The 57671-nt window shown below is 61.0% G+C and carries 51 protein-coding genes and 1 pseudogene (1 of these 52 running past the window's edge); 21 read left to right on the top strand and 31 right to left on the bottom strand.

Annotation, left to right across the window (positions count from 1 at the left end):
• Window positions 1-337: 337 nt before the first annotated feature.
• The 3 genes from CYD26_RS04550 to CYD26_RS04560 are packed head-to-tail and all read right to left on the bottom strand — an operon-like array spanning window position 338 to window position 2495.
• On the bottom strand, window positions 338-973 hold the full coding sequence (locus CYD26_RS04550) for a nuclear transport factor 2 family protein (protein WP_371917188.1): 636 nt from the start codon (window positions 971-973) through the stop codon (window positions 338-340).
• The gene (locus CYD26_RS04555; RefSeq protein ID WP_102051887.1) at window positions 973-1746 is read right to left on the bottom strand and encodes an SDR family NAD(P)-dependent oxidoreductase; all 774 of its coding nucleotides are present in this window, start codon (window positions 1744-1746) and stop codon (window positions 973-975) included. The genes CYD26_RS04550 and CYD26_RS04555 overlap by 1 nt, the downstream gene beginning before the upstream one ends.
• A 14-nt stretch (window positions 1747-1760) precedes the next feature.
• The gene (locus CYD26_RS04560; RefSeq protein ID WP_065761208.1) at window positions 1761-2495 is read right to left on the bottom strand and encodes an SDR family NAD(P)-dependent oxidoreductase; all 735 of its coding nucleotides are present in this window, start codon (window positions 2493-2495) and stop codon (window positions 1761-1763) included.
• Between the two features lie 269 nt (window positions 2496-2764).
• Between CYD26_RS04560 and CYD26_RS04565 the strand changes: the two genes are divergently transcribed.
• Window positions 2765-3598, top strand: a complete 834-nt coding sequence (locus CYD26_RS04565; protein ID WP_102051888.1) for an alpha/beta fold hydrolase — start codon at window positions 2765-2767, stop codon at window positions 3596-3598.
• 109 nt (window positions 3599-3707) lie between these two features.
• Here the strand turns inward: CYD26_RS04565 and CYD26_RS04570 are convergent, their stop codons facing one another.
• The 5 genes from CYD26_RS04570 to CYD26_RS04590 all read right to left on the bottom strand — a co-directional run bounded on the left by CYD26_RS04570 (window position 3708) and on the right by CYD26_RS04590 (window position 10697).
• The gene (locus tag CYD26_RS04570) at window positions 3708-4940 is read right to left on the bottom strand and encodes an NADH:flavin oxidoreductase (protein ID WP_102051889.1); all 1233 of its coding nucleotides are present in this window, start codon (window positions 4938-4940) and stop codon (window positions 3708-3710) included.
• Window positions 4941-5019: 79 nt separating this feature from the next.
• The gene (locus tag CYD26_RS04575) at window positions 5020-6681 is read right to left on the bottom strand and encodes a DUF1302 domain-containing protein (protein ID WP_102051890.1); all 1662 of its coding nucleotides are present in this window, start codon (window positions 6679-6681) and stop codon (window positions 5020-5022) included.
• Between the two features lie 99 nt (window positions 6682-6780).
• On the bottom strand, window positions 6781-8388 hold the full coding sequence (locus tag CYD26_RS04580; protein ID WP_102052008.1) for a FadD3 family acyl-CoA ligase: 1608 nt from the start codon (window positions 8386-8388) through the stop codon (window positions 6781-6783).
• 20 nt (window positions 8389-8408) lie between these two features.
• Window positions 8409-9431 carry a ferredoxin--NADP reductase gene (locus CYD26_RS04585; RefSeq protein WP_102051891.1) on the bottom strand — a complete coding sequence of 341 codons (1023 nt, stop codon included), beginning with the start codon at window positions 9429-9431 and terminating at the stop codon, window positions 8409-8411.
• Window positions 9432-9509: 78 nt separating this feature from the next.
• Complete coding sequence (locus tag CYD26_RS04590; RefSeq protein ID WP_102051892.1) at window positions 9510-10697, bottom strand: acyl-CoA dehydrogenase family protein; 1188 nt, start codon at window positions 10695-10697, stop codon at window positions 9510-9512.
• A gap of 226 nt (window positions 10698-10923) precedes the next feature.
• On the opposite strand from CYD26_RS04590, the gene CYD26_RS04595 reads away from it, so the two are divergent.
• From CYD26_RS04595 to dmpG, 4 genes are all read left to right on the top strand, one after another.
• The gene (locus tag CYD26_RS04595; protein WP_065761214.1) at window positions 10924-11697 is read left to right on the top strand and encodes a glucose 1-dehydrogenase; all 774 of its coding nucleotides are present in this window, start codon (window positions 10924-10926) and stop codon (window positions 11695-11697) included.
• Window positions 11698-11774: 77 nt separating this feature from the next.
• Window positions 11775-12566: a fumarylacetoacetate hydrolase family protein gene (locus CYD26_RS04600; RefSeq protein WP_102051893.1), complete on the top strand. Its 792-nt coding sequence runs from the start codon at window positions 11775-11777 to the stop codon at window positions 12564-12566.
• A 37-nt stretch (window positions 12567-12603) separates the two neighbouring features.
• Window positions 12604-13533 carry an acetaldehyde dehydrogenase (acetylating) gene (locus CYD26_RS04605; RefSeq protein WP_065761216.1) on the top strand — a complete coding sequence of 310 codons (930 nt, stop codon included), beginning with the start codon at window positions 12604-12606 and terminating at the stop codon, window positions 13531-13533.
• A gap of 10 nt (window positions 13534-13543) precedes the next feature.
• Window positions 13544-14572, top strand: coding sequence for a 4-hydroxy-2-oxovalerate aldolase (gene dmpG, locus CYD26_RS04610; protein WP_102051894.1), 1029 nt, complete (start codon window positions 13544-13546; stop codon window positions 14570-14572).
• An 89-nt stretch (window positions 14573-14661) separates the two neighbouring features.
• Here the strand turns inward: dmpG and CYD26_RS04615 are convergent, their stop codons facing one another.
• From CYD26_RS04615 to CYD26_RS04665, 11 genes are all read right to left on the bottom strand, one after another.
• Window positions 14662-15495, bottom strand: coding sequence for an SDR family NAD(P)-dependent oxidoreductase (locus tag CYD26_RS04615; RefSeq protein WP_065761218.1), 834 nt, complete (start codon window positions 15493-15495; stop codon window positions 14662-14664).
• A gap of 11 nt (window positions 15496-15506) precedes the next feature.
• Window positions 15507-16274, bottom strand: coding sequence for an SDR family oxidoreductase (locus CYD26_RS04620; protein WP_099775148.1), 768 nt, complete (start codon window positions 16272-16274; stop codon window positions 15507-15509).
• Between the two features lie 133 nt (window positions 16275-16407).
• Complete coding sequence (locus CYD26_RS04625) at window positions 16408-17640, bottom strand: helix-turn-helix transcriptional regulator (protein WP_099775149.1); 1233 nt, start codon at window positions 17638-17640, stop codon at window positions 16408-16410.
• Window positions 17641-17982: 342 nt separating this feature from the next.
• The gene (locus CYD26_RS04630; protein WP_099775150.1) at window positions 17983-20358 is read right to left on the bottom strand and encodes an RND family transporter; all 2376 of its coding nucleotides are present in this window, start codon (window positions 20356-20358) and stop codon (window positions 17983-17985) included.
• Window positions 20359-20368: 10 nt separating this feature from the next.
• The gene (locus tag CYD26_RS04635) at window positions 20369-21340 is read right to left on the bottom strand and encodes a YCF48-related protein (protein ID WP_065758669.1); all 972 of its coding nucleotides are present in this window, start codon (window positions 21338-21340) and stop codon (window positions 20369-20371) included.
• A gap of 256 nt (window positions 21341-21596) precedes the next feature.
• Window positions 21597-22544: an OB-fold domain-containing protein gene (locus CYD26_RS04640; RefSeq protein ID WP_102051895.1), complete on the bottom strand. Its 948-nt coding sequence runs from the start codon at window positions 22542-22544 to the stop codon at window positions 21597-21599.
• Window positions 22545-22549: 5 nt separating this feature from the next.
• Window positions 22550-23761 (bottom strand): thiolase family protein, encoded by a 1212-nt coding sequence (locus CYD26_RS04645; protein WP_102051896.1) that lies wholly within the window; start codon window positions 23759-23761, stop codon window positions 22550-22552.
• A 108-nt stretch (window positions 23762-23869) separates the two neighbouring features.
• Window positions 23870-25537 (bottom strand): DUF1302 domain-containing protein, encoded by a 1668-nt coding sequence (locus CYD26_RS04650; RefSeq protein ID WP_102051897.1) that lies wholly within the window; start codon window positions 25535-25537, stop codon window positions 23870-23872.
• A gap of 67 nt (window positions 25538-25604) precedes the next feature.
• Window positions 25605-26690 (bottom strand): MBL fold metallo-hydrolase, encoded by a 1086-nt coding sequence (locus tag CYD26_RS04655; RefSeq protein WP_102051898.1) that lies wholly within the window; start codon window positions 26688-26690, stop codon window positions 25605-25607.
• Window positions 26683-28536 (bottom strand): long-chain-acyl-CoA synthetase, encoded by a 1854-nt coding sequence (locus tag CYD26_RS04660; RefSeq protein WP_102051899.1) that lies wholly within the window; start codon window positions 28534-28536, stop codon window positions 26683-26685. The genes CYD26_RS04655 and CYD26_RS04660 overlap by 8 nt, the downstream gene beginning before the upstream one ends.
• Window positions 28533-29618 carry an alkene reductase gene (locus CYD26_RS04665; RefSeq protein ID WP_102051900.1) on the bottom strand — a complete coding sequence of 362 codons (1086 nt, stop codon included), beginning with the start codon at window positions 29616-29618 and terminating at the stop codon, window positions 28533-28535. The genes CYD26_RS04660 and CYD26_RS04665 overlap by 4 nt, the downstream gene beginning before the upstream one ends.
• Window positions 29619-29880: 262 nt before the next feature.
• On the opposite strand from CYD26_RS04665, the gene CYD26_RS04670 reads away from it, so the two are divergent.
• On the top strand, window positions 29881-31218 hold the full coding sequence (locus CYD26_RS04670; protein WP_065758663.1) for an MFS transporter: 1338 nt from the start codon (window positions 29881-29883) through the stop codon (window positions 31216-31218).
• 72 nt (window positions 31219-31290) lie between these two features.
• Here CYD26_RS04670 and CYD26_RS04675 read toward each other — a convergent pair whose 3' ends face one another.
• The 3 genes from CYD26_RS04675 to CYD26_RS04685 all read right to left on the bottom strand — a co-directional run bounded on the left by CYD26_RS04675 (window position 31291) and on the right by CYD26_RS04685 (window position 36693).
• On the bottom strand, window positions 31291-33384 hold the full coding sequence (locus tag CYD26_RS04675) for a TonB-dependent siderophore receptor (RefSeq protein ID WP_102051901.1): 2094 nt from the start codon (window positions 33382-33384) through the stop codon (window positions 31291-31293).
• A 146-nt stretch (window positions 33385-33530) separates the two neighbouring features.
• The gene (locus tag CYD26_RS04680; protein ID WP_102051902.1) at window positions 33531-34085 is read right to left on the bottom strand and encodes a DUF4174 domain-containing protein; all 555 of its coding nucleotides are present in this window, start codon (window positions 34083-34085) and stop codon (window positions 33531-33533) included.
• A gap of 247 nt (window positions 34086-34332) precedes the next feature.
• Window positions 34333-36693: a DNA polymerase II gene (locus CYD26_RS04685; RefSeq protein WP_102051903.1), complete on the bottom strand. Its 2361-nt coding sequence runs from the start codon at window positions 36691-36693 to the stop codon at window positions 34333-34335.
• A 349-nt stretch (window positions 36694-37042) separates the two neighbouring features.
• On the opposite strand from CYD26_RS04685, the gene CYD26_RS04690 reads away from it, so the two are divergent.
• The 3 genes from CYD26_RS04690 to CYD26_RS04700 all read left to right on the top strand — a co-directional run bounded on the left by CYD26_RS04690 (window position 37043) and on the right by CYD26_RS04700 (window position 38811).
• The gene (locus CYD26_RS04690; RefSeq protein ID WP_371917189.1) at window positions 37043-37690 is read left to right on the top strand and encodes a sel1 repeat family protein; all 648 of its coding nucleotides are present in this window, start codon (window positions 37043-37045) and stop codon (window positions 37688-37690) included.
• 102 nt (window positions 37691-37792) lie between these two features.
• Window positions 37793-38491, top strand: coding sequence for an AzlC family ABC transporter permease (locus tag CYD26_RS04695; protein ID WP_102051905.1), 699 nt, complete (start codon window positions 37793-37795; stop codon window positions 38489-38491).
• Window positions 38488-38811 carry an AzlD domain-containing protein gene (locus CYD26_RS04700; protein ID WP_099775162.1) on the top strand — a complete coding sequence of 108 codons (324 nt, stop codon included), beginning with the start codon at window positions 38488-38490 and terminating at the stop codon, window positions 38809-38811. Before CYD26_RS04695 ends, CYD26_RS04700 begins: the two co-directional genes overlap by 4 nt.
• A gap of 51 nt (window positions 38812-38862) precedes the next feature.
• Here the strand turns inward: CYD26_RS04700 and CYD26_RS24950 are convergent, their stop codons facing one another.
• The gene (locus CYD26_RS24950; RefSeq protein ID WP_145991779.1) at window positions 38863-39060 is read right to left on the bottom strand and encodes a co-regulatory protein PtrA N-terminal domain-containing protein; all 198 of its coding nucleotides are present in this window, start codon (window positions 39058-39060) and stop codon (window positions 38863-38865) included.
• A gap of 227 nt (window positions 39061-39287) precedes the next feature.
• Between CYD26_RS24950 and lpxO the strand changes: the two genes are divergently transcribed.
• The 3 genes from lpxO to CYD26_RS04715 all read left to right on the top strand — a co-directional run bounded on the left by lpxO (window position 39288) and on the right by CYD26_RS04715 (window position 41312).
• Complete coding sequence (gene lpxO / locus CYD26_RS04705) at window positions 39288-40187, top strand: lipid A hydroxylase LpxO (protein ID WP_065758656.1); 900 nt, start codon at window positions 39288-39290, stop codon at window positions 40185-40187.
• 147 nt (window positions 40188-40334) lie between these two features.
• Window positions 40335-40673: a carboxymuconolactone decarboxylase family protein gene (locus CYD26_RS04710; RefSeq protein WP_065758655.1), complete on the top strand. Its 339-nt coding sequence runs from the start codon at window positions 40335-40337 to the stop codon at window positions 40671-40673.
• A 72-nt stretch (window positions 40674-40745) separates the two neighbouring features.
• Complete coding sequence (locus CYD26_RS04715; RefSeq protein WP_102051906.1) at window positions 40746-41312, top strand: GNAT family N-acetyltransferase; 567 nt, start codon at window positions 40746-40748, stop codon at window positions 41310-41312.
• A 32-nt stretch (window positions 41313-41344) separates the two neighbouring features.
• On the opposite strand, the gene CYD26_RS04720 is transcribed toward CYD26_RS04715, so the two are convergent.
• Entirely contained in the window at window positions 41345-42034 is a 690-nt protein-coding gene (locus CYD26_RS04720) for a VIT family protein (protein WP_102051907.1), read from the bottom strand.
• Window positions 42035-42275: 241 nt separating this feature from the next.
• Between CYD26_RS04720 and CYD26_RS04725 the strand changes: the two genes are divergently transcribed.
• Entirely contained in the window at window positions 42276-42764 is a 489-nt protein-coding gene (locus CYD26_RS04725; RefSeq protein ID WP_158240123.1) for a glycine zipper 2TM domain-containing protein, read from the top strand.
• 6 nt (window positions 42765-42770) lie between these two features.
• Here CYD26_RS04725 and CYD26_RS24955 read toward each other — a convergent pair whose 3' ends face one another.
• From CYD26_RS24955 to CYD26_RS25805, 4 genes and pseudogenes are all read right to left on the bottom strand, one after another.
• Window positions 42771-42965 (bottom strand): hypothetical protein, encoded by a 195-nt coding sequence (locus CYD26_RS24955; protein WP_145991780.1) that lies wholly within the window; start codon window positions 42963-42965, stop codon window positions 42771-42773.
• Between the two features lie 36 nt (window positions 42966-43001).
• The gene (locus CYD26_RS04730) at window positions 43002-44648 is read right to left on the bottom strand and encodes a SulP family inorganic anion transporter (protein WP_099775165.1); all 1647 of its coding nucleotides are present in this window, start codon (window positions 44646-44648) and stop codon (window positions 43002-43004) included.
• A gap of 69 nt (window positions 44649-44717) precedes the next feature.
• Window positions 44718-45110 (bottom strand): CZB domain-containing protein, encoded by a 393-nt coding sequence (locus CYD26_RS25800; RefSeq protein ID WP_371917191.1) that lies wholly within the window; start codon window positions 45108-45110, stop codon window positions 44718-44720.
• A 3-nt stretch (window positions 45111-45113) separates the two neighbouring features.
• A pseudogene (locus tag CYD26_RS25805) lies at window positions 45114-45389 on the bottom strand (methyl-accepting chemotaxis protein); the annotation flags it as partial.
• A gap of 711 nt (window positions 45390-46100) precedes the next feature.
• Between CYD26_RS25805 and CYD26_RS04740 the strand changes: the two are divergent.
• The 5 genes from CYD26_RS04740 (at window position 46101) to CYD26_RS04760 (ending at window position 51064) form a co-directional block, all read left to right on the top strand.
• Window positions 46101-46412: a hypothetical protein gene (locus tag CYD26_RS04740; protein ID WP_065758650.1), complete on the top strand. Its 312-nt coding sequence runs from the start codon at window positions 46101-46103 to the stop codon at window positions 46410-46412.
• A gap of 170 nt (window positions 46413-46582) precedes the next feature.
• Complete coding sequence (locus CYD26_RS04745) at window positions 46583-48787, top strand: bifunctional diguanylate cyclase/phosphodiesterase (protein ID WP_102051909.1); 2205 nt, start codon at window positions 46583-46585, stop codon at window positions 48785-48787.
• Between the two features lie 100 nt (window positions 48788-48887).
• Entirely contained in the window at window positions 48888-49301 is a 414-nt protein-coding gene (locus CYD26_RS04750; protein WP_065758648.1) for a DoxX family protein, read from the top strand.
• A gap of 12 nt (window positions 49302-49313) precedes the next feature.
• On the top strand, window positions 49314-49718 hold the full coding sequence (locus CYD26_RS04755) for a DUF488 domain-containing protein (protein WP_099775169.1): 405 nt from the start codon (window positions 49314-49316) through the stop codon (window positions 49716-49718).
• 206 nt (window positions 49719-49924) lie between these two features.
• Window positions 49925-51064 carry a diguanylate cyclase gene (locus tag CYD26_RS04760; RefSeq protein ID WP_102051910.1) on the top strand — a complete coding sequence of 380 codons (1140 nt, stop codon included), beginning with the start codon at window positions 49925-49927 and terminating at the stop codon, window positions 51062-51064.
• Between the two features lie 32 nt (window positions 51065-51096).
• Here CYD26_RS04760 and CYD26_RS04765 read toward each other — a convergent pair whose 3' ends face one another.
• From CYD26_RS04765 to CYD26_RS04775, 3 genes are read right to left on the bottom strand one after another with little or no spacing between them, the layout of a single operon-like run.
• On the bottom strand, window positions 51097-52392 hold the full coding sequence (locus tag CYD26_RS04765; RefSeq protein WP_371917190.1) for an NAD(P)/FAD-dependent oxidoreductase: 1296 nt from the start codon (window positions 52390-52392) through the stop codon (window positions 51097-51099).
• 14 nt (window positions 52393-52406) lie between these two features.
• Entirely contained in the window at window positions 52407-53495 is a 1089-nt protein-coding gene (locus tag CYD26_RS04770; protein WP_102052009.1) for a polyamine ABC transporter substrate-binding protein, read from the bottom strand.
• A gap of 48 nt (window positions 53496-53543) precedes the next feature.
• Window positions 53544-54902 carry a glutamine synthetase family protein gene (locus CYD26_RS04775; protein WP_065758644.1) on the bottom strand — a complete coding sequence of 453 codons (1359 nt, stop codon included), beginning with the start codon at window positions 54900-54902 and terminating at the stop codon, window positions 53544-53546.
• Window positions 54903-55075: 173 nt separating this feature from the next.
• On the opposite strand from CYD26_RS04775, the gene CYD26_RS04780 reads away from it, so the two are divergent.
• The 3 genes from CYD26_RS04780 to CYD26_RS04795 all read left to right on the top strand — a co-directional run.
• Window positions 55076-55996, top strand: coding sequence for a helix-turn-helix domain-containing protein (locus CYD26_RS04780; RefSeq protein WP_102051912.1), 921 nt, complete (start codon window positions 55076-55078; stop codon window positions 55994-55996).
• A gap of 100 nt (window positions 55997-56096) precedes the next feature.
• Window positions 56097-57347 (top strand): MgtC/SapB family protein, encoded by a 1251-nt coding sequence (locus tag CYD26_RS04785; protein WP_102051913.1) that lies wholly within the window; start codon window positions 56097-56099, stop codon window positions 57345-57347.
• 250 nt (window positions 57348-57597) lie between these two features.
• A protein-coding gene (locus CYD26_RS04795) for a hypothetical protein (RefSeq protein ID WP_102051914.1) crosses the window boundary here: on the top strand, window positions 57598-57671 show its 5' portion. The gene runs 283 nt beyond the window's last position; only the first 74 of its 357 coding nucleotides appear in the window; the start codon lies at window positions 57598-57600; the stop codon falls past the right edge of the window.

The raw sequence follows: 57671 nt of genomic DNA on the forward strand, positions 1-57671 counted from the left end.
AGCAGCTTGCCTGCGATGGCGTCGGCGGGGTGTCAGTACGTGCGTGGCGACTGCATCGCGGGCAAGCCCGGCTCCTACAGGGATCTGCGCAGGGCACTGCCTTTCTGTTGGAGCAGGCTTGCCTGCGATGGCGTCGGCGGGGTGTCAGTACGTGCGCGGCGACTGCATCGCGGGCAAGCCCGGCTCCTACAGAGATCTGCGCAGGGCACTGCCTTTCTGTTGGAGCAGGCTTGCCTGCGATGGCGTCAGCGGGGTGTCAGTACGTGCGCGGCGCCTGCATCGTTGGCAAGCCAACGCTCACTGGAGTGAGAGCAGGCTTGCCTGCGAAAAACCTAACCTACCGAACACGAATCTTGGGATCACCCGCACCCCGTCGCAGGTTCGCCAGAAACCCTTCCAGCGGTGCCGGTTCGGCAATGTGTGGCAATGCGTCTTTATCCGGGCGCTGTGCCCAGAACGCATCCCATGACGGGAACAACTCGTGAAAACTCCCCGCGTAAGGCTCACGCCCCGGCCAGCGCATTTTCAAGCCACCAATCGGTGGTTTGTTCAGGTCGGTGGCATACCAGTAACACGGTAAACGCCGACGGAAGCACCAGCGGCCGTCTACACGCTCATAGTCATCCCAATACAGCATCTGCATGATGACCCACTCAGGGCCGGTCTCATGCTCGTTCTTGGAGTAGACCACGCCAGTGGCATGGTCCGGATCGCTGAACTCGATGATGTGCTGCCCCAGGTGATGAGACGTGCCGTGAAACTGTTTGCGCATGGTCTCGTCCAACCAGGCCTTGAGGTGCGCGCGCCCGCTCTTGTCACGACCAACCCGAACATCCGGGGCGAAGCAGTTGGCCATGGCGTCCATGTCGCGCATGTCCAACGCCAACGCGTATTTGCCGGCCAGTTGGCGAATGGCATCCAGCGATTCCAGACGGTCGATCCGTTCAAGCAGTGAGGTCGAATCCATATTCATCAATCCAGCACCGTGTACAGGTCGGAACTACGCCCGCCGTCCACTGCCAGGCTCGCGCCGGTGATGTAGGACGCCTCATCGCTGGCCAGGAAGAGAATGGCGTTGGCCAGTTCCACCGGCAGGCCGACGCGTTTCATGGGGATGACTTTTTCGGTGTTGCTGCGGGTTTTGCCGTCGCTGAGCATGCCGGCGGTCGCTGGGGTATCGACCACGCCCGGGATGATCACGTTGCAGCGGATGTTGTTTGGTGCGCCTTCACTGGCAGCGGCACGGCTGAAGTTGATCACCGCCGCTTTGGCCGCTGAGTAGCCCGCCATCCAGGCCGTACCGAACAGACCGCAGATGGAGGCAATATTGACGATAGCACCACCGCCCTGTGCCTTCATCAATTGCATGGCGGTACGGGTACCCCAGAAGGTGCCGTCCACGGTGGTGGCGAAGTTGGCGTGCCAGTCTGCCGTAGACATCGTGTCGATGCCGCCCCAGGTGTAGGCCATCGCGTTGTTGACCAGGATATCCAGGCGACCATGACGTTGCGCTGCAGCTTCAAGTGCGCCGACATAGGCCTGCTCATCACTCACATCCGCAACGGCGATTTCAGCGCGACCACCCAGCCCGAGGATCTTCTCGTGGACGCCTTGCAACGGTTCGGCACGTCGGCCACACAACACCACCGTGGCGCCCTCCTCGGCGAACCGCAACGCAGTGGCTTCACCGATACCGGAACCTGCGCCGGTGACAAAGGCAATTTTTCCTTCCAGACGCTTGCTCATAGGTCACTCCTCTCTCAGATAAAGGCCATGCCGCCGTTGACCGCAATGTTCTGCCCTGTCATGAAGCTGGCGTCTTCGCTGGCCAGGAATACCGCGACACGGGCGATTTCGTCGGTTTCACACATGCGTCCCAACGGTACGTTCTTGAGCAGCGCCTGCATGTGTTCGTCGGGAATGCCGGCCATCATCGGTGTGTTGGTCGGGCCGGGTACCAGGGTGTTGACGCGAATGCCACTGGCAGCAAGGTCGCGGGCGATCGAGCGGGTCAGGCCCATGACGCCGGCTTTCGACGCGCAGTAGTGGCTAGGCCCTTCACCGGTCAGTGCGGCCGTACTGGAGAGGTTGATGATGGCGCCCTTGCGAGCCCCCTTGACCATCAACCTGGCACCTTCGCGGCAGCACAGGAAGGTCCCGCCCAGGTTGACATTGATCACCCGCGCCCAGCTTTCGTCCGGCGTGTCGAGGAAGCTGTCGAGGGCACCGACACCGGCATTGTTGACGAGGATGTCGAGGCCACCAAAGTGTTGTTCGGTCTGCCCCATGGCATCGGCAACCGATCCACTGTCGGCAACGTTGCAGGCCAAGGCCAGCACACTGTCACCGAGGTCTGCGAGGCTTTCAGCCAAGGCTGGCAGGTTGAGATCAACCGCCACCACCTTCGCCCCTTCGGCGACGAACCGACGCACGATGGCCTGGCCCATACCTTGTCCTGCGCCTGTCACGAAGGCCACTTTATTCAGCAACTTCATTGCGTTCTCCTGGATTGACGAGCATCGCAACCCGCTGCAGGTGCAGCGAGCCAGTCACCTGCATGATTAGCTGCCACCCCGATACGAACATCGTCCGATAGGACTAACGGCACGCCGATCGGCGTGGTCTGAACGGACGATGCCATCAGGACCACGGCAGCCCAGGATCTGTTCTGCGCAAACCGGGCCGGGCATCAGCATCCCCTTCAGGCAGCAATGTGGCCCGGCCGGTAAGCGCCTCATGAACCCGCAGACTCTGGAGAACCCCCATGAATCAAGCCGTAGACCTGCCATTGCCTACAGGCCATTACGCGACCCTGCCCAACGGCCTGCGCCTGCACTACCTGGACGAAGGCAGCGGCCCGGTGGTGCTGTGGCTGCATGGCAGCGGACCGGGCGCCAGTGGTTTCAGCAATTTCAAAGGTAACTACCCGGCATTCGTCGAGGCCGGTTACCGCAACATCCTGCTGGACTTGCCGGGTTTCGGGCGTTCGGACAAACCCGACGATGTGCAGTACAACCTGGACTTCTTCGTCGACTGTGTGGGCACTTTCCTGACGGAAATCGACGTAGAACGCTGCACGATGCTGGGCAATTCCCTGGGGGGTGCGATTGCCCTGGGGCTGGCACTGCGTTATCCATCACTGGCAGAGCGCCTGATTCTGCTGGCACCCGGTGGCGTCGAAGAACGCGAGACCTACTTCCAGATGCAAGGCATCGTGCGCATGGTCAGCCTGTTCAACGCAGGCCCCATAGGCCTGGAAGAAATGCGCAGCATGATGCGCCTGCAACTGTTCGATGACTCGATCCTGCCAGAGAGCCTGCTGCTGGAGCGCGTAGCGGTCGCGGTGACGCAACCGAAGAACCTGTTCAGCACCATGATGGTGCCCAACATGGAAGCCCGCCTGGGCGAGATCACGTGCCCGATCCTGGGCTTCTGGGGCAGCAACGACAACTTCAACCCGGTCAGCGGTGCCCAGCGCATTATCGACGGTGCCGAAAACGCCCGCTTCATTGTGCTCAACCGCTGCGGGCATTGGGTGCAGGTCGAACATCCCGAACTGTTCAACCGCAGCTGCATCGACTTCCTGCAGCACGGCTGAGCCCGGGAACAGGGGCTACACCCGCTGTAGCCTCACCGAGATGCACCCAGGATGCGCTGACCTACAAGGGCTCACGCATCCTGGCGGTGCCAGGGTAGAACAAGCCGCCCTACTGGGCCGCTGCCGGTTGCCGGTTCAGCTCGGCGTCGCCGGGCTTGCCCAGTACGCACGAGGTGCCGCCTGGCGTGTACATCATGGCCACGCAGCGGTTGCAGGCGGTGCAGATCGAGTTTTTACTCGCACCGCTGGCCAGTTTGTTGACGTAGTCTTGCTCTGCCAACAACACCCGCCCCATGGCGATCAGGTCAAAGCCCTCGGCCATGATCCGCTCGATGCTGTTGAGGCTCTTCGCGCCGCCCAGATAGGCCAGTGGCATCTTCACCGCGGCACGCACCTTGCGAGCATGCTCAAGCAGGTAAAGCTCTCGAAACTCCACCTTGGGATCGGTCAGTCGCTGAATGGCCATCGCCAGGGCGATCACCGGGTTTTTCTGCTGGACGCGATTCTCCTTCGGAAACGAGGAGCCAAACATGGTGGTAATCGACTCGGCGTTCATGCCGGCACTGAGCACCAGCAGGTGCGCGCCCTCCTGTTCCAGCATGCGGGCAATCTGGGCACCATCCTCGGCGCTGTTACCGCTGCGTACGCCTTCGGTAATGCTGTACTTGCAAATCACGGCCATGTCCCGACCAACCGCATCGAGTACCGCTCGCAGCACACGACGCGGAAAACGCAGACGGTTTTCCAGGCTGCCGCCGTATTGGTCACGACGCTTGTTGTACAGCGGTGAAATGAACTGGCTGAGCAGGTAGCCGTGCCCCATGTGAATTTCCACGGCGTCGAATCCGGCCTGCCGGGCCAGCCGCGCACCGCGAGCGAAATCCTGCACAACCTGCTGCATATCGCCCTCATTCATCGCTTGTTTGAGGAACATGCCGCTCATCATGCCGATCTTGTTGAAACCGCCACTGGCGGACAGCGGACGCGGGGTGGAGCGTTCACGAATAAAGGTAAAACAGCCTCCATGGGTGATCTGCGCACTGGCCAGCCCACCTTCGCGGTGTACCGCATCGGTCAACGCCTTGAAGTGCGGCAGGCTCTCAGGCGCCAGGATCAGTTGATTGGGCAGCGTGCGACCATCGCGGCTCACGGCACAATAGGCCACGGTGGTCAGCGCCGTGCCGCCATTGGCCAGGGCGGCATGCAGTTTGACCAATTGCTTGGAGGGCACGCCCTGGGCACTCATGCCCTCATTGGTCGCCGCCTTGATGAATCGGTTTTTCAACGTCAGCGGGCCAATGGTAATGGGGCTGAACGGTGACGGTGTCGGATGAAGGTTCATGGCAGACCCTTTTTTGGCAGCAAATTATCAGAGAATACCGGCCACGCCTGCCTAGGCGCTGGGCATGGCCGGTCGTGCATCAGAAGGTGTACTTGGCGTTGAACGACAGGTAGTCGCGGTCAGCCAACAGGCGCCCTTGGGCGACATCCGGCGAACTCAGGTAAGCGACATAGGTCAGGCCCACCTGGAAGTTGCCCAGGTACTTGAAGTCGCCGCCAACGGTGAGGCGCTTTTCATCACGGCCCAGGCCCTGGTAGGCACTGCCGTCGACGTTCTGCGTCCAGACCACCTTGGTGGTCAGGTCCAGGCCATCGCTGATTGCCGGATAATCCATGTAGGCACCCACGCCAAGCAGGGTCGAACCGCGGGTCTGGGTATTGGATTCAAACTGGTTGAATGTCCCGTCGATACCGGGACCGCCACCGCTGACCACCAACGTGTCGACCCCTTCGATACGCTGATGCACCACTTCGCCGAGGAAGGTGGTCTGCTGGGCCAGGAAGCTTGGGCCCAGGATGTAGGTAGCGTTGAGGTTGGCCTGCCAGAGCTGCCCGGTCGTCGGTGCACCATTGTTCAGATAAACCGAGGCACCATCGCGGTAACTCAAGTCACCGGCATACTGTACCGAGTCGCCGATCTTGGAGCTGAAGCTGATTCCCGTCAGCTCGACATCCTCGAAATAGCCCAACCGGTAGGCCGGCGCAACTGCCGTGTTCGAGCGCTCGCCGATGCTCTTGAGCGAGGAGTACTGGGTACTGCCGCTGAAGTCGAAAAAGATCGACCCGACCCGCTCGTGGTAGCGGTAATGGAACAGCCCCACTTCGGTGTTTTCGGTGAGCCGGTAGCGCGCGCCAAGCCCCCACTGGCCACTGTCGCGGGCATCGACTTCACCGGCATAGTTGACGCCGGTAAAGGTCTTGTCCGGCAGGCTGTTGATCACCCCCGCGTTGAGCCGGAAGAACTCGGCGCCCGGGCCGAAGTAATCGCTGCCGAAGTAGTCACCCACCGGGTTGAGCTGGGTCTTCTCCCACTCGTACTGATAGTAACCGACCAGTGCCAGGTCTTCGTTGAGCGACCAGGACGCGGACACCTGCCCCACCGGCAGGTAGGAGTCCTTGGCTTCGGTGCCTGGCACGTTGAACTTGGTAGCGTCCACCGGCGCCTGCCCCTGGCTGATGTTCGGCCAGAACAGGCTTTCACCCCAGGCCACCAGGTGGCGACCGGCCTTGACCGACAGGTACTGGCTGTCGGCGACATCGAAGTTGCCGTAGACATAGGCATCGAGCAGGCGCGCCTTGCTCCCGCTCAGCCGACGGGTGTCTTCACTGAAGCCGTTGGCCCGACCGATCTTGTTCACGGTGTCCGGCGAATCGTTGTCGTTGCGCTCGTGGTAGACGTCATCGTAGAAATGACTGCCGCGCAGCACTGCGCCGAGATTGTCGTGCTTGAGCAGCAGCTCACCAAACAGGCTGACCCGGTTGTTGATCATCGAGCCGCGGTCGAAGTTGCGCGTACCGTCGTCATTGTTCAGGTCGTTGAGGTATTGCTGGGCAGGCTTGGCGGTACGTACCGACGCGGTGTAGTTGACGGTCAGCGACGAGTCCAGCGTGGTGTTTTCGCCCAACTCGATGGTGGGCCCGGCGCTGGCCGTACCGCTGGCCAGCGCAACGGCCACGGCCAGCAGGCAGTGCCGGCGAGTACCGTTAGCCGCGTTGAGCGCCGCAGGGTTCAACGTAGACATGCTCCTCTCCTTTCTTGTTGTTTTCCGGTTTGCGGGCCCAGTCTGAAAAACTGCCTGGGCCTGCGCATCGTCCGTTTGGTGATGTCGGCCTATTGCCCTTCAGCCTGGATTGATCGCAGCGCGCAGTTCGTTCTTGGCAACCTTGTTCGAGGGGTTGAGTGGCAGCGCATCGAAGAAGCGCACCAGACGGGGTACCTTGTAGTTGGCCATCCGTTCACGGCTCCAACTGATCAACGCGCTTTCGTCCAGCGTCTGGCCTTCACGCAACACCACACAGGCACACCCCACTTCACCCATGCGTGCGTCCGCAACGCCGATGACGGCAACCTGGGCAATGGCCGGGTGGGCGATCAATGCGGCTTCGATTTCCGCCGGGTAGCAGTTGAAGCCACCCACGATGTACATGTCTTTCAGGCGGTCGCTGATGATCAGGTTGCCCGCTTCATCCAGGCGCCCGACGTCGCCGGTGTGCAGCCAGCCGTCAGCATCGATGGCTTCGGCGGTGGCCTCGGGGTTCTCGAAATAGCCCTGCATGACATGAAAGCCGCGCAAGCAGATTTCGCCGGTTTCGCCATTGGCCAAGGCGTGGTTGTGCGGGTCGCGGATGCTGACTTCGGTACCGGCAATCGGCCGCCCGCTGGTGCCGGCGATCACCTGCGCCGAATCCTGCGGGTCGCACAGGGTCGCCAGGCCGCCGCATTCGGTCAGCCCGTAGGCGGTGGTCACCACGCTGAAACCCAACTCGTTGCGCATGCGCTCGATCAGGCTCGGCGGGATACTGGCCGAGCCGGTTACGGCAATCCGCAAGCTGGACAGGTCGGTTTCGGCCAAACGTGGGTGGGCCAGCAGTGAGAGGTAAAGGGTCGGGGCGCCGGGCAAGACGCTGATGCGCTCATTGGCAATACGCTGGAACACCGCATCAGCATCGAACACCGCATGCGGCAGGATGGTTGCCCCGGCAATCAGGCAGGTCAACCAACCCGCCTTGTAGCCAAAGGCATGAAAGAACGGGTTGACGATCAGGTAGCGGTCACCCGGCACCAGGCCAATCACTTTGACGTACTCGCTGAATGCCCGCAGGTTCTGCCCATGACCGCTCATTACGCCCTTGGGTTTGCCCGTGGTACCCGAGGTGAAGAGCAGATCGCACATCGCCTGCGGCTCAATGGCCAGCGCACGACGTCGCGCCGCCTCGCTGTCGTAGGTGGCAGCCCCCAGCAGAAACTGCTGGAAGCTCAGGTCGCCCGGGCGCGGCGGCGTGTCACTGGCCAACACCACCAGATGCTCAAGGCTGGCGGGGCGATGGGGCTCAAGCATCGCCGGGTAATCGACGTCGAGAAAGCGCTGCTGAACGAACAGCACCCGGCAGCCACTGCGCGCCAGTACATCGGCCGCCTCGGTGCCTTTCATGCGGGTGTTGATCGGCACCAGCACCGCACCGGCACAGTGGATACCCAGCGCCGCCAGGATCCAGTCTCGGCTGTTCGGTGCCCATATGCCGACCCGGTCACCGGCCTGAATGCCCAGCGCCATCAGGCCACGGGTGATGGTCAGCGCCTGATTGGGCAGTTCGGCGTAGTCCGTGCACTGGCCATTCTCTTCAATGGCGGTATACCCAGCGAACCGCTCGGCGCTGGAGAACAGTAATTGGGCAATGGTGGTCGGCGCGTCGAGCACCGGCGGGGAACACTTCAGGCTCTGATTCATCGTAGGCTCGGTCATCTGCATCATTCGGGAAAGCGGATACGCAGGCGCGCGCTGGTCGGCACGGCCTGGCAGGCGAGGATCCAGCCCTCGGCCAACTCGTTGTCATCCAGGGCATCGTTGTGCAGCAGTTCGACGTCGCCGCTTTCCAGGGTGCACATGCACGAGGCGCAGCCACCGACACGGCACGCACTCGGCGGGTTCAGGCCGGCGCGCTGCATTGCTGCCAGCAGTGTTTCGCCACTGTCGCAGGCCAGGTTGTGCTCCTCACCGTCCAGGCGAACGGCAAGTTGCGCGGCTACGGCAGCCTCACTGCTGGAGACCACTGGCAACTCACCCTCGCCCGGCAACGACACGAAGCGTTCCACATGCACCCTGGCATCGGGCATGCCCAGGCTTTTCAGGGCGCTGACCGCAGCGTCCATAAACGGGCCTGGGCCGCAGATGAACGCCTGCGCATCGATGAACGGCCGGGCCAGTTCGGCCAGTTGCCCGACCGCCGGAATGCCCTGTACCGAATCCAGCCAATGGACGATTTGCAGGCGCTGTGGATGAGCACTGGCCAGAAACCTGAGCTCATCGCGAAAAATCACCGAGCCTTCGTCGCGGTTCGCATAAATCAGCAGGATCCGCCCCTGCCCCGCCAGTAATGCCGAACGCAGAATTGACAGCACCGGTGTGACGCCGCTACCGCCACCAAAGAGCAGCAGGTCGCTGTCGAGGTTACGCGGCACGAACACGCCTGCTGGCGGCAGCACCTGCAAGGTCTGCCCCTCCTGCAACTCACTGCAGAGCCAGTTCGAGGCGCGGCCCTCATGCACGCGCTTGACCGTCACACGTAACGGCTCATCCAGCATCGGCGTACTGGACAATGAGTAACAGCGGGGCAACCAGCCATCTTCAAACGGGACACGCAGCGTCAGGAATTGACCGGGTCGATAACGAAAGCGTTCGGCCAGGTGCTCGGGTACGTCGAACACCAGAGAGCGCGCGTCGGCCGTTTCCTCGATCACCCGCGCCACGCGCAGGGCAAGATAATCATTCATAGGTCAGGTACTCATTAACACCCGCCTGCGGGAGACAGGCGGGTGTAGACGCGATGGCGTTAGAACGGCCGGGCAGCCTCAGACGTACGGGTCCGGGTTGGGCAAGCCCAATTGCACCGCACCGAAGGCGCGACCGTAGGCCATGAAGTTGTTGGCGATGTGCCCACGGGCCTGGTGCAAGTCACGGAACAGTCGGGCAACCGGGTTGGTGTTGTACAGACCGGACGCTGCCATGCTGCGCAGCAAGTCATTCACCTTGTCGGCACAGACGTTGGTCACGTAGGCGGACTGGTAGCGATACAACAAGCGGGTTTCGGTGTCCGGGTATTCGCCGGCCCTGGCCAGGCTCATGAGGTGCTCGTAGTTGCGTTCCAGCACCAGCTTCAGGCTGTCGACGGTAATCGTCGCTTCGGCCACCGCGGTTTGCGCCACGGGGTCATCCGCCGTGCGTGCACCATGCTTGCCGATGTGCTTGGCGGCATTGGCGCGGAACTCATTGATCGCCCCTTGCAGCGCGCCGATGGCCGAGGTAGAGACCGCTCGGGAGAACACCTGGGCAAACGGAATCGCATAGATCGGGTTGGTGTTGACCAGACGCCCTGGCGTGGCCTCGATGGTGCAGTTGTTGGTGCGCTGAACCCGGTGCGCAGGCACAAACACATCCTCGACCAGAATGTCGTGGCTGCCGGTACCGCGCAGCCCGAGTACATCCCAGTTGCGCTGAATGCGGTAGTCGCTACGTGGCAGCAGGAAGGTGCCGTGCTCCGCCGCAACATCACCTTCGGCGGGCAGGATGCCACCCAACAGCACCCACTGGCAGTGCTCGCTGCCACTGGAGAAGCTCCACTGACCGCTGATGCGATAACCACCCTCGACCACTGTCACCTTGGCCGACGGCATATAGGTCGAGGAAATCAGGGCATCATGATCGTTGCCCCAGACCTCACGCTGGGCTTCGACAGGGTAGCGGGCCAACTGCCACGGGTGGACCCCCATCACACCGTAGATCCAGGCCGTGGACATGCAGCCTTCGGCAAGAATCATCTGGATTTCAAAGAAGGTTCGCGGGTCGACTTCATAGCCTCCGAACGCACGCGGCTGCAAGGCACGCAGCAGCCCGGCCGATTGCAATTCGGCAATGCTTTCGTCCGGGACCTTCAAGTCGCGGTCAGCCTGTGCCGTACGCTCCTTGAGTGCCGGCACAAGGCGCCGCGCACGTTCGATCAGTTCGATTTCGTCCTGGGTCCTTTCTCGCATGCTTTGCATCACTCAATTCTCCCAATCTCGCTGCGCCGGTGCGCGAGCCGTGATTGATCATCGGGGCGAGTGACAGATCGTTCATCGTCAAAGCGGACTAGGACACCCGCTGCCGCAAAGGGCGCAGGTCACGTGCGTTAGTCCATTGAGACGATGCAGCCGCGAGCCAGTCTCGGGATATTCGATACATTGAAAAACGGTTCAACCCAACCCCTACCTTGAGGAAGGACAGCCCATGAGTATCCTGCAGCGTTTCCACCTGGACGGTAGCGTCGCCATCGTCACCGGCAGTGGCCGAGGCATTGGCCGCGCCATCGCGCTGGCCTATGCCGAAGCGGGTGCCGATGTCGTCTGCTCCGCGCGCTCGCTCGAGGATGTGCAACGCGTTGCCGAGGAAGTGCGCGCCTTGGGCCGACGCGCCCTGGCCATCGCCTGCGATGTCAACGACAGCGAGCAGCGCAAGGCGCTGGTCAGCCAGAGCCATGAGCAGATGGGGCGCATCACTCATCTGGTAAACAACGTCGGTGGTGGCGGCCCCAACGATCCACTGAGCATGAGCCCAGAGCAGTTCGACGAGATCCTGCGGTTCAACGTGTCCACCGCCTACGCCTTCTGCCAACTGTGCGTGCCACTGATGCGTGAGGCCGGTGGCGGCAATATCGTCAACATCAGTTCGGTAGCCGCCCGCTACTCACAGCGGCACTTCAGCGCGTACGGCGCCGCCAAGGCAGCCCTGAGCCACTTGACCCGCTTGCTGGCACAGGATTTTGCCCCGCTGGTGCGGGTCAATGCCGTCGCGCCCGGCCCCACCCTGACTGAAGCGCTGAACGGCGTGATGCCAGCGGCCATGCGCCAGACCATGGAAGCCAATACCCCGCTCAAATGCCTGGGCAGCCCGGAAGATATCGCCGCCGCGGCCCTGTACCTGGCCAGCCCCGCCTCGGCCTGGGTCAGCGGAAAAATCATCGATGTCGACGGCGGAGCGGACTCCACGGTCTGGCCCGGCTGAACATCGCCCTTTTTTGGCCGGCGCCCTGAGCCCGTTGGGCCCGGCCCTTTTATTTCCTTCATACAGAGCACCCCGTCATGGACGCCCACTTGATCAACGCACTCGGTGACGAACTGTTCAACGCCCTGCGCACACGCCAGACGCTCGCCCCCCTGACCCGCCGCTACCCGCACATCACCCTGGAGCAGGCCTACCGGATTTCCCTGCATTTTTTGCAACGCCGCGAAGCCCTCGGTGAGCGTGTCATCGGTAAGAAAATCGGTGTCACCAGCCGCGCGGTACAAGAAATGCTCGATGTCCACCAGCCGGACTTCGGCTTCCTCACCGATGCCATGCAGGTCGACGACGGCAGCGATGTCAGCCTGGCCCGCTACAACCTGATTCAGCCGCGCGCCGAAGGCGAAATCGCCTTTGTTCTCGGCGAAGACCTCCACGGCCCGGGTATCAGCGCCGAAGACGTGCTGGCGGCAAGCCAATACGTGGTGCCGTGCTTCGAGATTGTCGACTCGCGTATCGACAACTGGCAGATCCGTATTCAGGACACCGTGGCCGACAACGCCTCCTGCGGCGTGTTCGCCCTCGGCCCACAGCGCATCGACCCTCGCGGGCTGGACCTGGCCCGGGTCGAAATGCAGCTGTCCAAGAACGGCCAACCGGCGGGCAGCGGCCTGGGTTCGGCGGTGCAAGGCCATCCGTGTGCGGCGGTGGCCTGGCTGGCCAACACCCTGGGTGAGCTCGGCATCCCGTTTCGCCGGGGCGAAATCATCCTTTCGGGAGCATTGGCACCGCTCGTTCCGGTTGTGGCGGGCGACCGCATCAGCCTTTCCATGAGTGGCCTGGGCCAGACCAGCCTGCGCTTCGTGCCCTGAGTGAACCTTACGCAATCTCTCCCTGGAGCCATAGACAATGAGCAAGAAGATCAAATGCGCGCTGATCGGGCCGGGCAACATCGGCACCGACCTGCTGTACAAACTGATGCGCAGCGAGGTGCTTGAGCCGGTCTGGATGGTCGGTATCGACGCCACCTCCGAGGGCCTCGCACGGGCACGTGAGCTGGGCCTGAAAACCACCGCTGACGGGGTCGACGGCTTGTTGCCCCACGTTATCGAAGACCAGGTACAGATCGCCTTCGACGCCACATCCGCCTATGTTCACGAGCAGAACTCACGCAAGCTCAATGCGCTGGGGGTGTTGATGATCGACCTGACCCCTGCCGCCATCGGTCCCTACTGCGTACCACCGGTCAACCTCAAGACCAACCTCGGCCTGGGCGTGATGAACGTCAACATGGTCACCTGCGGTGGCCAGGCCACCATTCCGCTGGTCGCGGCAGTATCCAGCGTGCAGCCGGTGGAATACGCCGAAATCATCGCAACCGCGGCCTCCAAATCGGTCGGCCCGGGCACGCGCAAGAACATCGACGAGTTCACCCGCACCACATCCAGCGCGGTCGAACAGGTCGGCGGTGCGAAAAAGGGCAAGGCGATCATCATCATCAACCCCGCCGAACCACCGCTGATCATGCGCGACACCGTGCATTGCCTGACCGAAACGGAACCCGATCAGGCAGCCATCACCGCCGCTATCGAGGCAATGATCCTGCAGGTGCAGCGCTATGTCCCCGGCTACAAGTTGGTAAATGGCCCGGTGTTCGAGGGCAACCGCGTCTCGGTGTTCATGGAAGTCGAAGGCCTGGGCGACTACCTGCCCAAGTACGCCGGCAACCTCGACATCATGACCGCCGCCGCTGCGCGTACCGCCGAAATGTTCGCCGAAGAAATCCTCAAGGGCGAACTGGTCCTGCACGCCACCCACGCACAACCCGCCCTTGCCTGAGGAATCGACCATGGATCTTCGCGGTAAACACATCACCGTTCATGACATGTGCCTGCGCGATGGCATGCACCCCAAGCGTCATCAGATCAGCCTGCAACAGATGAAAGACATTGCCTGCGGCCTGGATGCAGCTGGCGTCCCGCTGATCGAAGTCACCCACGGCGACGGCCTGGGCGGCAGCTCGGTCAACTACGGCTTTCCCGCGCACAGCGACGAGGCCTACCTGTCGGCCGTCATCCCGCTGATGAAGCGGGCCAAGGTCTCGGCCCTGCTGCTGCCGGGGATCGGCACCGTCGACCACCTTAAGATGGCCCATGAGCTGGGCGTCAACACCATTCGCGTAGCCACCCACTGCACTGAAGCAGACGTCAGCGAGCAGCATATTTCCCACGCCCGCAGCCTGGGCATGGACACAGTCGGTTTCCTGATGATGGCCCACATGAACAGCCCGGAAGGCCTGGTCAAGCAGGGCAAGCTGATGGAAAGCTACGGTGCCAACTGCATCTACCTGACCGACTCGGCAGGCTACTTGCTGCCCCATGACGTCAGCGTCCGGGTGGCGGCAATGCGTGCGGCACTGAAACCGGAAACCGAGATCGGCTTCCATGGCCACCACAACCTGTCGATGGGCGTGTCCAACTCGATCGCCGCCATCGCCGCCGGGGCCACCCGCATTGACGCCGCCTGTGCCGGCCTCGGCGCAGGCGCCGGCAATACACCCATGGAAGTACTGGTCGCGGTCTGCGACCGCATGGGCATCGAGACCGGTGTCAGTGTTTTCGGCATCCAGGACGTGGCCGAAGACCTGGTCGTACCTATCATGGACTTCCCGATCCGCAGCGACCGCGATGCACTGACCATGGGCTATGCCGGGGTCTATGGCTCGTTCCTGCTGTTTGCCAAGCGGGCCGAGAAGAAGTACGGCGTCTCGGCGCGGGAAATCCTCGTCGAAATGGGCCGTCGCGGCATGGTGGGTGGCCAGGAGGACATGATCGAGGACACCGCCATGACCCTCGCCCGGCAACGCCGCCACGCCTGAGTCACTGGGTATCGGCTGATCCTGCACCTACGTTATTGGCGACCTGAGTCGCCAATAACTTCACATCAAGGTGTCAATACATCAAGCGTTCAACGCCAGTCGGCAACGATGCCATGCTCCAGTGCAAACGGCTGCGCAGCGATGGTTCGACGCTGGTAACGAGGCGCCTGTTCTGCCGTCGCCAACCAGAGCATCACCTCGGCAGGAACCTGCGGCGGCGCACTGCCGGCACGCAAGGCGATCACGCCCTTGTCACCAATGGTCGCCTTGAGTGCGTCGGTCGTCACCACACCCGGGTTGAGGGTGTAAGCACACACACCGGCTTCCCCCAGCTCTACCGAGAGGATACCGGACAGGCGCGATACCGCCGCCTTGCCGGCGCCATAGGCGTACCCCCAACCGCCCTTGCCGGCCGCCACGGGCGGGTCACTCTCGCCGGCCCCGGAGGTGACGTTGATCACCACGCCAGTGCCCTGCTCGGCCATGTGCTCGACCACTGCCCGGGTCAACAGGAACGGCGTCAGGATGTAGCCCTTGTACATCCGCTCCAGCGTTTCCGGCTGCAGGCTCATGAAGCCCGCATTAAGGTCACTGCCCTGGTAGATTGCGTTGTTGATCAGCACATCGATCCGCCCATACTCGGCCAGCACCGCCTCACAGGCGCCGATGGCCGAGGCACTGTCGAGCAGGTCCATGGGCACGACCAGTACCCGCCGCCCCAGTGCCCGGATCGCTTCGGCGGTGCCGTTGAGGCTGCCGGGAAGCGGCGCGCCTGCAGCGTCGCGCAGGGCGTGCGGGTGCTGCTCACCTTCGTCGAGGGTGCGCGCACTGATCGCCAGGTCGAAGCCGGCCCGCGCGAACGCCAATGCCGCTTCGCGACCGATGCCACGGCTGGCGCCGGTAATGAATGCCACCTTGCTCATGAGGAGTCCTTTTAGAAACGCTGCGGGCGAACCATGGCGTCCATGCCGCCATCGATGAACACCACGCTGCCATGGATGAACGCGGCTTGCCTAGACTGCAGGAACGCCACCAGTGCGGCAATTTCCTGCGGATGCCCGGCACGGCCCAAGGGCGCAACGAACTCCCGTACCGCTTTGCCGAAACGTGCATCGTCGAGCGATGCCTGATGCAGCGGGGTTTCCACCGCCCCCGGTGCCACCACGTTCAAGCGAATACCCTTGCTTGCCCAACTGGATGAAGTACGCCGGGCATGGTGGGTGATTGCATACTTGGAGCAGGCATAGGCCACATGGGGCTGACCAAGGGCATTGGCCAGTTCCAGCGCATTGGCTTCATCACCGGCGAGCATCGCCTCGGTCATCGCCTGCTGATCGGCACCGGTCTGGGTCGCGGCCACCGAGCCAATCACCAACGCAGCCGGGCTGTCACCCTTGGCCAAAGCCCCGGCCAGGCCACTCAGCAACTGGCTGACGCCGAAGTAGTTGACCGCCAGGATCAACCCGCAGGACGGGGCCGTTACCCCGACACCCGCACAACAGACCAGGCCGTCGAGTACCCCGTCGCTGAGCTCGAGTACCTGGGCAATCGCGGCCTCGCGGCCTTGGGGCGTTGAAAGGTCGGCGAGCACCTCGGCATTGCTGCGGTCGATTCCGATGACACGATGTCCGGCGGCGCGTAACGCAGTGCTCACCGCGGCACCGATTCCCGAAGCGCTGCCGCTGATAGCTGTAACTGGCATAGGTATTCTCCGTGATAGGTTCGGGCAGTATCGAGAGACCGACCACGAGGCTGCATCGTCTGTGCGGACTAAGGGTGTTCAGGCTCGTGGTGGCGCCGGGCGACTGCCTGCCGCCCGGAAACAGAATGGCGACTCACGCCTGACGGGCAGCTACCGCCAGCTGTGGCGGTGGAACCTTGAGTTTTTCAACAGCCTTGAGGGCGACCTTGGGCTTGCCCAGCGCCACGACACTGTTGAGCATGATGCGCACCAGTTCGGTCTGCCGGCGCACGCCGGTCTTGGAGAAAATCGAACGCAGATGGGCACGCGCGGTGTTACGCCGGATGTTCAGCACCTCGGCCGCTTCCTCCAGGGACAAACCGTTGGCCAACTCCATTGCCAGGGCAGTCTCGGCCCTGGTCAGGTTGAACAACTGCTTGGTCACCACTTCACTGGCCAGCGATTTGCTCGCGGCGTCGCGGATATACACCAGCGCGGCGGGCTGGCCCTTCTCTTCCGCCCAGTCCAGCGAGGGAATCGACTCGACCACCAGGCCCAGGTTGACCAGCCCGGACGGCCGCGTAACAGACATCGCTTCGGCACTCTTGGGGGCATCCGGGGAAAATGCGGCACGAATCAGCCGTTGCAGCTCGCGATTGTCACTTGGGTAGCTGGCCTCAAGGCGGCCGCCGACCAACTTCAGCCCATCGGCGTTGGCGAGGATGTCCTGGGCGACCGGGTTGACACGCAGCACACTGCCGCTTTCATCCAGCACCAGGGTTGCCACCGACAGCCGACTGATTGCCTGGGAATACAGCTCGCTCAACGACTCGCTGCGGTCCAGCAAGTTATGCACCTGTAGCGCCCGCCGCAGGTGTGGCAAGAACACGCCGCACAACGCGCGTTCGTTGGCCGAGAAGTTGGGTGCGTGCTTGGGACGGGTAATGCGAAAGCGCAACTTGCCGCCGTCCGGGGTGGAAATATCGGCCCCCATCACGTGGTACACCCCTTGCGGGCCGCAGAACATCTTGAAGTAGGCACTGTGCTCCCATTCCGCGGACGTCATGACGTCGTCGACCGTGAACACGTAGTCCAGCGGCTGGTTGGCAAACGGGGTATTGGTCTGGGGGTAGGTCATGTAGCTGACGTCGCCGGCCCCTTCGATGTCGCCGGCGATGATCATCACACCCATGTCCGGTTGGTCCGGCACCCGCAGGATCAGTGTGACGTAGTTGGCGTCGTAGAGCGTACGGAAGCTCTTGAGAGCACGCGCCATCAACTTTGGGTCGAGGGCACCTTCATAGACTTCCCCAACCAGGCGGTCGTATTCGCTCAGGTCAAGGCCGACGCTGGCCAAAACCTCATGGGTCAAGACAGCACTTACCATAGTCTTCTCCGCGCACGGGTAAGGCACAATGACCTTCCCTTGTTATTTTTATAATTTCGGCTTGAGGGCAGCACGCCCCCTTTTTGACTACACGCGACTTGCACAGGCCTGCAACAGGGCCCGCGCCACAGTCTCCCTGTCCACTACGTACTCCACAATAGGTGTTGACCTTTTATTTTTAGTTACTAAATGTCTAAATGCCATCGCGGGCAAGCCCGCTCCAACAGAGCCCGCGCCAGCCTGTAGGAGCCGGGCTTGCCCGCGATGCAAGCACCGCGAACTTACTGGCACTACACCGATGCCATCGCGGGCAAGCACGCTCCTACAAGAGCTTTTGCCGGCTCACTGGACCTGGGCCACGGGACTTTCCGTGGCAACCAACCGGCGCCCACGGTTGAACCAGGCCGCCAGCGCCGGTAGCAGGAATATGGCCCCCAAGACGTTCACCAGGAACATGAAGGACAACAGCACGCCCATGTCTGCCTGAAACTTCAGCGGCGCAAACGCCCAGGTGCACACACCAATCGACATGGTCAAGGCCGTGAACACTGCAGCCGTGCCCCGTTGGCACATCGCCTCGTAGAACGCCTCGCGCAGGTTCGCACCACCGGCCATTTCGTGTTGGATACGTTCATACAGGTAGATCCCGTAATCGACACCCACACCCACACCCAGCGCCATCACCGGCAAGGTCGCGACTTTCAGGCCAATGCCCAGCATCGCCATCAGTGCGTTGCAGAGGATCGCTACAATCGCCAGGGGGACGAGAATGCACAGTACGGCGCGGACCGAGAGGAAGGTCAGCCAGCAGAACAGCGCCACCGAACCAAAGAGTGCCGCCAACATGATGATCTCCGCCCGTTTCACCGCCTCATTGGATGCCGCCATCACACCCACGTTTCCGCCCGCCAGGAGAAACGCCACCTGCGGGGTGCGAACCTCGGCGATGATGCGCTTGGCTTCATTGATCGCATGGGCCACCGTGGCCCCTTCGTGGTCGGCCAGGAACACCAGGATCTGCATTTGCTGGCAGCCGTCGGTCACCAACCCGTCGTCCGGCATGTAGGCCCGTGCGCCTTGGCTCAGGCCGCGTGCTGAACCTGGGATCGCCGCCCAGCGCGGGTTGCCTTCGTTGTTACCGGCAATGACCCGTTTGCCCATGCCGGCGACACTCTGGACCGACTGCACACCGGTGACAGCGCGCATGCGGAAATCGAAGGCTTCTACCGCGCGCATCACTTCCGGCGACAAGCACCCTTCTTCGATGCCCTGGACCTCGACAAACACTGACATTACGTCGAGGCCGATCGAATAGCTGTCGACAATCTTGCGGTTGTCCTGGTTGTAGCGCGAGTCGGCCCTGAGCTCCGGCGCGCCTGCACCGATATCGCCCACCGCTAGGTCACGTGCCTTGTAGGCGCCGGCCACCAGCAGCAACAGGCTGATGGCGAACACACTCAGTGCAGGTCCCGGCTCGGCCAGCGCAGACAACCGCCACCACAGGCGATGCCTGCCGGCCTGACGGGTTTGCGCCCGTCGCAGCAACCCGGGCTCCAGCCGCAGGTAGGAGATGATCACCGGCAGCATCAGCTTGTTGGTGATGATCATCAGCATCACGCCGATACAGGCGGTCACACCCAGTTCATGCACGATCGGGATATCGATCAACATGATCACCGCAAAACCCAGGGCATTCATCAACAGCGCCAGGGAGCCGGGAATGAAGATTTTGCAGAATGCCGAATGCGCGGCCCGCAACGAATCGCTACCCGCCACCACATCCTGCTTCCAGGCATTGGTCATCTGCACGGCATGGGACACACCGATGGAGAAAATCAGGAACGGCACCAGGATCGACATCGGATCAATGCCAAGCCCCAACAGCGGCAACAGGCCAAGCAACCAGACCACCGGCAGCAACGCCACCACCAATGCAACCACGGTCAGGCGCAAAGAGCGCGAATAGAGCCAAAGCAGCAGCCCGGTAATGACGAAGGCGATCACAAAGAAGCCGATGACCGTGTTCAACCCCTCGACCACATCACCGACCAGCTTGGCGAAACCGACAATGTTGATTTCGATCTGCTCATTGCTGTACTTGTCGCGGAGCTCTTCAAGACGGCGGGCAACCTCGGCATATTTCACCGGTTCGCCGGTCTGCGGGTCGATATCCTGCAGGTCGGCACGCACCATGGCCGACTTCAGGTCGTTGGCCAACAAGCGCCCGATCTGCCCGGACGCGGCGGCATTGCTGCGTACCTGAGCCAGGTCCTGTTCGGTGCCGCTGAAGCGTGGCGGTACGACCACATCACCGAAAAAACCCTCCTCGGTGATTTCGATGTAGCGTACGTTGGTGGTGAACAACGAGGTGACGCTGGCGCGACTGACCCCGGAGATGAAGAACACATCGTCGGTCACCTTGCGCAAGGTGTCGAGGAACACCGGGTTATAGATATCCCCCTCGCCTTTCCAATGCACGCTGACCAGGAAACGGTTGGCACCGGTGAAGTACTGGCTGAACTTCAGGAAGTTGACCATGTACGCGTGTCGCACCGGAATCTGCTTGTTGAAGCCGGGGTCCAGTTGCGTGTGGGTAGCGCTGTAACCCAGGCCTGCGGTCACCAGCACAAACAGCACTAACAACCCCTTGCGCCATGCCATCAGCCGATCCGCGACTGCTTCGACGCTGTGCGTCACCCAGCTTTTAGCTTGTTTCATTGCCCGCCTCTCATTTACCTAGGGCGGCAACGCTGCCACCAGAACCCTGGAGTAACCCGCGCTCACCACCGACCAGCAGACGCGAACCGACCATCGTCGCCGAGGTCAAGGTACCGAGGCCGGCCAAGCGACTGACACCAACCAGCGCACCCCGAGCATCCAGCCGAACGACCGAGCTGCCAGCTCCGACGATCACCAGGCCAGAGTGGTCGGGCAACAGCACATGCCCGTAGAGCGGCAGTTGGTTACCGACGTTGACCTGTGCCCAGCTATCACCGAAGTCGTGGCTGACGAATACATGGCCGCGCATGCCATAGGTCACCCAATGCTCTGGGCTCAGGCGCACGATGCCGAACAACGAACCGCTGTAAAATGCAGGCAGGGTCTGCCAATGCTTGCCGCCATCGCGGGTACGCAGCACCAGGCCTTGCTCGCCGACCAACATCCTTCGGCCATCAGGGCCGCCGTCCATGCTGTTGAGGTGCGCGCTGTCGACATCAAGTGCCAGCTTGCGCCAACTCAGCCCGGCATCATCGGACTGATAGAACTTACCGAAGCTGCCGAACGCCAGGACACTCTCGTCACCGGCCGCCCAGATACCCAGCAGCGGCTCGCCCAATTCGTTGTCGTAGCGCATTTCCTGCCAGTGGCTACCGGCATCCTCGGAGCGCAGGATCCAACCGTCGTGCCCGACCGCCAGTAGGCGTTGCTCACCCAGTGCCACCAAGGCAGTCAGCGCGACATCACGTTGCCGGTCGACACTGGCCTGCTGCCAACTCACACCCTGGTCGTCGCTGAACAGGATGCTGCCGCGTTCGCCCACGGCCACGACACGTGTCCCCAGGCTGAGCAAACCGTTGATTTGAACCCGGTCCGAACGCAGCGCGACTTTCGCCTGCTCGGGCTCGGTTTTGGGGGAAAAGGTAAACAGGATGGTCAGCCCGACAACCAGGCAGACCAGGTATCCGATCACTGAGCGCATGAGGGACGCTCCTGTTCGTGACACGCGTGCAAAGTAGGGGTCATTGGGCCAATCCTCTTGTTCTTGTATGGCGCCACGCCTTGGGTCGCAGCGAGCTAAGTGGGCATTGCCTAGGGGGGATACTCAGGTGTAGGGCCGTTTGAAACATCGTCCAAACGGCTTAAAAAATGGCGTGAATGGCGTATGTCGGAAATGCGCTGCAAAGGCGCACGGCAATGCCGCCCACAGCCTTGCCGTGGGCGCAGGACGGGCACGATCAGGCCCGGTAGAGAATCACCAGATCGTTGATGACCGACGGCCGTTCATGACCGACGACATGGGTGTTGAGCTCCAATGTCAGTTGGGTGCCTCTGGCAAGCAGTTCGACCTGCTTGACCCGCGCCCGCGAATGGATACGCGAACCCGCTGGCACGGGCGCCGGGAAGCGCAAACGGTCGGAGCCATAGTTGATCTGGGTAGTGAACCCTGTGATCTCGAAACCCAGCGCCAGCTTCATCCGCGACTGCAACACCTGCACCAAGGCGCCGTGGGCGATGGTGCCGCCGAACGGGCTCTGCAGACGAGCACGCTCAGGGTCGGTATGGATCCAGTAGTCGTCGCCAGACAACTGCGCAAAGGCATCGATCAGGGCCTGATCCACCACGATGCTGTTGCTCCAGTCACTGAACTGTTCACTGACCAGCGCCTGCAGACTCGCAGCATCGTTGAAATCGATCTTGCGTGGCTCGGGTTGCGAGTGCGTCGGTGCCGGTTCGCTGTCGACGGCGGGCAAGCGTTCAAGGCTGGCAGCCTCCTTGTCCAGGCCGGTGAAGCGCAACAAGCGATTGCCCTTGGCGTCGACCTCGGCAAACACCGGTTTCAAGCGCATGCCGATGTGTATTTCGTCTTCAGCCAGGCCGACCAGGTTGGTGTTGATGCGCACACCTTCGGCCAACTCGACAACCGCCAGTTTCTGCGGCATTTCATCCATGAAATCGGGCAAGGTGGGAATGCGCGTCAGCGTGTAACTGTACAGCGTCGCGCTGCCCTCGACCTCGCGCCAGGCCAGCTCATGAGCCATGCAGGCGGGACAATGCCGACGCGGGTAGAAAATCCAGTGCGCACAGGCTGTGCATTGCTGAATCAGTAAGCGCCGGGCCTTCAGGCCTTCCCAGAACGGTGCGGAAATTTCCGTCGGTACAGGCATCGGTTTATTGTTGGACATGGTGCTTATGCTCCCTGAAGTATCAATGCGCCCTGCTCACTCATCACGCCGCCGGTACCGGAGACATAGACGCTGTCACAGCGTCCAAGCTGACGTTCGCCGGCCGAACCGGCGATTTGCGTCACCGCCTCGATCACCTGGGACATGCCGCCGGCCGAACCGGCCTGACCGAAACTGAGCTGCCCGCCGTGGGTATTCATCGGAAAATCACCCCGCCAGGTCAGGTCATGCTCTCGCACAAACGCCATGCCCTCGCCCTTGCCACAGAAACCTGCATCCTCAAGGGTCAGCAACGCGGTGATGGTGTAGCAGTCGTAAATCTGCGCGGCGTCGACATCGGTCGGTTTGAGCCCGGCCATCTCGAAGGCCCGTCGCGACGCTGGCCCAATCGGCGTGTGGATCATGTCTGCCGCATAGGACGGCGACTTGAAGGCCAGGTGTTCGCCAAAACCGGTAATGAATGCAGGCCGCTTGCGCGCCCGTGCCGCGACTTCCTTGGAAGCGATGATCATTGCCGCACCGCCAGCCACGGGCATGACGATTTCCAGTATGTGCAGGGGATCGGCAACCATTTTGCTCGCCAGCACCTGCTCAATGGTCAACGGCTGGCCATAGAACATGGCCTGCGGGTTGGCCTGGGCGTTGGTGCGCTGATCCACGGCGATCTTGGCCATCGCCACCGGATCGTAGCCGTACTGGGCGGCATACCGCTGGGCAATCATGGCGTAACCGGTGTTCTGGCCCATGTGCCCGTAGGGCAGGTCAAACTCAGCCTCCGGCGCACCGAACGCCGTGCTGTGGCCACCAAAGCGCATGGCCCTGGCCATCCAGCTCGGGTCTTCATCCGGGCCCAGCGGTGCCATGCGTGCAGGCAGTACGCACAGTACCGCCTGGCACAACCCCAGTTCGATGGCTGCGGCAGCGCGCCAGACCATACCCACCGAAGTACAGCCGCCGAGGTCCACCACTTCGGCAAAATTCAGCCGCAACCCCAGGTACTCGGCGGCCATTGCCGGGACGAACACCGACGCCTCATGAAACTGCGGGCCGTTGATCACCAGCCCGTCTAGGTCTTCAGCCCTGAGCCCCGCATCGCGCAGAGCCTGGGCCGCCAGGTCGGCGACTTGTTCAAGGTGAAACATCTTCGGCGCAGTCACGTACTTCTCCGGTTTGTACTGCGCGGTGCCAATAATGGCTGCATGCCCTTTGAGCCCCATAGTGCCTCCACTCCGAAGCACCGGGCTTCGGACATTTCCAAGTGATGGTTAAGGCCCGAGGCAGGCAACCTGCCCCGGACCTGAGTGGTCAAGACGAAACAGCCGGGATCAGAAGGTGTACTTCATCGAGAACGTGGCGTAGTCACGGTCGGCAAATGGCCGCTTGATCGCATCCGCTGCGCCCAGGTAGCTGGTCACGTTCATGCCGACTTCCAGGTTGCCCAGGTACTTGAATGTGGTACCGATACTCATGCGGCGGTCGCCCTGAACGCCGGAAATGCTGCCGGCCATCGGGGTCGAGCCACTGAATACGTTGGAAAAGCGCACGGGCACTTCAAGGTCCCAGCCCTGGAAAACGCCCGGGTAGCTGAACGAGGCGCCCAGGGTGTAGGCGCTGGCCGATTTGGTGCGCCAGGCCGAACTGGTCTTGTAGGTGTAGTCATCCGACTCCCCAACCAACGGTGCCAGCGAAGGCAACAGGTTCACGCCTTGCAGATTGCCCGCGGCCGAAGTGGATTCGACGCTGTCGACCAGCACGTGAACAATCTCCGCCGTCAGGCTGGTCTGGCTGGCCCATGGCCGATCGCCGAGAATGCGGATCGCCGACAGTTGCATCTGTTGGCCCTTGCCCTTGGCCGGTACCGGCCCGAGGCCAGTGTTGACCATGACCGGCGCACCGTCGCGATAGGACCACTCGGCACCGACCTGGGTATCACCCAGCTTGGTCGAGGCGCTGATACCGGTCAGCTTGATGTCTTCGAAATACTTCACCCGGTAGCCGTTGGGCGTGAAGGCATAGAGGCCGCCACCCACGGGCAACGGGTCATACCCCACCAGCGCAGTGGCCGGGTTCTTGTCGTGGTAGTTGACGTGAAACAGCGACAATTCAAGAGCCGGTACGGGGCGGTAGCGAACCTGTACCCCCCACTGCCCACCGTCGCGAGGCTCGTCGGTACCACGGTAGGCAACCTTGCCGCCTTGGGTGATGATGAATTCGCGGCCCGGGCCGACGACGTCACTGCCAGACAGGTAGCTGCCCACTGGCGGCAACTCGGTGCCTTTCCATTCGTACTGCACATAAGCGCCAAAGGTAAGGCTTGGATTCAACCGATAGGACCCGGAGAACTGCCCTACCGGCAACAGGATTTCCTTGACCTCAACGCCCGGCTGCGCCGCCTTTACCGCGTCGGAGGGGTTCTGTACGCCGTTGACGCCGGGGTAGTAAAGGCTCTCGCCCCAGGACTCGATATGGCGGCCCGCCTTGACGTCGAGCATGGAGTCATTGTCAAAGCGCCAGCCACTGAATACGTAGGCATCCAGCAAACGCGTGCGACCACCACTGTAGTAACGGGTATCACTGGTAAATTCGTCATTACGCCCGGCCTTGTTGACGGTCGCGGGCGAATCGTTGTCGTTTTCCTGGTGGTAGACATCATCGTAGAAGGTACTGCCGCGCACGACGGCACCGTAGTTGTCCTTGCGCAGGATCATCTCACCCAGCGCACCCACACGGTTGGTGGTCAGGCTGCCGCGATCGAAGTTGCGGTTGGCATCGTCAGCGTTGACCCCAAGCAAGCGATCATTCTGATCGTTAAGGCGCACGCCCACGCCATAGCTGGTGGTTACCGACCAGTCGAGGGTCGTGCCGTTATCAAACTCGATCGTCTCCCCAGACCATACCGGTGTCGAAACCAAAGCGATGGCCGCCGTCAGGCTGACTGCCTGAACACCTCGCGAACCAAGGCCAGTACAATTATTGTTGTTCTTATCGATCACACTGACTCTCCTCAAGGGCAACCGGTTGGCCGCCTGGAATGTTGAACATTGCCGCTGCACCGGCCGCTCAAAACACCACGAGCGGGGTGACAGCAGGTGCCCCCTGCGGGGAACGCCGATACTGGTGAAGCCCGCGGTGTTCCTCCCGCAACAGCGACCCTTCGGCCACGAGGTAGTTGGCATGCGCCAACGTTTCTCCCAGCGCCATCAGTTCGTCGAAACGACCTGAAAGCTTCGGGAACAACACAGCCATCAGTTCGAGCGCACTACGCGGCTCCTCACAGCTGGCCAACAGCAGCGCCAGGTGCGCCTGGTGATGGGCCTGTAACTGGTCCAGGCGCTGATGCAGGTTGAAGAACGGCCGTTCATGGGCCGGCAGAACCAGAACGCTGTCCGGTAAGCCACGCAAGCGTTCAAGGGAGGCCAGCCAGTCGCGCAGCGGATCGGCTTCCGGCTCAGTGGCATGCACGCCGACCGTCGGGGTGATGCGCGGCAACACCTGATCCCCGGAAATGAGCAGCCCATCCTCTTCAGCAAACAGGCAGGCATGTTCGGGCGAGTGCCCGCGACCGACCACTACCTGCCAGAGGCGACCGCCGATGCGCAGGTGGCTGCCGTCGCGCAAGCGCCGGTAACTGTTGAAATGCGCGGGACGGAAATGCCCGTTCTGGATCACCTCGTACATCTGGGCGGCCTGCTCGCTGCTGAAACCGGCCTTGCGGTAGAACGCCAGGAAGTCCCAGCCGGGCGGCTGATCAGAGGGGACGCTGACGTACAACGACTGGTATTCACAGGCGGTCATGTACACCGGGCAGCGAAAGCGTTCGGCCAGCCAGGCGGCGACACCGGCATGGTCGGAGTGATAATGCGTGCAGACCACCGCCAGCAGCGGCAGCCCCGCACACGCTTCACTCAAGACGCGCTCCCAGACCTCGCGGGTTTGCGCGGTGTTCATGCCGGTATCCACCGCTACCCAGCCATCGCCATGACGCAGCAGATAGAGGTTGATATGGTCCAGACGAAACGGCAGCGGCATACGCAGCCAGAGCACCCCCGGCGCGACTTCACAGACCTGCCCGGCGGCCGGGGCCTGCGGCCACGGGTAGCGCAGGCCGCTGCGCAGCTCATGGCCGTTCGGGTCCAGATCAGCCATGATGCGCACCTGCGAACGGCGCCAGGCCGACTCGCGCCAACACCTCTGGCGAATAGGGCTGGTAGGTTCGCGTGCTTTCATCACGAATGAACAACGGATCACTGCAGGCAATCGGGCAATAGCCCTGGCGCTGCAAATCAACCTTGCGCAGCTTGAAGGTGCTGGTCAGGTCCGCCGCCGCGGTCACACGTACGAACACTGGCGCGGCGTAACGCGGCAGGCACGCTTCAGTGAGTGCGTACAAGGCCTCGGGCTGGAAAACTTGCCCCGGCTGCATCAGCACTGCGGCCATGCCCGCACGCCCCTCATGCCCCGGTACCTGCACACCGTAGATATTGATCAGTTCAAGGCCCGGCAGATCCCCCAGGGCATCGGCGACTTCCTGGGTGGAGACGTTCTCGCTCTTCCAGCGGAAGGTGTCGCCGATACGGTCCACGAAATAGCAGTAGCCATCGGCGTCCTCGCGCAACAAGTCGCCCGAACTCCAGTAGGCATCACCTTCGCGAAAGACATTGCGGCGGATCTTGCTCTCGGTGGCCTCGGTCGAGGTATAGCCTTCGAAGCGCCCACCGCCGATATCCGGATGATCGACGATGAACCCCATGGCTTCACCCACTTCGCCGACCTCGCAGAGCTGATAGAAGCCATTCTCGTCGCGCGGATGACAGTCATTTTCGACATCGAAGCGCACCAGCCGCAGGTTGGTCTTGTTCCAGTCAGGTATACGCCCGCACGAACCGATATAGTTGTCGACATTGATCAGGTTGGTGTTGGCTTCGGTGGCACCCCAGCCCTCGAAAACCTGGATCGGTCCAAAACGTTCAATCCAGCGTTGCCACGACTCAGGTGTCAGGCCGGCACCGAGCATGCAGCGCAGGCTATGTTCGCGTTCACCCGGTACAACCGGCCGGTTGAGCAGGTAGCGGCAGATTTCGCCAATGTACTGGAAGACGCTGATACGGTGACGGGCGACATCGCTCCAGAACTCACGCACGCTGAACTTGCGACGCACGACGATGCTCGCGCCGGCACGTAGCGCGGTCGAGGTCACCGAGGTGGCGGCGGCCCCGTGGTACAGCGGCAGGCAACAATAGAACACGTCGTCGCAGGTGGCCTGCAGCGTTACCTCCATCACATCGCCAGACGACATCCAGCGCATATGGCTGTAACGGGCGGCCTTGGGTAACCCGGTGGTACCCGAGGTAAAAATCAGCAAGGTCGGGGCCTGGGCCTCGATGTCCGCACGCACATCGCGGGGGAAGGCACTGCGTGGCGCACTGTCCAGGCGCGCAGCGAAATGCCCGTCGACCCCCTTGGGAAGCGCCTCGGGCCATGGGTTCTCTGGGTCGCGTACCAGCCAGTAGGGCAGCTCAGGCAGGCCCTCGGTAACCTGGACATTGGCCAGGCACTCTTCCCCGACCACCAGTGCCTTGGCCCCGGTAGTTTCCAGCGCATGCAACAGGGGCCGGCCATTGACCTGGGTGTTGATGAACGCAACCACCACCCCCAGCTTGACCAGGCCAAACCAGGTGCAGAAGAACGCCGGGCGGTTTTCCATCACGATGGCACAGACATCACCGGCACGCAGGCCGTTGGCGTAAAAGGTATGGGCCATCTGGTTGGCGCGCGCATCGACTTCGGCGTAGCTGAGGATTTCGTCGCCATAGATCAGAAACGCCCGATCGGCATGACGAATGGCTTGCTGCTCGAGCCGATCGGCCAGGGTGTAGTGGTCACGGGGTTTGATCTGCGCGCTGGCTACCGAACGTCGATCCAGAATCGCCTGGGTCTGTTCACGGGGCACAGGGCAGCTCGGCAGGACGCTGGCCAGGTTACTCAAGCTCATGGCGTCACCTCCAGTGCATCGGCCTGATAGACGGGGTAGTCGGTATAGCCACGAGGGCCAGAGGTGTAGAGGGTCTTGCGGTCAAACCCGGCCAACGGCAAGCCGTGCTTCAAGCGCTCGACCAGGTCGGGGTTGGCAATGAAGTGTCGACCGAAGGAGACCGCTGCGCCCTCGCCCGCTTCCAGCGCGGCGCGGGCCGAAGCGCCATCAAAACCGTCGTTGAGAATCAGCCCATGGGCGCTATGCTCGCGCGCCAAGGCAAAGGCATCGAGCCCCGCCACCGGTGAACGCATGATGTGCAGGTAGGCCAGGCCCAGCGGTGCCACGGCGGCGCAGAGTGCGACAGCGGTGCCTGCCGGGTCGAGGTCGTCGATATCGTTATAGGGGTTGCCCGGGCACATCCGAAAGCCCACACGGCCAGCGCCAATCGCTGCGGCCATGGCCTCGATCACGTCCTTGGCAAACCGTACCCGGTTGCTCGCCGAACCGCCGTAGGCATCGGTACGCTGGTTGCTGCCCGAGGCCATGAACTGCATCGGCAGGTAGCCGCTGGTGCAATGCAACTCGACGCCATCGAAACCGGCTTCACGCGCATTCAACGCTGCCTGACGGTAGTCTTCGATCACCGCGGCGATGCCTTCCAGGGTCAACGCCTGCGGGCTATCGGTGTCCACCAGGCCAACGGCATCACTGAACACTTGAGTGCGTGCGCGCACCGCCGACGGGCCCACGGTAGCCGCACCGCCGGGTTTGTTGTAATGGCTGGCAGCGCGCCCCACATGCATCAGTTGCAGTACGATGCGACCGCCTTGGTCATGCACCGCACGGGTCACCTGGCGCCAGGCGGCAATCTGTTCGCCGGTGTAGATCGCCGGTGTACGGCAATAGCCCAGGCCACTGGCCGATGGCGCCGTACCCTCGGCAACAATCAACCCGGCGCTGGCACGCTGGCGGTAGTACTCGACCATGTCGGCACTTGGCACCGCACCGGCATCGGCACGACTGCGGGTCATCGGCGCCATGACGATACGATTGGCCAGCTGCAGTTCGCCGAGGCACACCGGCTCGAACAAGATGCTCATGTCAGCTCCTTAACGTCTTATTGTTTCCGGCGATGCCAAGCGGCTCACCGCAAGGTGGCCAGGGATTGCGCAGAACCGGATATGGGCTGAATGATTCACCTTGAACGCAACTGAAACATCGTCCGACAAGACTAGATTTACCGGCCTGGACATCGCAGCCAAATGCCCGCAACTACGGGAAAAATGGTCTGAACGGACGATGAAAAAACAGCCGGATGCACTGACGATCAAGCCCACTAGAACAAGACCGGGAGCACCCGCAGTGAACGCATCCAACCCCGTGACATGGCGAACGCATTACGCGCTTTTCGTGCTCGCCAGCATCTACGTTTTCAACTACATCGACCGCCAGTTGATGGCGATTCTGATCGAACCGGTGAAGCTCGAATTCGGCATATCGGACACCGGCATCGGCTTGTTGTCGGGCGTGACCTTCGCGGTGTTCTATACGGTTTTTGGCTTCCCTTTGGGGCGCCTGTCGGATCGCATCGGGCGTAAACCGGTCATTGCCTTCAGCTGCATTGCCTGGAGCCTGATGACCATGCTCTGCGGCATGGCTGGCAGCTTTCTGACGCTGGTATTGGCACGGATCGGCGTCGCTGTCGGTGAAGCCGGCGGTACCGCGCCTTCAGTGGCGATGGTTTCGGACCTGTACCCGGCACGCCGCCGCTCGACAGCACTGGCCGTGCTGATGCTGGGCTCAAGCCTGGGTGCGATTGTCGGCCTCGGCCTGGGCGGCTGGATTGCCCAGCACCATGGCTGGCGCTACGCCTTCTTGCTGATCGGCGCCCCCGGTATCTTCCTTGGCCTGCTCCTGCTGTTGACCGTACGCGCGCCAAAACCTGCGCTGCCGCCAGCGCACCTGAACAAGGCTGCACTGCAGCAGGAAGGCTGGCTCAAGACGCTGGTCGAGTTGTTCCAGATGCCATCATTCCTGTGGCTGGTGCTCACCGGCGGTGCGGCGGCCATTGCCGGGTATGCGATTGGTACCTGGAGCCCGAGTTTCCTCATTCGCTCCCATGGCCTGAACCTGCAGGAGGCTGGGTTCCTGGTCGGCGTGGTCGGCGGCACCGGCTCAACTATCGGCACCCTGACCTGCGGCCTGCTGACCGACCGAATGGCACGGCGCGATGTCGGCTGGCAAATCGGTGTACCCCTGTTGGGCACGCTGATCAGCATCCCCTTTGCACTGGCCTATTTCCTCTGGCCACAAGGCGTTGCCTTCCATATCGGCAGCATCGCCGTACCGCAAGCGTTCCTGTTCTACAGTGCGTTCGGGTTCTTCGGTGTCTGGTGGGCGACGCCCTGCCTGAGCGCGATCACCCACCTGTTTCCGGCCTCGCGACTGGCCCAGGCCACCGCTATTTTTGTGATGTCGATGACCTTGCTCGGTGTTGGTGTCGGTCCGCTGCTGATTGGCATGCTCAGTGATTTCTTCATCCCGACCCTGGGCGGCGAGTCGCTGCGCTATGCACTCGCCTCTTCCGTCTCGCTGCTGGTGCTGGCGGCGGTTTTCCTGGCGCTGGCACTGCCGCGTTATCGACAGCAGTTGAAGCAAACGGCGCTGGCTGTCCCTCCCGCACAAGCCGTTACCGCCTGACGGCATCAGGTACGCACGCGAACCGAGTTGAGACTATCGCAGGCAAGCCTGGCACACGGGGCCAAGTCAGGATCACAGGCTCAAGGCCAGGCTCAGGCTGACGTTGCGCGGATCACCCGGCATGATCCACGCTGCGTTGTAGCTGCGCTCGTAATAGGTGCGGTCGAACAGGTTGTTGAGGTTCAAACCGAGCGTAAGGTTCTCCGTCGCCTTGTAATGGGCCAACAGATCGACCGTGCTGTAACCAGGCAAGCGGAAATCGCTGCCAGCAAGGCCCGAGCGCTCACCTACATAGTTGGCCGCCACCCCCATGTCAGAACCGCGCAAGGCACCGTCCTGGAACTCATACACCGCCATCAGGCTGCCGCTATGCCGGGGGATACCCAGCAAGTCGCTGCCCTTGGGCACGCTGTCATCGCCCTTGGTGACTTCGGCGTCGATGTAGGCATAGGCGCCAATCACGCGCACGGCATCGCTCAACTGGCCACTGAACTGCGCATCCAAGCCCTGGCTGCGTGCCTTGCCCGCCGCGATGCTGTCGCCATTGGCATCGGTGGTGATGACGTTTTCCTTGTCGATCTGGAACAACGCAATCGTCGCGCCCAAACGGCTGTCGAACAGGTCGAGCTTGACCCCGGTTTCATAACCCAGGCCTTTCTCCGGCTTGTAGACCTCGCCCTGGGTGCCCATGCCGTTAGGCTTGAACGAGGTCGATGCGTTGGCGAACACCCCCACCTGCGGTGTCAGCTGATACAACAGGCCCACCCGAGGCGTAACGGCATCTTTTTCCTGGGTGTTACTGACCTGCGTTGCTCGGTTCTGAGCGGTCTGCTCGATATGTTCAAGACGTACGCCGAGCAACCCCCGCAGCCGTTCGGTGAAAACGATCTGGTCCTGCAGGTTCAGGGCGTAACTTTCGGTGCGCTCGAAGAAGTCGTTGGCCTTGACGATGGCAGGTTTGGGTTGGCCATACACCGGGTTGTAAACATCCAGGCCATAGTCCAGGGTCGTAGCGCTTTGCGGGTACTTCTGGCTGTTGCGGTAGTTCTCGTACTCCAGGCCAATCAGTGTCTGGTGTTGCCAATTGCCCACATCGAAACGGCCATGCAGTTCTGCCTGGGTGATGTTGTCGTTCCATTCAAAATTCCGCTGACGGTAGAACCGGCTGATGGCCGTTCCCACCACCCGTGAAGCTTCCGAGCTGTCACCGTTGAGGGTGCCCTGGGTGTAATGGTTGGCCAGCCGCAGCTTCCAACTGTCATTGAGGTAATGTTCCAGCGCCAAGTCCAGCGTCTGATTGTCATTGCGGATACGGCCATCGTTGGGTTCACCCAGGAAGGTCGAACGCTTTACTGAACCCAGTTCGTTGTTCACGGCCGCAATACCACGGTCGAACACCGACTCGGTACGGGAGAATTCCGTATCGACGAACAGTTGCGTGTCCGGGTTGAGCTGCCAACTCAGCGACGGGCTGACGATCCGCCGCTGGCTGTCGACATGGTCACGGAAGCTGCCGTTGTCTTCCACCGCCAGGTTAACCCGCGACAGCAGCGAACCATCGTCGTTGAGCGGGGTGTTCACATCCAGGCTGCTGCGGTAGCGGTCCCAACTGCCGGCACTGGCCTTGAAGCGGGTGAAGGCTTCGGCCTCGGGCCGTTTGGTCACGATGTTCACCAAGCCGCCGGGGTCACCTCGCCCATACAGGCTGGCAGCAGGCCCCTTGAGCACTTCGATACGCTCGATACTTGAGGTATCCGGCGCGCTGTAGCTGCCCCGGTTGACGGCAAAACCATTCTTGTACAACTCGCCGGTGGTGAAGCCCCGCACGCTGTAGTTGAGGAAGGTCAAGCCACCAAAATTGTTCTGCCGCGATACACCCCCGGCAAAATCCAGTGCGCGATCAATGCGGGTGCTGTTGAGGTCATCGAGCACTTGGGCGGGTACCACACTGATGCTCTGCGGGGTGTCGCGGATGTCGGTATCGGTCTTGGTCGCGGTGCTGGAGCGCGTGGCCCGATAACCCTGTACCGGGCCATCGGCACGCTCTTCAAAACGACTGTCACTGACGGTGACGGCATCGAGGACGATGGTTTGTTCGGCAGTGACAGGCACGCTCAACAGGCCTGCGGACAGACCAAGGTACAACCTTCCTAGCGGGTGATTCATGGGGGCTCCTTTATTAACTATGTAATAACATAACAATAAAGCGAGCAATATCCTACTGCTTAGCGAGAATCATTTACTGGAAGGAGGGTATCGCGGTGAGTGCCTGCCGCATTGCTGCAGGCACTGGGCTGGCGTGCCGGGGATGATCAGTCTTCAAGCGGCTTGGGCGGCGCTGCCGGTTTTGCTGGCTTCGCCGGTTTTACCGGTTTGCCCTCTTTGCCCTCCTTGCCTGGCGCAGCCTCTGTCACGACAGGTGTCGTCGTAACCATTTCTTTCTCGCTGGCCGGCAACTGATCGATGGTGGTGAAAAGCTCCTTGGGCTCAACCGTACCAATGCGCTCGAGCTTTTTCTCGCCATCCTTGCCCATCAGAATCACCTTGGTACCCACGCTGGCACCCAGCTTGAGCTCGCGAATCAAGGCCATGGTGGTTTGCGGGTCCATGTTCTTGCCGTCGCGTTGACCGATGGTATTGGCGATAGTGAACAGCACCATGTTGCGCTCAGTGAACGCCTGACGGTTGGCCGGTTCATCCAGGGCCTTTTTCAGGCTGACCAGCGTCGGGTCTACTGTACTGGGCGCAATGATGATCAAGGGTCGGGTTCTACCCCGCTCCAGAGCGAGGGGGCCGTCACTGTCAGCGGCCATCAAGGGGCAGGCAACAGCCAGCAGGGTGGCAAGGGTCAGTGAACGAGTGAGCATACGCATCTCCTTCTTGTTTCAATGCTCCATAGGCTACGAATCCTGACGAAAGATCCGACCTGCGAGCCTAAACGACTGTACCGACCATGTACGCAAGACAACGGTAACCTCCGATGACCAAGCCCCACCCGACGTGCTATGAAAGGCTGAATCCATTGAACCAGAGGATAGCTGATGGTCCGCACTTTGCTGCCGTCCATCGGCTCGCAGCATCGAGTTTCATCTAATCCACGCGAAGGCACCCGCGTTAGAACAACCCCATCTGTCGGTCAATCAAGGCACTGAAGCTATCGCCCACAAACGGCAGGATTGCATCGGCGATCGGCTGCAGCTGCTTGGTCAGGTAATGGTCGTAATCGATCATCGCGTTGCGGTTTTCCAAGGGTTCAGGCCCGGCCAAGGTGATCACGTAGCTGATCCAGCCACCATTCTGATACTGGCGTGGACGCCCCTGACGGTCGTTGTAGTCATCAGCCAGGCGCGCGGCACGCACGTGCGGCGGGACGTTACGCTGATAGTCCGCCAAGGGTCGACGCAGGCGCTTGCGGTAGATCAGTTGCTCATCCCGTTCACCCGCCAGCGTCTGCCGCACATAGTCACGCAGATAAGCCTGGTAAGGCTCGCGCAGAAAGATGCGCTGGTAGAGCTCCTGCTGGAACTGCCGGGCCAGCGGCGACCAATCGGTACGCACGGTTTCCAGGCCCTTGAAGACCATCTCGTCACGCCCGTCTGCACGGCGCACCAAGCCGGCATAGCGCTTCTTGCTGCCCTCCTCGGCACCTCGGATAGTCGGCATCAGAAAGCGTTGGTAGTGGGTTTCAAACTGCAACTCCAAAGCGCTTGTCAGGCCGTACTCTGCCTGCAGGTGTGCTTGCCACCACAGGTTGACCTGCTGCACCAGGCGTCGGCCGATGGCCGTTGCATCCTCTTCACTGTGCGTGCGCTTGAGCCAGACGAAGGTCGAGTCGGTATCGCCATAGATCACTTCATACCCCTGGGCCTCGATCAGCTCGCGGGTGCGACGCATGATTTCATGACCGCGCATTGTGATCGACGATGCCAGCCGTGGGTCGAAGAACCGGCAACCACTGGAGCCGAGTACCCCGTAGAACGCGTTCATGATGATTTTCAAGGCTTGGGACAACGGAGCGTTGCGCTCGCGCTTGGCCGCTTCACGCCCCTGCCACACCCGCTCGACAATCGAGGGCAGGCAATGCCGGGTACGCGAAAAACGCGCCCCCCGAAAACCTGGCACCGACGTGGCATCGCCGGGTTCGCGCAGGCCCTCGACCAAGCCGATCGGGTCGATCAGGAACGTGCGGATGATCGACGGGTACAGACTCTTGTAATCGAGCACCAGCACCGACTCGTACAAGCCCGGGCGCGAGTCCATGACAAAGCCGCCCGGGCTGGCTTCGTCCGGACGGCCACCAAGGTTGGGCGCCACGAACCCCTGGCGGTGCATCAGCGGCATGTACAGGTGACAGAACGCCGCCACCGAGCCGCCACTGCGGTCCGCGGGCAAGCCGGTGACGCTGGCACGCTCCAGCAGGAAGGTGAGCAATTCGGTTTTGGCGAAAATCCGTGTCACCAGTTCGCAGTCCTTGAGGTTGTAGCGCGCCAGAGCCGGCTTGTCCTCGGCAAACATGCGATTGATTTCGTCCATGCGCTGATAAGGCGTGTCGATTGCCTTGCCCTCGCCGAGCAAGGTCTGGGCAACGTTTTCCAGGCTGAACGACGGAAAGCTCCAGGTCGCCGAACGCAACGCTTCGATGCCGTCGATGATCAAGCGCCCTGCGGCACCGGCAAAAAAATGAGAACGACTGCCGTGCTCGCGCCACTCCATCGGCTCGCCTCCACGCCCGAGGATCAAAGGGACCTTCAGCCTTTGAGCATGCTCATGGAGTACACGCAGGTCGAACTGCACCAGGTTCCAGCCAATGATCGCGTCAGGGTCGTGACGGGCCAACCAGGTATTCAGCCGCTCAAGCAATTGCGCACGGCTGGCACAATACTCCAAGGCAAAATCCACGGTCTGGTCGTCGCCATTGGCCGGCCCCAGCATGTACACCTGACGCTGGCCACAGCCTTCCAGTGCAATGGAGTACAGCTCACCGCGTTCGGTGGTTTCGATATCCAGCGATACCAGCTTCAACTGCGGGCGGTAGCCTGATTCGGGCTTGAGCTGAGCATCCTGCCATACACCGCTGGCGTCGACGCGCCCGGCGAAACTCACCGGCGCGGTGATGAAGCGCTCCATAAGGTAGCGCTCCGGCGGACGAACATCGGCTTCCAACAGTTCAATGCCGGCCGCACGCAAGCGCTTGTCCAGTTGCATCAACTGACGGTGGTGGCGGCAATACAGGCCCAGTACAGGGCGGTGCTGGAAGTCACAGAGGTCCAGCGGGCGCAGTTCGACCTCTCGCTCGCCAGCCAGCAAGGCCTCGACGCGGTCTCGCTGCTCGGCCAGGACAAAGGCCACGGAGGTTTGCACCGGCAGCCGCACCTGGCGTGGGCCGGCATCGGTCGCCAGCCAGAATTCCACCAGGGTGCCGTCTGGCGTATCCCGCCAATGCCGGGTCAGGACGAAGCCCTGTTGTAAATCCACCGCTGCAACCCCTGAACTGAATCGTGAGCGTCGATTCTACCCGAGCTGTCACCCGCTCCGGCGTGTCCTCTGCGCTTAACCGCAACGATGTCGATAACACGGCCCTGCGGCCGCTTGCCGACAAGGTGCATGACAGGGCATAAGGCATCACTTCAGCTGTCTGCCTGCAGCCGCTAGAATAGCGAGCATCAGGTAACGCCCTTTCCACTGCTGGACCATCGGATCGACCCATGCATACCGTCGTCGGCTCATCTGCTTCGCTCTGGCGTGTACACGTCGAGCACTCATCCCTGCTCACAGGTTGCGCGAAGTGAACCGCTGCCTGCGTCTGTTGACGGTGCTTTCGATAATGGCACCTTGCGTGAGCCTGGCCGACAGCCCTATCGACCCTCACGCCGACCTGCTGTACCGCCAGGCCCTGCCGTTTCTGGAGCAGGCTGACACCCAGGCCAGTACCTTCAGCCCGCAAGCCAACGCAACCCAGGACGACCTGTTGCGCCAGGGCACGACACTGGTGCAAACCCTGACGCCAGGTGTGGAGCTGCTGCGCAAGGCAGCGTCGCTCAACCACCCGGTGGCCGAGTACCGACTGGCGCTTTACTACATGACCTACCTGAGCCCCGCCGAAGTACCGGCACAGGCCTGCCCGCTACTTGCCGCCAGCCTCAGCCAGGGGTTCGCACCGGCCTCGCTGCAGATAAACTCGCTGTGTAGCGAGTACCGCGACAGCGATGCCTATCGGGCAGCGCTGAAGAAAGCCGTACAAGATGCCACGCGCTATGCCACCTACTACCCGCAACCGGCCATGCGCCTGGAGTGCCGACCGCAAGGCCGTCGGGGGCTGACGCTGCAATGGGGCCAGCAACGTGACTTTCAGGCCGAGGTCTATCGACTGCTCGGTGCCGTCGACCGACCGCAGCGCCAGATGTGGTACCGCAAGGCGGTTGATGCCAATGGCTGCGCAACCGCCCAGCATCGCCTGACCAGCCAGCGCTGAGTGAGGTGGCCTGCGCCAGTTCGCAGCCTGACAAGATCGCTCAAGCAGCGCAGCTGGCACTCTGGCATGCTATGCCCCCCTGTTCAGTCGCGTTTGTAGACCATGACTCACCCACACCTCGCCCGCCAGGCATTCATCCATGGCGCCATTGCCATCCTGCCGCTGTCGTTGGCCGTTGCGCCCTGGGGCCTGCTGGCCGGCTCGATGGCCATTGAAGCCAACCTGACACCCCTTGAAGGTCAGGGGCTATCGGCAATTGTCTTCGCCGGTGCCGCACAACTGGTTGCCATCGGTATGCTCAAGGGCGGCGCGAACCTGTTTTCGATCATCCTGACCACCCTGCTACTGACCTCACAGCACCTGCTCTACGGTCTGTCGATGCGCCCCGTGATTTCTGACCTGCCTGTGCGCTGGCGGGTGGGGCTGGGCTTTCTGCTGACCGACGAATTCTTCGCCCTGACCAGCCAGTACGACAAACAACAGTTCAACCGCTGGTATGCGCTGGGCGTAGGCCTGACCTTCTACGTGGCCTGGAACCTGTTCACCCTGGCCGGCATCGTCCTGGGCCAGAACATTCCGCACCTGGACAAACTGGGCCTGGACTTCTCCATCGTTGCCACGTTTGTAGCCTTGATTGCGCCACTGGTACGCAACCTGCCGACGGTGGTGTGCGTCGCGGTTTCGCTGTTCAGTTCAGTGCTGTTCAGTTTCTGGCACTGGGAAACAGCGCTGGTGCTGGCCGGCCTGCTGGGCATGAGCGCCGGTTTCATCTGCCAGAAACTGAGCGGAGGCCGCTCATGATTTTCCTGCTGATCGTCGGCATGGGGCTGGTCGTGTTTCTCAACCGCTACGCCTTTCTCGAGCCCCGCCTGCCATTGCGCCTGAGTTCAAATGCGCGGCAATTTCTCGGTTTTGCCGTGCCCGGCATGCTCACCGCTATCTGCGGGCCGATCATCTTCATGCCCGACCACCAGCTTGACCTCAACCCGGCCAACCCCTACCTGGTGGGCTCGATGGTGGCAGTCGTGCTGGTGTTGTTGACCCGTAACACCTTGATCAGCATGCTGCTGAGCATGGCGTTTTTCTTCGTCTTTCGCTGGTGGATGAACGGTGCGGCGTGAAGCAGTGAAGGCTTGCCAACGATAGCATCGCCGGCAAGCGGGCTTGTGTAACTAGCCTTCTGACTCGGCATCGGTGTGTTCAGCGGCCTGCTCAGGGGCTTCGACCGAGGCTACGTTGTCAGGGGCTTGTTGCTGAGCGGCGAAGATCGCTTCATAGCGCGCCTGCAGGCGATCACTGCCGCCTTCGGCCAAGGCCAACGTAGAGGCAAGACTCAATACACCCATCAGGGCAAGTCGGGAACATTTCAAACGGGTTTCTCCAATGACTGATTTGCCACACGCGGTGCGGCACTCGAAAGTGAGTCCAGGCAGTGTCGATGTGTAGGATTATCGGCTGATTAACGGGTAAATCCCGGCTGGATATTGCACATAAGTCGACCTGTCAAATAGTAACAATATGTTCAAAGACTAGGCGCGATTGTTTATGCTGGCGCACTTACGCAATGGCTCATAGCCACACCGACAAGTAACCGTGCATGAAACTATTTCTCGTTCTTCTGTTCGTTTTTTCGATTGCCTATGTCCACCTGCGCGGTCGCGTTCGACACAAACTGACCCGTCAGTTGGGCGACCACTCCAGCTTCCTGGCGCCCGTCAACGTCTTCCTCTACCTGTTCTCCAGGCTGCCCGCCCGGCCCTACCTCAGCACCGATTCATTTCCCGAGCTCAAACCCCTGCAGGACAACTGGGAAGCCATCCGCGAAGAGGCCCAACAGCTCCTGAATGTCGGCGAAATCAAAAGCTCGCAGCGTTATGACGATGTGGGCTTCAACTCATTTTTCAAAAGTGGCTGGAAACGTTTCTACCTGAAGTGGTATGGCGAAAGTCACCCTTCGGCGATGAAGCTGTGCCCACGTACCACAGAGCTGCTGCAAGGTATCGGCACCGTCAAGGCAGCCATGTTCGCCACCCTGCCACCGGGCTCGAAACTGGTTCGTCACCGCGACCCCTATGCCGGTTCTTACCGCTACCACCTGGGCCTGGACACCCCCAACAGCCCGGACTGCTACATCGACGTGGACGGTGAGAAGTACCACTGGCGTGACGGTGAAGGTGTCGTGTTCGATGAAACCTATATTCACTATGCCGCCAACCAGACGGATCAAAACCGCATCATTCTGTTCTGCGATATCGAGCGTCCCCTGAAGTACCGCTGGGCCACTGCGTTCAACCGCTGGTTCAGCCGCAATGTCATGGCCGCGGCTGCCGCGCCGAACGCTGACGGGGACAAGACCGGCGGCATCAACCGCCTGTTCACCCGGATCTACAAGATCCGCGAGCGCGGCAAGGCACTGAAGAAACGCAACCGCGCACGTTACTACGCCGAAAAATGGGCGGTAGTGGCCGTGTTGGCGCTGATCTTCATTTATATCTGACCCGTTATGGCGGCGCCGACACAGTCGGCGCCCACGTCTTGCAAAGGCTGCCCACGTCCCTGCCCTGCGCCTATCGACCAACGGCGCAGCAACTGCCGAAAAACTAGCTTCACTGTTCATTTTGTCGAAACACACAAGGTGAACACCATGTTGGACTGGAACGAGTACCGTAAACAGCTGACGGCCGGCATTCGCGACCTCAAGCAACTCTCACCGGACACGGTCAGCGGCTACCTGACCGCCAGTGCTGCCGGCGAAAAAACCAACCACCTCGACGCCAAGACCCGCGAACTGATCTCTCTGGCCGTGGCCGTCACGACCCGTTGCGATGGCTGCATTGCCGTGCATTCGGCACAGGCCGTGAAACACGGTGCCACCCGGGAAGAAATTGCCGAAGCATTGGGCGTTGCCATCGCAATGAACGCGGGTGCAGCACTGGTTTACTCGGCACGGGCACTGGATGCGGTAGGCAAGGTCGAGCCATAATCCCGCCATCGCCAGGCTGGCGCGACACGTCCGTTGCAGCCAGCCCACCCGCACGCCCCCTCCGAGAACAGCATGATTCACATCCGCCCCATGACCGCCGCCGACTTCGAGCACTTCTGGCCGACCTTCAAGGCCATCGTCGGCGCCCGCGAAACCTATGCCTTCGACCCCGCCATCACTGTCGAACAGGCACGCCAACTGTGGCTGGAAATGCCCTTGCATACCCTGGTAGCCGAGGAAAACGGCGAACTGCTGGGCTCCTATTACCTCAAGGCCAACGCCGCCGGCCCAGGCGCCCATGTGTGCAATTGCGGCTACATGGTTACCGAGGCCGCACGCGGCCGAGGCGTAGCGCAGGCGATGTGCAAACACTCTCAGCAACTGGCCCGCGATAACGGTTTCATGGCGATGCAGTTCAACTCGGTAGTGTCGAGCAACGAAGTGGCCGTGGCCCTCTGGCAAAAGCTTGGTTTCGAGGTGGTCGGGCGCCTGCCCAAGGCCTACCAGCACGCACGGCTGGGCTTGGTGGATTGCCTGGTGATGTACAAATGGCTAGGCGAAGCTATGCCGCATGAGCAGCCAAAACTGATTGGTCGCAAGAATATCGAGGCGGTGGTGTCCCGGCGTCGCGGCCGTTGATTACGGCTGCCACATAACCTGGCGCACGCCCGTCAAGCGGTGACGCCAAACAAAACACCGACCCCCGCCGTCAGGCCCATGGCCAGTGCGCCCCAAAAGGTCACGCGGGCTGCAGCCGTTACGACAGACGCGCCACCGGTGTAGCCTGCCAACACCCCCAGAAGCATCAGAAACAGCAGCGAACTGCCAGCCACGGCATACATCAGCAGCGATTGCGGCACCCATAGAACGATCAGCAGTGGCAGTGCCGCACCGACTGAAAACGAACCTGCAGAGGCCAGGGCAGCCTGCACCGGTCGCGCGGCCAATGCTTCGGAAATGCCCAGTTCATCGCGGCCATGCGCACCCAGCGCATCGTGTGCCATCAACTGTGTGGCGACGCGGCTGGCCAATTCTTTATCGAGCCCGCGACCAACGTAGATCTCGGTCAACTCGGCGTGTTCATGTACAGGATCAGCCGCCAGCTCCTTGCGTTCCCGGTCCAGGTCGGAACGCTCGGTATCCGCCTGCGAACTAACCGACACGTATTCGCCAGCGGCCATCGACATCGCCCCCGCAACAAGGCCTGCAACGCCGGCGATCAGAATACTTGCAGCACTTGCGCCGGCCGCCGCCACACCCAGGATCAGGCTGGCAGTGGAAACAATACCGTCATTGGCGCCAAGCACAGCGGCACGCAGCCACCCTATACGATGAGTTTTATGGACTTCGATGTGCCTCATGAGTGACTCCCTATGCAGAAAACAAGCGCGGTACAAGCATAGCGCTATGCGGTCCGCCCAAGGCACTTAACACCCTCCCGCATTGTGCGCTACCGCACCGACGTTTCCGGGTATTGAGCGCAATGTTGATCACAGTCGTTGAATGGCGTGTGGTCGCGTGTTCCAAGCCCTTTCTGTATGCCCCCACGCGCTCAGCAGTCAGCAGTCAGCAGTCAGCAGTCAGCACAAGAGGAGATGTGAAGTGAGTACCCTGAACACGTTCAACGCCATCGTTGGCCTGGCCTGTGGCTTGACCCTCAGCGCATGCGCTGAACTCTATCCCCCAAACAACACCTCAACCCCGATCTACAACAGCCCAGAAGTCATCCAGACAACATCAGCCTATTCTGGCCGTGGTGTCGTGCAATCGATTGTCCCAGCCAATCAGGGCTACCAGGGCTTGGCGGGTACGGGTTACGGGCTAGGGACACTGATCGGTGCCCTCGCCGGTGGACTTGCCGGCAGCCAAGTAGGGTCAGGCACCGGCAAAACGGTTGCGATGGTCGCGGGCACAGCAGGCGGCGCCTACGTGGGACACCAACTGGAACAGCGTAATCAGCAACCTGCCAGCTACGCGATTACCATCCGCATGGACAACGGCTCCTACCAGACCCTGAACCAAAGCTCGACTGGCGGTCTGAAAGTTGGCGACCGTGTCAGGATCCAGAACGGATTATTGCAGCGGGACTAGGCAGGGCTACACCGGTGAGCACGTTGACGAGCGTCGCAGAAAGCGGTCGGCCGGGAGCTTGAACCAGGCATCCCGGTTAGCCAATGCAACCAGAATCTGGTTAACCTTCAAGCTGGCGACCTCCATGTTGTTCAACGACTGCACCACGGCATTCCAGTCCTTGTGCTGTGCCTTGTGTGGCGCTTCCCAATGTAGATACAAAAATGACGCAGTCAGCGCAACGTCCTGTGTCCGAGGTCAGCGCGCAAGCTCGGCAGCGTCAGCCAGTGCGTCACTGAACGCCGCATGGTAATGCTGGCTGCCAATGGCTTGCAGGATGCCTACCCTGCCGAGCTTGCCCAACACCTTGGCATTGGCTTCACAGAGTTTTACGACAATGTGCCGCTTGTGCAGTTGCTGGATGACTTCTTCGAGCATTTGCAGGCCGGTGATGTCCATGAACGGTACGTGTTTAAGGCGCAAAATCAGTACGACGGGATCGGTATGCGTCTGGGCCAGGGCACGCTCAAAGGTTTCCGCCGCACCAAAGAACAGCGGCCCCTCGACGGTGTAGATCAACACGCCAGGCGGCAGGTGCTGGTGACCGTTCTGGCGCAGTTCGTGTTCGAGCTCGTGCTCGACGACCTGCTGCACCTCGACGGAGGATGCCATGCGCCGCATGAACTGCAGCATCGCCAGAATCACGCCGATGTTCACGGCGATCACCAGATCGCTGAATACGGTAAGGGTGAAGGTAATGAGCAGAATCGCTACATCAGCGCGCGGGGCACGTTGAACCATACGCTTGAAGTGTTTCAACTCGCTCATGTTGTAGGCGACAACGAACAGGATGGCCGCCAGGGCGCACAGAGGAATGTTCGAGGCCAAGGGTGCCAGGAACAGAATGATCAAGACCAGGGTAATGGCATGGGCAATACCGGCCAGCGGGCTTGTACCGCCATTACGGATATTGGTCGCGGTACGGGCAATCGCGCCGGTCGCGGCAAACCCACCAAACAGAGGGGTTGCCAGGTTGGCGATACCCTGGCCGATCAGCTCCTGATTGGAGTCGTGCCGAGTGCCGGCCATTCCGTCGGCAACCACAGCGGAAAGCAGCGATTCGATGGCCCCCAGCATGGCGATCGCAAACGCCGGCCCAATCAGGTCAATAACACGCGCCAGGGTGATCTGCGGCGGGTTGAAGTCGGGGAAACCTTGAGGGATACCGCCGAAGGCACTGCCAATCGTGGCGACGCCATCGAAGTGAAACAGCGACTGGATCAGCGTCGCAACCACCATGGCAACCAATGGCCCGGGAAAGCGTTTGAGCGCTGCAATTCTGGGGGTGATCAGCACCAGGAACAGGCTGAGCAACGCCAACGACGTCGTGGCCATGTGCAGGTTCGGCAGCGCGAGCAGCAAATGCCAGAATTTCTCGTGAAAGTACTCACCGGTAATTGCCGGCAAGCCGAAGAAGTCCTTCCACTGACCCACCCAGATGATCACGCCGATGCCCGCGGTAAAACCGACGATCACCGGGTCCGGGATGAACTTGATGATTGCACCCAGGCGGGTGATGCCCAGCAGCAACAGGATGACGCCGGCCATCATCGTGGCAATGTGCAGGCCCTCGACACCGTGGGTCGCGGTGACACCTGCCAGGATGACGATAAATGCCCCCGTCGGGCCGGCAATCTGCAGCCGGCTGCCGCCAAAGATCGACACCAGCAGGCCGCCAATGATTGCGGTGTAGATGCCTTGCTCGGGCTTGACTCCCGAGGCGATGGCAAACGCCATGGCCAACGGCAGTGCAACCACCCCGACAACCACCCCGGACACCAGATTGCCTAGCCAATGCTCGCGCCCGAACAAGCCGGCTTTCCATGCTTCACGTATCGCAATCATGCCAGGCTCCTTAACGGCTGCATGTTCATACTAGTAGCATGAGTGCGACCCGTACGCGGCATTCCTCTACTAAGCGTCCCGGTTAGCCAGCGCAACCAGAACCTGGTTAACCTTCAAGCTCGCGACTTCCATGCTGTTCAACGACTGCACCACGGCATTCCAATCCTTGTGCTGCGCCTTGTGCAACGCCTCGCTTGCGGACTCGTGGCAGAGACGGTGCGGATCGTCGAGCTGGCTGAATGACCGATCATTTCGGTAGGTTTCCTGGGTTTCAGGCGTGAGGTACCACTTCCCGAGACGGCAGTTCTTGTGGTCCGAGAGCTCAAGGTTCTGGTCTTGATTGAACAGGCGCAGATAGACCATCAACTTGAACAACAGGTGATCAAGCTTGACCGCCTCACAGAACGAACTGAGCGCGATATTCTCGATCAAGCCGGTCATGTGGTCGCCCATCACCACCATTTCATCCAGGGTCTGCGCCGACGACGACACATCGCTGGCCAGGCGGGTTGCCTCGGTGGACAGGTTACCGATCGAGGCGCTTGCCGCCGCCGTATCGGTGTTGATGCCATCCACCAGGACGCTGATGTCCTGGGTCGCCTGATGGGTGCGTTGCGCCAGCGCCCGGACCTCATCGGCAACCACTGCAAAACCACGGCCCTGTTCACCGGCACGCGCCGCCTCGATGGCCGCATTCAGTGCCAGCAGGTTGGTCTGGTCAGAAATCGCCTTGATCAAGCCAACGATGTTGCTGATCTCACTCACGCGGGTCTTGAGTTGGCTGACACTCTCCACGCTGCTCACGCCCTGCTCTGCCATGTGCGTGAGCGAACTGGAGAACGAGGACAGCATCTCGGAGGTTTGGGCAAATACACCGCTATTGGCCTTGAGGTGGTCCACTTCGCCGCGCAGAATTTCTGCCTGATGGACCACGCCATCACGGGTCTGCTTCATGGACTCATCGAACATGCCCAGCTTGTCATGCAGCTCACTCTGGTAGCGGCTGTAACCATTGAGCGCAGCCTGTTCGGCCTGGGTCTGGGCAACCAGATCGGCCAATTGCCGGTTTTCCTGGCGCAAGGCTTCGTTTTCTCGGCGCAACGCGACCAGCTCATCGTCCTGCTCGGCAACTCGCGTTCGCCATTTACCACTAAACATCGCAACCGCTCCTTAGCACCCGTGTGCCAAACGTCATGGTGTCAGTAATCAAAACGCGGGCCTGAAGTCGGTGCACCTTGATCGTATCGAGGAACTTTAAACGCGTCACACTGACGCAGCATTGACATCAATCAGCCATCATCCAAGTATTCAATACTGTTATCAACCATGAGGCAGGCGCACATATCAAACAGCAGCAACTGAGCACGGTCGGCTTGAACGTTGATTCATGTCAGTGAACTGCAACAGGCGTTGCTGTACATAGCCCGTCCACCTTCGTAGGGATGCAGTGCCATGTACGAGTCCAACCAGGCAGCCCGAATCATCTGCAGCAATGAAGTGCTAGCCGACCAGCTGCGCCCGCTGCTGGCTAACATCGCGCCAGACTGCGAGGTGCTGGTTGTACCGAGTGATTGCAGTGCCGCCCCCCTTTGTCGCTGGCTAGGTGACGCGCACCTCGGGTCGACCGGGCGAGTACACGCGGCCTTGGTCGAAACGACCGAGGTTTTGGAGCAGACGCGTCATGCCTTCAAATCCCGCGAACTGGGGATGTTACGGCGGCGTCTGGTTGGGCTGCTGGAGAAGTTGTCAGACAATCCAGAATGATGTAATTATGCCATCAGTAGGTTCCGCTAGAAGCGGGAGCCGGCTTTGCCGAGCAGGACATCGGGCCTGAAAGACGAAGCGCCGTGACCATGCGTTCTTGAGCAGAATGCAGGGGCACGGCGCTTTTTTTTCAGCAGAAAACGTATCTGTACAAGTACAGGGCCATGTGAATGAAGGTGACAGCAGATCTGACGGAGTTGCTTAAACGTATTCGCCTCGACCAAGAGGAAATCGCCGAGCGCTTTCGCTTTCTAGACTGGAGCGCAGCGGATGCCGAGCGTCTCAGCGCAGCAGCAGCGCGCATGGCCCCTGCTCAGCCGACGTTCATCAATCGGCTGTACCGTCACCTGGAGCAGTTTGCCACACCGTCTGCACTGCTGCGCACGCCCGAGATCACTACCCGCCTGAAGCACAGCCAGGCGGAGTACTACCAGCGCTTGTGGGCTGGTCTCTACGATGATGCCTACATCAACAGCCGCCTGCGCATTGGCGTGATCCACCAACAGGTCGGCCTGGAGTTGAAATGGTACCTGGGCACCTACCGTCTGTACCTTGACGATATGCTTGCCAGCCTATTCGGTGACAGCGATCAGGCCACGCTTTACTCAAGCCTGTTGAAGGCCGTGTTCTTCGACATGACCCTGGCCATCGACACTTACAGCGCAGCGCAGCACAAGGCGCTGGAAGACAGCGAAGCACGCTTCGCCCGTGCACTGCGCGGTGCCAACGACGGCATCTGGGACTGGCACATCGACCAGGATCGACTGTATGTATCCGAGCGTTGGGCCAGCATGCTCGGCCTCAGCCGCGACAGCATGGGCGAGAGCAGTGCCAGTTGGTTCAACCGCGTTCACCCGGACGACTTGCCGGATTTTCGTCAAGCCATCGATGCTCACCTGCAAGGGCTGACCGCCCTCGTGCACCATGAGTACCGTATCCGCCAAAGCAACGGTGACTATACCTGGGTACTGGTACGCGGGGTCGCCGAAGTCACCACACCGGGCCAGTTACGCATGGCCGGCTCGCAGTCCGATATCAGTGCCCGCAAAGACGTCGAGCAACGCCTGATGCATGCCGCTCACCATGATCCGCTGACCGGTCTGGCCAACCGCATACGCCTTGATGAGCAAATGCAGAAGACCATCATGAAAGAACGCAGGGGCGGCGACTACGAAGCTCTGTTGTTCATCGACCTCGACCGCTTCAAGCTGATCAACGATAGCCTCGGCCACAGTGTCGGTGATCGCGTGCTGGTCGAAGTGGCCCAGCGCCTGAGAAACGCGCTGCGTCCCAGTGATCAACTGTTCCGCTTCGGCGGCGACGAATTCATCGTCCTGCTTAGCGACCTCAGCTGCAGCCTTGACGCCGAACACATCTCCCAGCGCATTCTGGACAACCTGCATCAGCCGCTGCATATCGACGGCCATACCCTTGTGGTCAGTGCCAGTATTGGCATCGCCCCCATGCACGAACATGGCAAGGCGCTGGATGTCGTGCAGGCCGCCGACCTTGCCCTCTACAGCGCCAAATCTGCTGGCAAGGCACGCTTTGCCCACTACAGTGAAGCCTTGCAGGACGATGCACAGCACCATCTGGAACTGGAGTCCGCGCTGGGCCAGGCACTCCAGCACGATGAATTCGAACTGCACTACCAACCGATCTATCGCCTGGACCAAGGGGTACCACAGGTGTGCGGGGTGGAAGCACTGCTGCGCTGGCGCCAGGATGAACGCCTGATTTCACCCCTGGAGTTCATTCCAGCGCTGGAGGAATCAGGAGAAATCATCCACGTCGGCGAATGGGTACTGCGCCAGGCCTGCCAGCAGACCCGCACCTGGCAGATGGAAGGACATGAGCACATCCGCTGTTCGGTGAACATTTCCAGCCTGCAACTGCAACAAACCGACTTCACCCCCAGGCTGATCGATATCCTGCAGGAAAGCGGCCTGCCCCCTGCCAGCCTGATCCTGGAAATTACCGAAAGCCAGTTGATCAATGAGGACTCGAACACCTTGGCCTGCCTGAATGAACTGGCCAGCCTGGGCGTATTGTTGGCGTTGGACGACTTTGGCACCGGATACTCCTCACTCGGCTATCTCACGCGCTTTCCACTGCACATTCTCAAACTGGACAAGAGCTTCATCGGCGGTATCCCGTTCAATAGCAAACAAGGCACGATCAGCCAGGCGATCATCGGCCTTGGCCGGAACCTCGGCCTGGAAGTCGTCGCCGAGGGCATCGAAACCCCGGCACAACTCGATTTTGTGCTCAATGAAGGCTGCCACTATGGCCAGGGTTACTGGTTTAGCCAGCCACGACCGGCCGACCAGATGCAACGCCTGTTCAACACAGCGAACAGCTTAGAGGCGCGGTGATGGGCTGGCTGCAGGTACTCACTTCAGCCTTTGCGCGTACTGGCACTCGGCGATGCAATGACTAGACTCATGGCATTACATTCAGCATCGGGTAAAGACCATGCGTTACACCCTGTTTGAACAGCAGAAAGACTTGATCATCCTCATCGCACGCCTTTTGCTGATGACTATTTTTGTCATGTCTGGCTGGAGCAAGCTGACCAACTTCGAAGGTACTGCAGGCTATCTTGCGTCGCTTGGCGCACCGATGCCGCCCGTGGCAGCAGGGATCGCAATACTGATGGAGTTCTTCGTCGGCATTGCCCTTGTAGTCGGTTTTTTTACCCGGCCACTGGCGGCATTGATGGCGTTGTTCGTGCTGGGGACGGCACTCATTGGCCATCCTTTCTGGAGCATGCCTGAGCCCGACAAGGCCGCCAACATGATCCAGTTCTACAAGAACATCAGCATCATGGGAGGCTTGTTGCTGCTCAGCGTGACAGGCGCAGGCAAGTTCTCGGTCGATCGGCAGTAACCCGATCCCCCCATGATTCAGTGCAAACGCGCCTACACCCCAGCAGCCGCGGAAGACGGGTACCGCGTTCTGGTTGATCGGCTGTGGCCGCGAAATTGTCGGAAAGACCAGCTGTTGCTGAACGCGTGGCTGCAGGACGTTGCACCCTCTACGCACTTACGCAAGGCCTTCAAGTCCGGTGAACTGGATTTTGCCCAGTTCACCGCGGCCTATCGGCAAGAGCTGGCCGCACATCCGGAGTATTGGCAAACGCTTTTGCCCCATGCCGAAAAGGGTACGCTTACCCTTGTGTTCGCAGCCAGGGATCCGCAGGCAAACAATGCCGTGGTCCTCGCCGACTGGCTGGAAGAGGCACTTGATCGATCGGCAGGCGCAAGCTCGCCTGTGTGCTACCTGGGTGACTTCCCAGAGTACTGATGAAAGTGAAGTGGGTTTTAGGGGCTTGTACATGACGCAGGTTGGCTATTTTCCGGTATTTTCCGGGTGGCCTCTGGATTGCATAGATACGTCGCTGAGTTATCCTTTATATTCGTAAGGTTTTTAGCACTCACGCGCCTGGGACGATGGCCATCAACCATCCCCTAACTGCGCTGATGGAGCAGTGTCATGATTGGGCGGCGCGAATGAACCCTTTTGCACTACAGCATGACCAGAATGTGCTCATTGCCGAGCAAGTTCGTACCGACCGCTTGCATCTGCTGTTCCGTCAGTCCGTAACGGCGGTGGTCGGCAGCTTCATTGCCGCCTGTATGCTCTGCTGGCTGTGCTGGGAACGTGCGGATCAATCCGTCATTCTGTTATGGATCTCACTGCTCGGTGGCGCAACACTGCTGCGCATCGGCTTGTTCCTGGCCTACTTTCGCAGCCATGAGCGCGAACGCATTCCTGACCGCTGGGAAGGCAAGTACTGGATCACCCTGGTGCTCTCTGCCGGCCTCTGGGGGCTCGGCGCGCTGGCGATAATGCCCAGTGATGACCTCCTGGCGCAGGCGATCGTACTGCTGTTTACCGTCGGCATGGCCGGCAGCGCCGTGTCCTGCTACTCGGCGTACCGGTCCATGACCTTGTCGGCCATGGGGCTGGTCTTGCTGCCGTGCACGCTCTGGCTACTGCTTCAGCCATCGGCGATGCAGGTCGGCATGGCCATCGCCGCCCTGCTGTTCTCGGCATCCATCGTGCGGGCGACGCGCGAGCTCTCCGAGGCGCTGGAGAAAGCCTTTCGTCTAACCCATGAAATGGAGCACGCACACCGCATTGCCAGCTATGCCGCGCAGACCGACGAACTCACCGGTCTGAACAATCGCCGCGCATTTTTCGAGCATGCCCAGCAACTCTATAGCTACTGCAAGCGCAATCAGCGCCCTCTTTGCGCCCTGGTGCTGGACATCGACCACTTCAAGCAGATCAACGACACACACGGGCACCAGGCCGGTGATGAGGTTCTGCGCCAAATAGGTGCAGTGATCCGGGCGTCCTTTCGCGAATCGGACGTCTACGGCAGGCTTGGCGGTGAGGAGTTCGCGGTACTGCTGGCAGATACCACCCTGGAGGCAGCGCTACGCATTGCCGAACAGCTTGGAAAATCGATTGCCGAGATGCCGTTGATGCTCGAAAAAACAAGAACGCAACGCCTTACCGCAAGCCTCGGGGTAGCCTCGGCGAGTGCCGAGGATATGGACCTGCACGACCTGTTGAACAATGCCGACAAAGCCATGTATCGCGCCAAGGCCCTCGGCCGCAATCAGGTGGTTGCGGCCGAGTAACCCTCCTCGTCCTTTTAACGAGAATACTGGCGCTACCCCAACAACTCCCGCAGCCGATACCACAACATCCCCAGCGCCAGCAGCGGCGAGCGCAAGGCCGGGCCACCGGGGAAGGTCATGTGCGGCACTTTGCTGAAGATGTCCAGGCCATGGCTGTGCCCGGCATGAATCGCTTCGGCCAGCAGTTTCGCGGTCCAGTGAGTGACGTTCAGGCCATGGCCTGAGTAGCCCTGGGCATAGAACACGTTGGGGTGCTGCTGCAAACGCCCAACCTGGGGAAAACGGTTGGCCGTAATGCCGATCTTGCCGCCCCATTGGAAGTCGATGCGCACGTCGGCCAGTTGCGGGAACACCTTGAGCATTTTCGGTCGCATGTAGCTGGCGATATCCGCCGGGTCGCGCCCGGAATAGTGACACGCGCCACCGAACAGTAAGCGCCGGTCAGCGGTCAGGCGGTAATAATCCAGGCCGACTTTCTGGTCACACAGGGCCAGGTTCTGCGGGATCAGCGCGTTGGCCACGGCGGGCGCCAGCGGCTCCGTGGTAATGATGTAGCTGCCAGCAGGCAGCACCTTGCCGCTCAGGCGCGGTTCCAGGTCGTCCAGGTGCGCGTTGCACGCCAGCACCAGGCTTCCCGCCTTGACCGTACCCTTGGCACAACGCACCTGTACCGTGTCGCCGTGGATCAGTTCCAGCACCGGGCTTTGCTCGTAGATACGCACGCCCAGTGATTCGGCCAGACGCGCTTCAGCCAAGACCAGATCAAGGGGATGAAGGTGGCCCGAGCCCATGTCCAGTAAGCCACCGGCATAAGCGTCCGACGCCACGACCTGGCACATGTGCTCTGGCCTGATCAGTCGGGTTTCATGGCGGTAACCCAAGGCTGCGAGGCTTTCCTGCTCCTCGCTGAAGGCGGCGAACTGCGCAGGCGTATTGGCCAGCTCACAGAACCCCCAGCGCAGGTCGCAGTCGATCGCGTGTTCACGAATCCGCGTGCCGACCACCTCGACCGATTCAATACCCGCGCGCTGCAGGTAGCGCACGCCCTCCTGGCCGACATGACGAGCAAAGCCTGAAACGTCGTGACCGATTCCGCGAATCAATTGGCCGCCGTTGCGCCCACTGGCGCCCCAGCCGACTCGCCGGCCTTCGAGCAGCACCACCGAGAGCCCCCGCTGGGCCAGCTCAATCGCGGTGTTGACCCCGGTAAAGCCGCCGCCGATCACACAGACATCGGCGATAACATCCGATGCCAGTGCGGGATAGGCAGCCATGTGTTTCGCCGTTGCGTAATAGTACGAACGGGCATGTTCCGACGACGTTGCCATGGTACGTGCTCGACTCATTGGTTGGATTTCACTTTGCTCCAGGCGCGGGTCATCAAGCGCATGATCGCAGGCGGCAGCGTTTGCGAGATGTACAGCTTGTCCAGCACGGCTTGCGGCGGGTAGACCTCCGGGTTGCTGGCAAGCTCGGCCTCCATGTACGCCTTGGACGCCGGGTTCGGGTTGGCATAACCAACGGTGCTGCTCACGCTGGCGATCACTTTTGGCTCAAGCAGGTAGTTGATGAAGGCATGGGCTTGTGTGGTGTTTTTGGCATCGGCGGGAATCGCCAGCAGGTCAAACCACAGGTTGCTGCCTTCCTTGGGAATGGCGTAGGCGATGTGAACACCGTTTTTTGCATCCTTGGCACGGTTGGCGGCCTGGAACACATCACCTGAGTAACCCATCGCCACACAGATATCGCCGTTGGCCAGGTCCGTCACGTATTTGGAGGAATGAAAATAGGTGATGTACGGCCGCAAGGTCATCAGCTTGGCTTCGGCCTTCTTGTAGTCTTCAGGGCGGGTGCTGTTCGGGTCCATGCCCATGTAGTTGAGTACCGCCGGAAACAGCTCATCGGCCGAGTCCATCATCGCCACGCCGCACTGGCTGAGCTTTTTCAGGTTCTCGGGCTCGAACAGCACGGCCCAGGAGTCGATGTGGTCTACACCCAGCACCTGCTTGACCTTGTCGACGTTGTAGCCGATGCCGTTGGTGCCCCACAGATAGGGCACCGAGTGCGCGTTACCGATATCGTTCTTTTCCAACAGCTTGAGCAGCGCCGGATCGAGGTTCTTCCAGTTGGGCAACGCGGCGCGGTCCAGTTTCAGGAACGCGCCGGCATTGATCTGGCGCGCCAGAAAGTGGTTGGACGGTACCACCACGTCGTACCCGGTACGGCCTGCCAACAGTTTGCCCTCCAGGGTTTCATTGGAGTCGAATACGTCGTAGATCACCTTGATCCCGGTTTTGCCCTGAAAGTCAGCGAGCGTGGTCTCACCGATATAGTCGGTCCAGTTGTACACGCTGACACTTGGCTGAGCCTGGGCAAGCGTACCGAACAGCAAGGCAAAGCCCGCCGGAACAACGGTTTTCATAAGACGCATATCGACACCTTTCATATTGTTTTATCGATGGGTATGACGTGGCCGAAATCAGACGCTGAGCAATAGGAACTCACGCTCCCATGAGCTGATGACCCGCTTGAAGTTCTCGTGTTCGGCACGTTTCACCGCGACGTAACCGCGCACGAACTTACTGCCCAGGTAGCGCTCGATGGTCGGGCAGTCTTCCATGTGCGCCAGCGCGTCCTCGATGGTGATCGGCAGGCGCAGGTTGCGGCGCTCATAGGCTCGGCCCTGCACGGCGGCACTCGGGTTGATCTGCTCGACCATGCCCAGATAACCACAGAGCAAGCTGGCGGCAATCGCCAGGTAGGGGTTGGCATCCGCCCCTGGCAGGCGGTTTTCCACGCGCATGGCTTCAGGGCTGGAGGTCGGTACACGCAGGCCCACCGTGCGGTTTTCTTCGCCCCACTCCACGTTCACCGGCGCCGAGGTGTCCGGCAGGAAGCGGCGGAACGAGTTGACGTTGGGTGCGAACATCGGCAGCACTTTCGGGATGTACTTCTGCAGGCCGCCGATGTGGTGGAGGAACAGTTCGCTCATCTTCCCGTCGGCATCGACAAAGATCGGTTTTCCGCTGGCGATGTCCACAACGCTCTGGTGCAGGTGCATGGCACTGCCTGGCTCATCCCCTATCGGCTTGGCCATGAAGGTGGCGGTGACGTTGTGCTTGAGCGCAGCCTCGCGCATCGTGCGCTTGAACACGGTGATCTGGTCAGCCAGGTCCAGCGCATCGCCATGACGGAAGTTGATTTCCATCTGCGCCGGGCCGTCTTCGTGGATCAGTGTGTCGAGGTCCAGGCCTTGGGCTTCGCACCAGTCATAGACGTCTTCAAACAGCGGGTCGAATTCGTTGGCCGCGTCGATTGAAAACGACTGACGACCACTTTCGGCACGGCCCGAGCGGCCCAGCGGGGCTTGCAGCGGCAGGTCCGGATCGTCGCAGCGCTGGGTCAGATAGAACTCCATCTCGGGCGCGACGATGGGCTGCCAGCCTTTGTCGGCATACAGCTTCAAGACGTTCTTCAGGACATTGCGCGGCGACAGTTCGATCGGGTTGCCGAGCTTGTCGAAGGTGTCGTGAATCACAATGGCGGTCGGCTCGATGGCCCACGGCACTGCATAGATCGCGTTTGAGTCTGGCCGACAGATCATGTCGATATCGGCCGGGTCGAGCAGGTCGTAGTAGATTTCGTCGTCGACGAAATCGCCGGTCACCGTCTGCAGCAGCACACTTTCCGGCAGGCGCATGCCCCGTTCATGCAGGAACTTGTTGGTGGGCGCGATCTTGCCACGGGCAATCCCGGTCAAATCGCTGACCACGCACTCCACTTCAGTAATCTTGTGTTCTTTCAGCCAGGCGGACAGCTGATCGAAAGGGGTATTCATAAAAACCTCGTTGTTGTTTTGGGGTGGCACCCGACATGGCGCCTTCTACGCATCGCGGGGTGCATGGCTTCCCCTGCGTCGCGTTGAGGACTATCTTGGGCGAGCGATCGGGCTTCGATCTATCCACTTTGAACACAACAAAATGCACCAATGTAGTGCATTGAAGGTTTCCCATGACGTCGCTGAACCCCTTGCGTGTCCAGGCTTTCACCACCGCCGATGTTGCTGAACAGGTGCGTGCGACCCCTGGCTGGGCGCAGCACTATCAGCAAATGTCACCTGGGCATTTCGCGGGATTGGTGCGCTGCCTGGACCTGCAGGGCGTGGACGTCTACGAAGAGCGCATGAACACTCGCGTAGAACAGAGCTTCAGCGCACCCAGTGGCTCACTGGCGTTCTGTTTCGACCGCAGCGACAACAGCCTGTACGTGTTGAACGGCGAGAGCCGCAATATCTGGATCACGCCGGAGAACTACCAGGAAGTGGCCGTGGTGTTTGGCCCGGAGTTCGTTCGTAGGCACGGGCTGGATGTCGCCGCGATGGAAGGCCTGTTCATGGCGCCGCTCAACTCCCAGCAGAATGCCTTGTTCAGCAGTTGGCTGAGCAGCACCCTCACCCGACTCTCGCAAAGCCTCGACTCACCCAACGAGGGCGCACTGGCCGAGCAGTTGCTGGAAGACTGTTTGTTCATCCTCGACAACGCCTGTGCCCGCCTTGGGCAGAACGAGCTGTGGCGGCGCACCGAAGAGCGCAACATCATGCGCAGGGTATGCGAGTGGGCGGCGGACTCACCCGAGGAAACCGTCAACCTGCTGGAGCTCTCGCACATTGCGGGGGGATCGTTGCGCCAACTGCAGAGCGCCTTCAAAGCCTATACCGGCATGACCCCGACCCACTGGCTACGCCTGCGTCGCCTCAACGGCGCACGACGCGAACTGCTCAAGGCCCGCGATGTGACCGTGGCGGAAGTGGCAATGCGCTGGTCGTTCTGGCACCTGGGACGGTTTTCCAGCAGTTACCAGGCACTGTTCAAGGAGCTTCCGAGTGAGACACTGAAGCGCAACGGGTTCCGCTTGCCCCTCAAACACGGCTAACCCGGCGGTGCATGGATGCGAACACCGGTAACCGGCAAGCTTTCCACCCGGATGAGTCTATAGTGTGAAAGTTTGTTGCCACCTGCCTTGATGAGACTCGATGAACAGCTTTGACTGGCTCCCCACAGACGCAATCCACCTGTTCTTTGTGCTGTTCCTGTCTTTCCTCATCGGGCTGGAACGCGAAGAGCACAAGACCAACAATGACCAGTATGCGTTTGGCGGCGTCCGTACCTATCCACTGATAGGCCTGATCGGTTACTCGATTGCAGTGTTGAACAGTGGCGAACTGCTGCCGCAAGCGTTGGGCTTTGCCGTTGTGGCCGCCTTCCTGTTACTGGCCTACTGGCACCGACTCTCCTCTACCGGATCACCCGGCATCACCTCGGAAATGTCCGGGCTGACCACCTACCTGGTGGGCGCCCTGATCTATCACGAGATGTTCTGGCTGGCCACCGCGCTGACCGTGTCGAGCATCATCCTCCTGGAGCTGAAGACACAGCTGGAAAACCTGGCCAAGCGCATTGAAACCACGGACATCCTGACCTTCGCAAAATTTCTCCTGCTGTCCGCAGTCATCCTGCCACTGTTGCCGAACACACCGCTCACCCCGTTTCAGATCAACCCCTTCACCACCTGGCTTGTTGTGGTTGCTGTGAGCGCATTGTCGTATGGCAGCTATGTGTTGCAGCGCGTGACAAAAAACCAGAGCAGCGTGTTGATGTCGGCACTCGTGGGGGGCGCCTATTCATCGACTGTGACCACGGTGGTGCTTGCCAGGCGCTCGCAGCAGGAAGAACAGGCGCACCTTTATTCTGGCGCCATCCTGATTGCATCGGGCGCCATGTACTTGCGCCTGGCGGCCCTCCTGGCCCTGTTCAACCGCGACCTGATGAGCCGCCTGGCACTTCCGTTCATTGTCCTGGGCAGTATGGCGATACTCATCGGTTGGCTATGGTCGCGAAAAGGATACGCCGGGGCGACGACGATAAAGCCACTTGAACCCAAGAACCCGCTGGAAATCAGTGCCGCGCTGCTGTTTGCATTTCTGTTTGTCGGCATGCTGGTGGCAACACACCTGGCAATCGAATACTTGGGGTCCGTGGGCATCTACTCACTGGCCTCGGTGATGGGCGTCACCGATGTAGACCCGTTCATTCTCGGCATGACGCAGTCTGCCGTGAGCAGCACCCCACTGTCGGTCGCAGCCTCCGCCATCATCGTTGCAGCGGCCAGCAACAACCTGGTCAAGGGGATCTATGCCTTCACCCTGGCCTCCCGCAAAGCGGGCGTGGAAAGCCTGTGCTTCCTGCTAGGCCTGGCAGCCGGGGGGTTGCTGCTCCTGCTGTAGCGCTGCATGAACAGCCACACGGTTGCGGCCTGCGGCTTTCGCGCTATACAACGCCTGGTCCGCGGCCCGAACCAGCGCGATTGCTGAAGTAGTCGATATCGATCAGCAACCAAGCATTCTGTGCTTGAGGCATCAGTACATCGCTTATGATGCAAGCAGAGATGACGGCCAAGTGAAACAAGCCACCCCTTGGCGCAAAAAACGTTTCACCCCAGAAACTGCACGTCGACACACAGGCAAGGATCAACCCATGTTTTTCAACAAACGCGATCAGGCGCACATCGAGCGCCGCCTGGTGGCAACCCTGACCGAGGCCTGCGAGAC

Source organism: Pseudomonas sp. FFUP_PS_473 (assembly GCF_002858665.1).
Taxonomy (GTDB): domain Bacteria; phylum Pseudomonadota; class Gammaproteobacteria; order Pseudomonadales; family Pseudomonadaceae; genus Aquipseudomonas; species Aquipseudomonas defluvii.

Coding starts and splice junctions, on each gene's coding strand:
- CYD26_RS04550 (WP_371917188.1), bottom strand. CDS start 973: ATGAATATGGATTCGACCTCACTGCTTGAACGGATCGACCGTCTGGAA.
- CYD26_RS04555 (WP_102051887.1), bottom strand. CDS start 1,746: ATGAGCAAGCGTCTGGAAGGAAAAATTGCCTTTGTCACCGGCGCAGGT.
- CYD26_RS04560 (WP_065761208.1), bottom strand. CDS start 2,495: ATGAAGTTGCTGAATAAAGTGGCCTTCGTGACAGGCGCAGGACAAGGT.
- CYD26_RS04565 (WP_102051888.1), top strand. CDS start 2,765: ATGAATCAAGCCGTAGACCTGCCATTGCCTACAGGCCATTACGCGACC.
- CYD26_RS04570 (WP_102051889.1), bottom strand. CDS start 4,940: ATGAACCTTCATCCGACACCGTCACCGTTCAGCCCCATTACCATTGGC.
- CYD26_RS04575 (WP_102051890.1), bottom strand. CDS start 6,681: ATGTCTACGTTGAACCCTGCGGCGCTCAACGCGGCTAACGGTACTCGC.
- CYD26_RS04580 (WP_102052008.1), bottom strand. CDS start 8,388: ATGAATCAGAGCCTGAAGTGTTCCCCGCCGGTGCTCGACGCGCCGACC.
- CYD26_RS04585 (WP_102051891.1), bottom strand. CDS start 9,431: ATGAATGATTATCTTGCCCTGCGCGTGGCGCGGGTGATCGAGGAAACG.
- CYD26_RS04590 (WP_102051892.1), bottom strand. CDS start 10,697: ATGCAAAGCATGCGAGAAAGGACCCAGGACGAAATCGAACTGATCGAA.
- CYD26_RS04595 (WP_065761214.1), top strand. CDS start 10,924: ATGAGTATCCTGCAGCGTTTCCACCTGGACGGTAGCGTCGCCATCGTC.
- CYD26_RS04600 (WP_102051893.1), top strand. CDS start 11,775: ATGGACGCCCACTTGATCAACGCACTCGGTGACGAACTGTTCAACGCC.
- CYD26_RS04605 (WP_065761216.1), top strand. CDS start 12,604: ATGAGCAAGAAGATCAAATGCGCGCTGATCGGGCCGGGCAACATCGGC.
- dmpG (WP_102051894.1), top strand. CDS start 13,544: ATGGATCTTCGCGGTAAACACATCACCGTTCATGACATGTGCCTGCGC.
- CYD26_RS04615 (WP_065761218.1), bottom strand. CDS start 15,495: ATGAGCAAGGTGGCATTCATTACCGGCGCCAGCCGTGGCATCGGTCGC.
- CYD26_RS04620 (WP_099775148.1), bottom strand. CDS start 16,274: ATGCCAGTTACAGCTATCAGCGGCAGCGCTTCGGGAATCGGTGCCGCG.
- CYD26_RS04625 (WP_099775149.1), bottom strand. CDS start 17,640: ATGGTAAGTGCTGTCTTGACCCATGAGGTTTTGGCCAGCGTCGGCCTT.
- CYD26_RS04630 (WP_099775150.1), bottom strand. CDS start 20,358: ATGAAACAAGCTAAAAGCTGGGTGACGCACAGCGTCGAAGCAGTCGCG.
- CYD26_RS04635 (WP_065758669.1), bottom strand. CDS start 21,340: ATGCGCTCAGTGATCGGATACCTGGTCTGCCTGGTTGTCGGGCTGACC.
- CYD26_RS04640 (WP_102051895.1), bottom strand. CDS start 22,544: ATGTCCAACAATAAACCGATGCCTGTACCGACGGAAATTTCCGCACCG.
- CYD26_RS04645 (WP_102051896.1), bottom strand. CDS start 23,761: ATGGGGCTCAAAGGGCATGCAGCCATTATTGGCACCGCGCAGTACAAA.
- CYD26_RS04655 (WP_102051898.1), bottom strand. CDS start 26,690: ATGGCTGATCTGGACCCGAACGGCCATGAGCTGCGCAGCGGCCTGCGC.
- CYD26_RS04660 (WP_102051899.1), bottom strand. CDS start 28,536: ATGAGCTTGAGTAACCTGGCCAGCGTCCTGCCGAGCTGCCCTGTGCCC.
- CYD26_RS04665 (WP_102051900.1), bottom strand. CDS start 29,618: ATGAGCATCTTGTTCGAGCCGGTGTGCCTCGGCGAACTGCAGCTGGCC.
- CYD26_RS04675 (WP_102051901.1), bottom strand. CDS start 33,384: ATGAATCACCCGCTAGGAAGGTTGTACCTTGGTCTGTCCGCAGGCCTG.
- CYD26_RS04680 (WP_102051902.1), bottom strand. CDS start 34,085: ATGCTCACTCGTTCACTGACCCTTGCCACCCTGCTGGCTGTTGCCTGC.
- CYD26_RS04690 (WP_371917189.1), top strand. CDS start 37,043: ATGGCACCTTGCGTGAGCCTGGCCGACAGCCCTATCGACCCTCACGCC.
- CYD26_RS04695 (WP_102051905.1), top strand. CDS start 37,793: ATGACTCACCCACACCTCGCCCGCCAGGCATTCATCCATGGCGCCATT.
- CYD26_RS04700 (WP_099775162.1), top strand. CDS start 38,488: ATGATTTTCCTGCTGATCGTCGGCATGGGGCTGGTCGTGTTTCTCAAC.
- lpxO (WP_065758656.1), top strand. CDS start 39,288: ATGAAACTATTTCTCGTTCTTCTGTTCGTTTTTTCGATTGCCTATGTC.
- CYD26_RS04710 (WP_065758655.1), top strand. CDS start 40,335: ATGTTGGACTGGAACGAGTACCGTAAACAGCTGACGGCCGGCATTCGC.
- CYD26_RS04715 (WP_102051906.1), top strand. CDS start 40,746: ATGATTCACATCCGCCCCATGACCGCCGCCGACTTCGAGCACTTCTGG.
- CYD26_RS04720 (WP_102051907.1), bottom strand. CDS start 42,034: ATGAGGCACATCGAAGTCCATAAAACTCATCGTATAGGGTGGCTGCGT.
- CYD26_RS04730 (WP_099775165.1), bottom strand. CDS start 44,648: ATGATTGCGATACGTGAAGCATGGAAAGCCGGCTTGTTCGGGCGCGAG.
- CYD26_RS25800 (WP_371917191.1), bottom strand. CDS start 45,110: ATGGTGGTGATGGGCGACCACATGACCGGCTTGATCGAGAATATCGCG.
- CYD26_RS04740 (WP_065758650.1), top strand. CDS start 46,101: ATGTACGAGTCCAACCAGGCAGCCCGAATCATCTGCAGCAATGAAGTG.
- CYD26_RS04745 (WP_102051909.1), top strand. CDS start 46,583: ATGAAGGTGACAGCAGATCTGACGGAGTTGCTTAAACGTATTCGCCTC.
- CYD26_RS04750 (WP_065758648.1), top strand. CDS start 48,888: ATGCGTTACACCCTGTTTGAACAGCAGAAAGACTTGATCATCCTCATC.
- CYD26_RS04755 (WP_099775169.1), top strand. CDS start 49,314: ATGATTCAGTGCAAACGCGCCTACACCCCAGCAGCCGCGGAAGACGGG.
- CYD26_RS04760 (WP_102051910.1), top strand. CDS start 49,925: ATGAACCCTTTTGCACTACAGCATGACCAGAATGTGCTCATTGCCGAG.
- CYD26_RS04765 (WP_371917190.1), bottom strand. CDS start 52,392: ATGGCAACGTCGTCGGAACATGCCCGTTCGTACTATTACGCAACGGCG.
- CYD26_RS04770 (WP_102052009.1), bottom strand. CDS start 53,495: ATGCGTCTTATGAAAACCGTTGTTCCGGCGGGCTTTGCCTTGCTGTTC.
- CYD26_RS04775 (WP_065758644.1), bottom strand. CDS start 54,902: ATGAATACCCCTTTCGATCAGCTGTCCGCCTGGCTGAAAGAACACAAG.
- CYD26_RS04780 (WP_102051912.1), top strand. CDS start 55,076: ATGACGTCGCTGAACCCCTTGCGTGTCCAGGCTTTCACCACCGCCGAT.
- CYD26_RS04785 (WP_102051913.1), top strand. CDS start 56,097: ATGAACAGCTTTGACTGGCTCCCCACAGACGCAATCCACCTGTTCTTT.